Source organism: Streptomyces sp. NPDC018833, from assembly GCF_044390825.1.
Classification (GTDB): domain Bacteria; phylum Actinomycetota; class Actinomycetes; order Streptomycetales; family Streptomycetaceae; genus Streptomyces.
Genome location: NZ_JBIRZM010000002.1, coordinates 247,462 through 304,056, shown reverse-complemented (window position 1 = coordinate 304,056; position 56,595 = coordinate 247,462). Strand labels below are relative to the sequence as shown.

The window sequence follows — 56,595 nt, the reverse complement described above, 5'->3', positions numbered from 1 at the left end:
GCGGCGCCGACTGGCAGTCGGGCAGTCAGGGAGTGGGCGACGTCCAGGTCGCCTTCGTCGAAGGCTTTGTCGCGATGCGTAACGGGGGGCGGCCCGAGAGTCCGTCGCTGATCTTCAGCCCTGCCGAGTGGCGTGCCTTCGTGCTGAACGCCCGCGACGGTGAGTTCGACCTGACGTGACATGAGGGGATGACTCGACCTGACTCGGCCTGACGTGGAGTGGCCGGGGGCCGCCCGGCTGCGGGGCCACGGTGGCCGGCACGGCCGCGCCTGCTCACTGCCTCGTCCTCGTCCCCCTTGTCCTCGACCTCACGATCCGCCACGACGGGCATCGGGGCGTGGCCGACGGCCTGGCGGGTATACGGCGGGACTGAAGGAGTGGCTCCCGCCGGCACGTGGACGGCCTCGATGGCCCGCGGGGCGAGACCGCGCGGAGGAGGGCGGCAGCCGGCCGCGCCCGGTGCACGCAGGCCGGTCGTTCCCGACGGATCACCCGGTCCGCGCTCCGGGCCCGATCGCCGAGGCGACGCGAGCCGCGGGGCGAGACCGCGGGGAGGCGCGGCAGCCGGCCGCGCCCGGCACTGGGCGCGCAGGCCCCGCACCCACCTCGGTCGGCGGCCGGCGTATCCGCGGTGGCCGTAGCTCGGTCGGCGCGTCCGCGGCGCTTGTACCCCGGTCGGCGGCCGGCGTATCCGCGGTGCCCCGTATCTCCGTACCCCCGACCCGGGCGACCGCCTGCGGCGCAGGTCGGCCCCTGCCCTGTCGACCGCCTGCGGCGACCCGGTCTCAGCCCAGGTCTCCTCCCTCCCGGACCGCGGCCGCAGCCGCGTCAGGCGGACGTCTGGGTCGCGCCGTGGGACGGGCCGGCCGCCGAGCCGTTGATCTTCTCGATGGCCTGGCGGGCGTGCTCGCCCGGCGTACGGGCCGTCAGCGTCGAGACGGACGAGACCGAGGCCGCCGACGGCGGGAGCGGCGGGGCAGGGTCCGGGGCGGGCTTGGCGCGCATCGCGGAGCGAGTGCGCAGCCGGTGCCCGGCGGCCTCGTCGAGGCTCACGGGCCGCTGCATCCGAGCGGCGAGCCTGCCCGCCTCCTGGCCGAGCGCCGCCACGTCCTCCCACTGGAGTCGGACCACGAGGCGGAGTTCTGCCTCGCCGTCGGGAAGTGCCTGCAGGTCGGGGCCGATGGGGTCATTCATGGGCTGATCCTCACGTGTCGGTACGGATCTTCGTCGGTGCTCTGCTCCTCGCGGACAACGGGTGCGCACAGGGGTACGGGCGCGGGGCCGCGCGCGTTCAAGGCGGCCCCCGGCAGGCGGCCCCGCGCCCGCGGTGACCATGGAGGCCAGCGCCCCGGTCGCACGCGACAGGGTCCCTGCCCCGACTCGGCCGACCCCCTGCGGGCACGTACCATTGCGGTTATGTCGTTTCTCCGCCGCCGCAGCGCCGCCACACCCGCGGGTCCGGACTTCGATGTCCTGGCCATGGACCCGGGCGACTGGCCCGGAAATCTCGGCGCCGGCCTGCTGCCCGCTCCCGACGGCAGCTGCCAGGGCGTCTTCCTGCGCTACGACCTCTTCGGCGGCCGCGGCCCCGCGATGATCATCGGCAACCTTCCCGAGGGGTCCCCCGCCCGCGAGGTCGAGGAGGGCGAGATCCCCTTCGAGGTCGCCCAGCTCCTCATCGCTCTGGACAACGACGAGCCCGTCGAGGTGGTCGACATCGAGGACACGCCGGTGATGCAGGGCGACAATCTGCTGATCGTCCGGCGCGTCAAGCTCTCCGAAAGCCGGATCTCCTGCGTCCAGTTCGACCGCAGCGACAATGTGCTCGTCACGATCGCCAGCTGGGACCGTCCGATCACCGACGACCTCTACGCGCTGCTGAAGCCGCTGCCCGCGGAGCTCTTCCAGCAGGGCTGAACCCACTGCACGAGCACACCGCACACCGCATCGCCGCGCCCGCCTTGCGCGGGCACGGCGACGTGCGTGAGCGACAGGTGAGCGGACCCCGGCATCGCCCAGCCCGCACCGCACCTGCCCCCTGCACCTGCCCGCGGACCTATTCCGCCGGACCTATTCCGCGGCCTCGACGGCCCGCTCCGCTCCTTCCCTTTCTTCCTCGGCAGCCTGAGCAAGCTCCGCCAGGACGTCGGTCAGCCACCGTTCGGGTGGCAGCGCCACCGCGCCCTTGCGCAGCCTCTCCAGCCGTTCGGCCCGCTCCGCCCGGGACAGGTCGAGGCCCGCGGCGATGGCGTCCGCGAGCTCCTGGACGTCGAAGGGGTCGATCAGGACGCAGCCGTCGGCGAGGTCGTCAGCCGCTCCGGCGTGCCGGGACAGGACCAGCGCCAGATCGCGCCGGCTGAGTACGGCGGCCTCCTTCGCGACGAGGTTCATACCGTCCCGTACCGGATTCACCACCAGCACGTCGGCCAGGGCCATTGCTGCCAGTCCGCGCCCGAAGTCGTTGCGGGTCTCCAGGACGACCGGCTGCCAACCGTCCCTGCCGAAGCGCTCGTTGATTCCTGCGGCGAGCATCTCGACCTGCGCCGCGAGCTCGCGGTACGCGGCCAGCTCGCCACGTGAAGCGTAGGCGAGAACGAAGTGCACCACCGAGCCGTGCCGGCCGGGGTGCTGTTCGAGGAAGCGCGCGTACGCCTCCAGCCCCCGCACGATGTTCTTCGACGGTTCCATCCGGTCCACCCGCACCACCAGGCGGGCGTCCCCGGTCACGTCGCGCAGCCGGCGTTCGTGCTCCGCCACGTCCGGGGCCGCGGCGCGCGTGTGCAGGGCATCGGCGTCCACGCCCACCGGGAAGCAGCGCACCCGCGACCAGCGCCCGTCCGGGCCGCGCACCGCCCGTCGGGTGCGGTCGGTGCGCAGCCCCAGCTGCTCGCAGCAGGACAGGAACGCCTCGGCCCAGCGCGGCACGAGGAAGCACACCAGATCTGCTCCCAGCAGACCCGTCACCAACTCCCGCTGCACGTCGAGGGGGAGCACGGCGAAGCGCTCGGGGTCGGCCCACGGCGTCATGGTGCAGTGCGCGCTCCGCAGATCCGGGCGCAACTCCCGCAGCCGGCGCGGGGCCAGCGTCAGGTGGTAGTCCTGCAGCAGTACGGTGCCGCCGGGCAGTGCGGACTCGGCGCACGCGGCCGCGAAGTCGTCGTTGACCCGGCGGTACCCGTCCCAGTGGGATCTCAGTTCCGCGTCGAAGGCCGACTTCCCGCCATCATGGGGCAAATGGTGCTGCAGGAACCACAACAGCTCCGTGGAGACCGTTTGGTAGTAGGCGGCGAAGAGGGCTGGGTCGAGGTCGAGCAGCCGTACGCCGATCGGGCCCTCGGGCAGGCCCACTTCGTCGAGCCGGCCCCGTGCGCGCAGGTCCCGGGCGGCGGCCCGGTCCTCGTCGGTCAGGGCGGCGGCCACCCACACCCCGCCGTGCGAGGCGAGCGCCGGGCCGAGTACGGCGATCAGGCCGCCGGCTCCGCGGTGCACGACCACCCGGCCGTCGTCACCGGTCCGCCGTTCGACCGGTCCGCGGTTGGAGGCGATCACCAGACTCGCACGCTGCTGCTGCGCTGTGTCCATTGCCCTTGGACTTCCCCTCGGTTTTCGGGTTCTCTCCCGGTTTCGCCTCCGGCACCGGCAGCGCTCCGCCACCACGACCCGACGGTGCTGCCTCCTCCGGCGGCGGGCGGTGCAGTGTATGCGCGGACGGCCGCATCGCCGGAAGACGGCAGGGGTGAATTGGTCAAGTCGAATGTGAGGCAGTCGAGTTGACAGACACTGGAGTGGTTCGTGGCGGGCCCCGCCCCGCCTTCCTACGCTCGCCCGTGTTCGGAGCACAGCTCTCCCACGAACGCGAGGTGCCTTATGGAACACATGGTCGACTCCGCGGGTGGCCGGCCCGAACCGGTGGTCCCCGACACCGTGTCCGAGCAGAGCCGTTCCGCGTTCCAGGACTATCTGGACGTACAACGGCGAACCATCCGCGTGCCCGAGGACGACCTGCGCAGGCGTATCGCCGGCCGCACCGTCGTCGTCACCGGAGCGGCGGGCTGTATCGGGCGGGCGCTGCTCGCCGAACTCCGGGCCTGCTCCCCGGCGCGTGTCGTCGGCGTGGGACTGGAGGAGCAGCCCCGCCTGCCCGACGCCGACGAGCACCACACTCTCGACATCCGCGACGGCGCCGGGCTGACCGCACTGTTGCGACGGATTCGTCCTGACCTCGTCTTCCACCTGGCCGCACAGCGCGACCCGGGTCTGGCCGAGCGCGCGGCGGCACACACCATCAGCACCAACGTGCTGGGCACGGCCCACGTCATCGAGGCCTGCGTCGCGGCCGGGACCGGCCAGCTCGTGTACGCCTCCACGGGCAAGGCGCTGCGGCCCTACACCAGCGACGTCTACGCCCAGAGCAAACGTACCGGCGAGTGGCTCGTCGTCGACGCGGCCGAGCGGGGCGTCCTGCCGGGCGCTGCCGTCCGCTTCACCCACGTCGTCGACAACGCGATCGTGCTCGGCCGCTTCCGGGACTGGTGCCGACGTGGTGAACCCCTGCGACTGCACGGCAGGGACACCTCGTTCTACGTCCAGTCGGCGCGCGAGTCGGCCCGGCTGCTGCTCGCCGCGTCGCTGGCCCCGCTCGACGACCGTTTCCGGCTGTACGCCATCCACGACCTGGGCTGGCCCGTGAGCCTGATGGACCTCGCCCTGGGTGCGGTGGCCGAACAGGGCCGGCCCGTCCCCGTGGAGGTCGTCGGATACGAGCCTGGTTACGAGGAGCAGCCCTACCCCGGGCTCTACGACCCTCGCTACTCCGGTGAGATCAGCCCGCTGATCAACGCCCTGGAGGCGCCGTCCGTGCGGCCCGGCCCCGGCGGCGACGTCGACTGCGCCGGCGGCCGCGCCCGGCTCACCCCCGAACTGCGTGCGGGCGTCGACCACCTGACCCGGCTGTGCGCCCACCGCACCGACGAGAACTGGATCCGCGGCGTCTTCGACGCGCTGGCCTGGGGGCTGCTCGACCACGCGATCAACGATGCTGAACCGGACTCCGTACGCCGCATCGTCAGGCTCACCACGCCGCACCGGGAGCGGATGCCGGCTGAACACCTCAGGATCGACGATCTGTTCCGCAAGCACGCGGCCCGCCTGCGCCCGCCCGCCAAGGCCGCGTGATGACCTCACGGACCGGTCCCCGCGGCGCGGCACCGGCCGGCCCCCGTGACGCCGCGCCTGCCACCGGACTCACCCGGGCCCCCGGCGAGGCGCCTGCCGTGGGGAGCGGGAGATCCGCGCTGCGCGCCCTGCTCGCCGCGCAGGGCGTGGGTGCGCTCGGACTTGCCGCCGGTGGCACGGCCGGTTCGCTCATCGCCGAGGACATCCTCGGATCCACCGCCTACGCGGCTCTGCCCCTCGGCCTCCTGGTGCTGGGAGCCGCCGTGTCCGCACCGCTGCTCACGGCGCTGATGCGACGGCGCGGACGGACCGCGGGCCTCGCCGTCGGCTACGCACTGGCCACGGCGGGGGCCGCCCTGGTGGTCCTTGCGGCCGCGCTCACCGACCCCGCCACGCTGCTCGTGGGCAGCGTGTTGCTCGGGATCGGCAACAACGCCGTCATGCTCGGCCGCTACGTGGCGGCCGACCTCGCGCCGGCCGGGCACAGCGCACGGGCCATGAGCGCCGCTCTGACCGCGGTCACCGCGGGTGCGGTCGGCGGACCGGCGCTGCTCGGCCCCGCGGGTTCGGTGGCGAGGTCCCTGGAGCTGCCGGCCGCCGCAGGCCTGTACCTGCTGGCGGCCGTCGCCTTCCCTGCCGCCGCCGCGCTGACGCTGCGGCTGCAACTCCGTTTGCGGCACACCGTCGGGGTCCGGGGCACCGCCGTGCTCGCCGCGAGCGACGATCCGCAGCCGGGCGGCGCCGGCACCCGTGACCGTCCGAAGGCCGACAACTCCGCCGCTGGCCACCGGCTCACGGGCCACCGGCTCACGGGCCGACGGCTGACCGGTGGCGCGGCCCTCGCGCTGATCGTGCTGGGCGTCTCGAACCTGACCATGGTGACCGCGATGGGCGTCGCCCCCGCCCGTCTGCACGCCCACCACTGGTCGCTGGACACGGTTGGGCTGCTGGTGGCCGGCCATGTCGTGCTGATGTTCGGCCCGTCGGCCCTGTCCGGATGGTTCTGCGACCGTGCCGGACCGCGGCGGACGGCACTGCTCGGCGGCCTCGTCCAACTGCTCGCGCTTCCGCTCATCGCCCCCGCGGGCACCGGCGGCAGCCTGGCCGCCGTACCGGGACTGCTGCTGCTCGGTCTGGGCTGGAACCTCCAGCTCGTCAGCGGCAGCGCCCTGGTGATCCGCACCGCCGCGCCCGCGCACCGCCACCGGGCCGAGGGTCTCGGAGAGTCGGCGATGGGGGCGGGCGCGGTCGTCGGCACGCTCGGCATGGCCGGACCGCTCCTCGCCGCAGGCGGGCTGCCGTTGCTGTGCCTGGCCCTCGGGGCCTTCACCCTGCTCGCCTCGATTCCACTGCTGCGGGAGTACCACTGATGGCACCGACGTACGGGCGGCCCGGCCCGGGACGGCCCCGGCCCGGCGCGGTCCTCATGGACTTCTCCGGCACACTGTTCGACGACACCTCGGTGATCCGTCCCGAGCGTCTGATCGCCCGCTGTGCCGCACGCGGCCGCGAGTTGGGGCATGCGCAGGCGCAGCGGCTGTGCACCGGGATACTCGCCGTGGTCGACTCTCCCGACGGCCGGGCACGGCGCGAGAACGCGGACCTGTCGGCCGACCGGCACCGCGCAATCTGGACCGCACTGGCCGCATCGGCCCCGGGCAGCGACGCGTTGATCGCGGAGGCGTTCTACGACTGCGTGATCGCGGCCGACGGCTGGCACCCCTATCCGGACACGCCGCAGGTGCTGACCGCACTGCACGCGGCAGAGGTCCCGGTGGCCGTGGTGAGCAACACGGGCTGGGATATCCGGGGTTCCTTCGCCCACGCCGGTCTGGACGGTCTCGTGACCCGGTTCGTTCTGTCCTGCGAGCTGGGCGTGCAGAAGCCGGACCCGGCCCTCTTCCAGACCGCCTGCGATCTCCTGGGCGTACCCCCTGGACACGCCCTCATGGTGGGCGACGACCCCGTACGGGACGGCGCGGCCACCGCAGCGGGCATCCCCGCGTACATCCTCCCGGCGGCCCGGGACCCACTGCGCCCACGCGGACTGGCCGCGGTGACCGACCTGCTCGGCACGGCCGTGTCCTGAGGCATCATGCCCCGACGGCGGCCGGAGACACCATGCCGAGGTGACGGCCTGAGGCACCGTCGCGGATCCACGCGCACAACGGCCCCGGACTCGACGACGGCGCCCCGGTGTCCTCGCCACCGGCGGCGAGGACACCGGCGCGCCCGTCGTCACTGGACCCGCACCTTCGACGGCTGGTCGGGCAGCGTCAGCCGGAAGGCCGACCTCCCGATCCCCGTGGGGATGCCGAGCCGCCAGGGGGCGGCTCCGCCGCGCAGGTCCTCCTCGCGGTAACGCCGGGCGTTCCGGTGCCAGTTGAGAATCCCGGCCAGCCAGTCCTCCAGCTCACCCACATAGCCGGCGAGCGCCGCCCGGGCCTTCTCGTCCAGCGCGAAGTCCTCGCACAGCAAGGGCAGTTCGTGCTCCTTCACATGCAGGAACTCACGCAGTCGCGAGCGCATCAGCCCGTCCGTCATCGTGGCCGCCGTGGCGTAGTCGCAGTCGAAGAACGTCTGCACCACCAGGACGGCGTTGTGGACCTCGCTCTCGTACTCGATCTCCTTCTGGTACGAGAACAGGTCGTTGAGCAGACAGGCGTAGTCCGCGGCGGAATTCTCCAGGCTGCGCAGCGGGCCGCTCGCGTAGATCTCCGGCGGGAGCTCGCCCTCGTGCCGCAGCCGGGCAAGGCTCATGGTCAGGTCCGAGCCGAACGTCAGCCGTCGCATCTCCATGTAGTCGACCGGGTCGGGCACACGGTGCTGCGCCTGGTTGTGCAGCTCCCACAGCCAGCTGTCCAGCATGACGTCGATCGCCCTGCGCAGGGACTGCCGGGCGCTCGGCGACATGGGTCCCGCGGCACGGGCCCACAGGTCCGCCAGGCTGCGCTCCATGGGAGCGACGGCGACGACCGCGCCCGCCTCCGGCTCGTCGACGGGCATGCATTGCTTCAGCCGCTCGTTGCACAGCCTGGCACCCGCGAGATCGCGCGTCCGGCCGTAGACGAGCGGGTAGTAGTCGTCGCCGTACGTGCCCCAGGTCAGCCACTCGGCACTGAGCTCCAGCTCCTCCGGTGTGGCGTCCGGGTCCAGCCCGGCCGAGCACAGCGCGAAGTCGAAACCCGCGAGCTTCGCCTCGTCCCAGATGTCGTTCAGCAGGCCCATGCGGCTCGCCCAGGCCAGCGACATGGCGCGTGCGTCGTCCAGATGCGGGCTGAGCGAGAGGGCGAACGGCAGGTCGAACTCGGGCAGCCGCGAGGGCCCCACCGGCTGCGGCCGGTGCGTGAGCGTACGCAGCCGGGCCGCCGCCGGCCGCCCGAACAGCGTCCTGATGTCGAGGGCCGACGTCCCGAGCACACCGTCCAGAGGTGACGCCGGCCCGGTGTCCACCCCCTCGTTCATGTAGCGGCTGGAGCGCAGGTGCCACTCGTGGCCGCCGGACTGCCAGTCCTGGAGCCCCTTGGCGTAGGCGGCGACCGCCGCGCACTCCACTGGACTCAGCCCCTTCTCCAGGCACAGCGCGGGCACTTCGGTCAGCGCGGTGTTCTCGAACTGCTGGACGCGGGAGGTCAGCAGGTCGTTGACGGCGTCCGCCGCCTCCTGCGTCGTGCAGCCGAGGAACGTCTCCAGGACCAGCACGCCGTTGCTGTTCTCGCCCTCCTCCTCCACCTCCCGCTGGTACGAGAACAGATCGTTGCGCAGATGCACCGCGTCCGAGAACGCGTCGCGCAGCACCCGCAGCGGGCGCGAGTCCGCGACGGACTCGGGGACCTCGGCCCCGGCCGCGTACTCCACGAGCCCCGCCGACCAGGGCGCCCCGCCCACCTTGCGGCGCATCTCGATGTATTCGAGCGGGTTCGCGACGCGACCCTCGTTGATGTTGGACAGTTCCCACATCGACTCGTTGAGCAGGTTCTCGGTGGACAGCGCGAAACGGGCGCGCCAGGCGGGTGACATGGCGGGCACCGTGCGGGCCCACAGATCGGCGAGGCCCGCCTCGACCGGGTTCGTCGGCTCGGGCGTCCCCTCGGACGGGTCCATCGGCATGAACGCCGGCAGCCGGTCCAGATACGCCTTGCCACCCGCCCGGTCCTGGGTGCGCTTGAAGACCTCCAGGAAGTGGTCGTCGAAGAAGAAGACCCACACATACCAGTCCGTGACCAGGCTCAGCGCCTCCGCGTCGCAGTCCGGATGCGTGGAGGCGCACAGCAGCGCGTAGTCGTGGGCGGCGAGGTCGCTCTCCTCCCAGATGCCGGAACCCTCCAGCATTCCCATCCGCCGTGCCCACTGCGTCGTGTGCCGTCGCGCCTCCTCGACATGCGGGTTGAGCCGCGCCGGATACGGCACATAGAAGTCCGGCAGTTCGAAGGGCTGTGCCATGGCACTCAAGGGCCTTTCGGTGAGCATCCGCGCACCGGGGCGCGGACCAGGTGGTGGTCGGCCCAGCCCTACCCTTCGCCCAACCGGCGCACGCACCCGGGCGATTAGTCACACAACCCCACGAAACGGGGGCGGGGTGCCACCGGACCCCACGGCCGATGGCACCCCGCGGTTCCGCTGCCGCGCTTCCTGGTGCCCTCCCGGCAAGCCCTGCGCGTCGCGGCACTAGCGGCCGGTCACCGCCACGTCGGCCGCCTTCACGAACGCCACGCGGTGCCCGAACTGGATCTCGTAGTACATCTCCTTGCCCCGCACCACCCGGTGGCCGGCCGTGTCGAACGTCGTCGCGTAGAGGTACTCGCCCGGCAGCCGGTCACCCACCACGTACTTCTGGCCTGCGAGCAGTTTGTACGGCAGCGGCGAGACGGGCTGTACGGGCACGCCCGCCGGATAGGCCGACGCCTCCGGGTACGCCCGCCCGTACACCGGCACCTCGGCAAGCCCGTCCCTCGGGGTCAGCACCAGCGTCCGCGCCGCCACCGCCGTCGGCTTCTTACGCGGATTGTGGAACCACGCCTTCTGACCCAGGTACCAGATGGCCGTCCAGTCGCCCTCGCGCCCGGCGACCGCGTACTGCTGGCCCGTCGAGGCCCGCGCACCGGTGTCGTTCACCCCGGTCGTCGAGTCCTGCCCGCCAGGACGCAGTCCGATGTCCTTGACCAGCGGCGCACCCTCGCTCGGGTCCGTGTGCAGCCGGACCGCGCCCGAGCCGTGCGGCGTACAGGCCTCACCCGCCTTCACACAACCGGTGTAGGGCGGCCGGTGCGCGTCGTAGTCCGGCCGGATGGTGACCACCGCGCTGTCCGGACCCGCCTGGGGAATGAACGGCCTGCCCAGCAGCGTGAAATAGTGCTGCCAGTCCCAGTAGGGTCCCGGGTCGGTGTGCATGCCCCGGATCGTGGCCGTGGTCGTCCCGGGCACATTGTCATGACCGAGGAGGTGCTGACGGTCCAGCGGAATGCCGAACCGGTGCGCGAGATAGCGCACCAGCCGCGCCGACGTGCGGTACATCGCCTCCGTGTACCAGGCGTCCGGCGACACCAGGAACCCTTCGTGCTCCAGGCCCACCGACTTGGCGTTCACGAACCAGTTCCCGGCGTGCCAGGCCACGTCCTTGAGCGGCACATGCTGCGCGACGTGCCCGTCCGACGAGCGCAGCGAGTACTGCCACGACACATACTGCGGATCCTGCACCAGCCGCAGGGTGGTGTCCCAGGTGGCCTCGGTGTCATGGACGACGATGTACTCCACCGACTGCGAGTCGGGCCGCCCCGCCTTGTCGTGGTTGCCGTAGTCGCCCGCGCCGAACTCCTCGTACGGCGCCGGGATCCACTCGCACGCCACCGACCGCGGACACTCCGTCCGTGCCGCGTCGGCCGTGCGCAGACCGAGCTCCGCCACCTGAGAACGGTCCGGCGCCACATCGGGGTCGGACGCCAGCACCATCCGCTGGCCGCTGTCCGTGGTCCGGGCGTGGCCCGTGCGGATCACATCGAACACGTCGTCGGCGTACGTCCTCGCCGTCGCCACGTCGTCCGCACCCGAGAACCTGGCCACCGCGCCGTACCACTGCGCCGGGTCGTCGCTCGGCGGAAGGCCCAGCGACTTCTGCGCGTCGGCGAGCAGCGCGGCACCGCCGCGTACATTCGCCGCCGCGTCGTCCCGCAGCCGCTCCCGGCCGATGCCCGACACCTGCGCCGCCCGCTCCATTGTGCGCAGCCGAGGCGGCAGCGACGCCGGCTCCGGCAGCGCGGCCTCGGCCGCCGCGCGCGCCGTACGGGCGTCGTCGCCCCGCGCGTCCTCCACCCCGTGCGAATGGTGCGGAGCCTCGGCCAGCGCCGTCCGAGCGTCGGTGAGATGCATGGGACCGTAGCCCCCGGTGACGCTGGCGGCCCCGCCGTGCGCGTCCCAGCGGGACTGCAGGTACGACACGCCGAGCAGCACGCTCTCCGGCACCCCGAACTCATCAGCGGCCTCGGCGAAATCGCGCTGCAGCGCCGATGCCGAAGGGCGCCCGTCCGCGTTCGCCGAGGTGCCCGCGGAGAGCAGGGGCAGCAGCAGAGCGGCAGCGGCCACCGCCGAGCCCGCGGTCCAGGCGTGTCGGCGCGCGCTTCTGGAGCGCGCGAGGGCGAATCCTTGCAAGGCAGCCTCCCAGGACGGATGGTGCGCGGCCGGACCGTTAAGGGGTATCGGGCCACAGACGATCCGTCAATCACGCTTTCGGGGAGGGAATTTGCACGTCAGTACGTGTGTCGCAGACTTTTCGGGACGACGGCTCGCGGGGCTGCGGCGCGTCACTGGCGTGGACCAATGGCCGGTCCCCGTCGGCCCTTCCGGTCCCCCGGATCGCGACCGGACACGCGTCGTCGTGGACCGTGCGCACGTACTCCTTCGCGAGCCGGTCCACGACCTGCTGCGGAAGCGAGCGGTCAGCGAACCGGTCAGCGCGGCGATCCCGACGGCCACGACAGCGCGCTGCGCCCGCGGTGTGTCGGCACCGGGCGCGCAGCGCGCTTCCCCCTCGTCCGGTCAGCGTGTGCCGACCGCCGCGCGCACCGCCCTGCGGGCCAGTGCGCAGTCGTCGTGCAGCCGCCGCAGCAGCAGTCGCTGCTCCTCCCCGACCGCGAGGCCCGACGCCGGTGCGTGCCCGCCGACGGCGGGAGGCGCCTCCCGCATCGTGCGCTGCACGGCGGTCTCGTACGTACGGATCTCGCGTGTCAGCACCAGCATCAGATTCACCAGGAACGCGTCCCGTGCCGCCGTCCCGTGCTGCTGGGCCAGCTGGCTGATGCGGCGGCGTTCCGCCGGGGCGTCCCCGAGCACGGCCCACAGCGTCGCCAGGTCGTACCCGGGCAGATACCAGCCCGCGTGCTCCCAGTCCACGAGGACGGGACCGGTGGGGGACAGGAGGATGTTCGACAACAGCGCGTCACCGTGACAGAACTGGCCCATGCCCTGTCGGCCGCCTGCCTGGGCGAGCCCGTGCAGCAGCTTCTGCAGATCGCCCAGGTCCCGGTCGGTGAACAGGCCCAGTTCGTGATAGCGCGAGATCCGAGAGCCGTAGTCGAGTGGTGCGTCGAACATCCCCGCGGGCGGCCGCCAGGAGTTGAGCCGAGCGACGGCGCCGAGCGCCGCGCGTACGTCCGCCCTCGGCGGCGCCTCGACCGGATGCCGGGCAAGTGCCGCGGGGCGCCCCGGCATCCGCTCGATCACCAGCGTGCAGTTCTCCGGGTCGGCGGCGATGAGCCGGGGCACCCGGACCGGCGGCCGGTGCCGCACGAACGCACGGTAGGAAGCTATTTCGTGCCGGAGCGACTCGGCCCAGGCGGGGGAGTGGTCCGTTAAGCACTTGGCGACCGCGGTGGTACGCCCCGTCGTTCCGACGATCAGCACGGAACGTCCGCTGCGGCGCAGCACCTGCACCGGATTGAACTCCGGGCAGATCCGGTGCACCGACGCGACAGCCTTGCGCAGCTGCGCGCCCTGGGGGCCGGACAAGTCGATTCTCCCGCTGAGGGGTTGGCCGACCACACCGGCCGGCCTGCGTGCCCGGCCGGTGTGAGCGGGGTCGAGATACGGTCCGGAGCCGGCCGGAACAGCCGAACGCTGCGGCCGGGACGGGGCGGACACGGAGGACGATGCTGTGTACATGGGAGATACAGATCCCTTCGTGCGCCGACAGGTTGCGTGCACTGCCCCGCCCCGGACGTACCGGAGGCAACACCCTGGGGAATGTGCCCCCGGCAGCCGGAGCGAGGTGGCGCGTTCCTACCTGACACCGGGCCGCGGGTGGCACACCATCTGGCGCACCCTGGCGAACCCTGGCGAATAGTCGCCAGCCCTATGGCGCGGGGCTACTGTCAACTCAGCCGAGAACCTGGGGGCTTGACGTGAGCGGAGAACCCAACACCCGCCTGAACGACCTGTTCGGCCTGGCCGGCTGGTCCAAGGGCGAACTCGCGAGACTCGTGAACCGGCAGGCGGCGGCCATGGGCCACCCCCAACTGGCGACCGACACCTCGCGCGTACGGCGCTGGATCGACATGGGCGAGTCCCCGCGCGATCCCGTGCCGAAGGTGCTGGCGGCCCTGTTCACCGAGCGACTCGGTCGTGTCGTGACCATCGAGGACCTCGGCTTCGCACGGAGTGGGCGAGCGGGGAAGCGGCGGGACGTCCAGGGAGTCGACAACCCTGACGGTCTGCCGTGGGCGCCCGACCGTACGGCTGCGGTCCTCACCGAATTCACGGGAATGGACCTCATGCTCAACCGACGCGGCCTGGTGGGCGCCGGCGCGGCAATCGCCGCGGGCTCAGCACTCAGCAGCGCCATGCACGACTGGCTCAATACCGACCCCGGCACATCCCACCACCCAGCCCTTGCCGCCGATCCCCTGCACGCCGACCCCGCTGGGTACGACCGCTATGAGGCCGCCCCCATCGGGTCGCAGGAGATCGATGCACTGGAGCGGTCCGTCGAAGTGTTCCGCGCCTGGGACGCCGCCCGCGGCGGCGGACTGCAGCGCAAGGCGGTCGTGGGCCAACTGAACGAGGTGGGCGGCATGCTCGCCTACCGCCACCCCGACCACCTCCAGCGTCGCCTGTGGGGCGTCGCCGCCAATCTCGCCGTCCTCGCGGGCTGGATGTCCCACGACATCGGCCTGGAGCCCACCGCCCAGAAGTACTTCGTCATCGCCGCGCACGCGGCGCGCGAGGGCGGCGACCGTCCCAGGGCCGGCGAAGCGCTGTCGAGAGCCGCCCGCCAGATGGTGCATCTGGGCCGGCCCGACGACGCCCTGGACCTGATGAACCTCGCCAAGACGGGATCCGGGGAGCAGACCCTGCCCCGTACCCGGGCGATGCTGCACACCATCGAAGCCTGGGCACAGGCATCCATGGGGCGCGGGCAGGCCATGCGCCGCACGCTCGGCGAGGCCGAGGAGCTGTTCGTCTCCGACAAGGGCGATGTGCCGCCACCGAGTTGGATGCAGATGTTCGACGAGGCGGACATGCACGGCATGCAGGCGCTCGCCTACCGCACGCTGGCCGAACACGATCCATCGGCGGCGAGCATCGCCCAGCGGCACGCCAAGCAGGCACTGCAGCTGCGCGAGGGCGGCCGTCAGCGCTCCAAGATCTTCGACTACATCTCGCTGGCATCGGCCTGCTTCATCGCCGACGATCCCGAACAGGCCGACCGCTACGCCAGGCTGGCACTGGTGTCGATGGGGGAGACCTCCTCGCACCGGACGTGGGACCGGCTGCGGGAGATGTACCGGCTCACCGGGCAGTACGCGGGTTACGCGAAGATCGAGGACCTTCGCGAGGAGATCCAACTGGCGCTGCCCACCGATCCGTCGGCGAAGCGCAGAAACACCCGGGTCTGACGGGCGGGTGTGACGCGCTCGACCACCGGTCAAGAGGCGGTCGACCGACGGTCACGACGCAACGCTCGACCACCGACCACCGACCACCGATCAACGGTCAGCCTGGCCGTCGCGGTCACGACGCAACGCTCGACCACCGGTCACGAGGCGGTCGCCCCCGGCGAGGGGCACTCGCACCACTGTCCACGGGGCCCACCCTCTGACTATGCGTTCACCTTCGCGACCAGCACACAGGCGTCGCCCTCGCGTTCGCCCTCACCCAATTCCTCCACCACGCCCCTGAGGCACTCCTGTGCGTCACGAGCCTCGGCGATCCGTGCTGCCAGCGCCGTCAGCCGGTCCGCCGGAGCCGCGGCGCCCCCTGGCGCCTCGCTCGTACGCGTCAGACCGTCGGTGTGCAGGACCAGCACATCACCCGGCCGCACGGTCAGTTCGCCCTGCTCGTACGACGCACCGCCGGTCGCTCCCAGCAGCGCGCCGTCGAGCGTGGACAGTGCGCGCCCCGTCCCTCCGCGGAACAGCAGCGGGGCGGGGTGTCCCGCCTGCGCCCAGGTCAGGACGCGGGTCGCCGGGACGTATCGGCAGCACACCGCGGTGCCGAGGGCGGGCTGCGGGGAGCTGTCCAGCAGCTGGTTCAGATGGGCCAGGAGCTGTCCCGGGCGGACACCCGCCACCGCCATGCCCCGCAGGGCGCCGAGCAGCATGGCCATCGACGATGTGGCTGCCACCCCGTGGCCCGTGAGATCGCCGACGCTCAACAGGGTGTCCCCGCCGGGCAGTTCCAGGGCGTCGTACCAGTCGCCGCCGACGAGGGCGCCGTGCGCCGAGGGAAGATAGTGGGCGGCGATGTCCAGCGATGTCGGGCTGCCGGTCGGGAAGCGGAGCGAACCGCACCAGGGCGGGAGCACGGCTTCCTGCATCTCGACGGCGAGCCGGCGCTCGGTCCGCTCGAAGTGCTGCCGCCGCTGGAGGGAGTCCCTGCTCTCGCGCACCGCCCGCTGGCTGCGCCTCAGTTCGCTGACGTCGCGGAGGACGGCCCACATGGAGGCCGTCGATCCGTCGGAGTCGAGGACGGGCCCGCCCATCATGTGCACGGTGCGCACGCGGCCGTCGGGCCGCACCGTGCGGAACTCGCCGTCGATGGGCCGTCCGTCGACCAGGCAGTCCGTCACCATCGCGGTGAGCAGGGACTGGTCCTCGGCGAACACGACAGAGGGCAGCTCGTCGAGGGACATCGGTCCGGCCTCGGGGTCGCGGCCGAGGATCCGGTACAACTCCTCGGACCAGCTCACCTCGTCGGTCAGCAGGTTCCACTCCGCGCTGCCGACCCGGCTGAGCAGCGATCCTTCACCCGCGGCGCTGTCCGCCCCGTATGTGGCGAGCTCGCTCGCGAAGGCGTCCGCGGTCTCGGGCGGGAGGCCCTCCCGGAGTTGGTCCAGGTGCGCGCCCAGGTCGTCCAGGTGGTGGACGGCCAGATCGTAGAGCGCCCGCTGCCATCGCCCCTGCGGGTCGTCGTCGGCCCCTGCCGTGTCCTGGCGCACCGCGTCCACGTCTCCGCGCAGCCTTCGGGTGCGGGTGATGAGGGCGTCGACGGCGCCACGCTCGGGCGGTTGGGCGGGACGGTCCGCGAACACATGGGACGGCATGTCGTACTCCGATACAGGCGCGGCCACGGGCCAGGACCGATACAGGGACCGGGTACGACTGTTGCACAGGCGGAGAAGTGCCGTAAGCCATTTGGCAACACTCGATCCGGTGGTGCCTTGGGCATATGCCGCAGGCCCTCCGGGCCTTCGCCCTCCTGTTCGGAAGTCCATGGTACGCGGCACCTGTGCAGGGCCTCGGCGCCCGTGACCGCAGTGATGAGTGTGGCGAAATCGGCCTCGTGGGGCGGTGGCATATGTCATCGCCGGACGTATGTCCGCGGACGGGAACACGAGTTCGCGGCCCGGCAGGGCAGTGGAACGGCTGTGAGCACCCGTTGAACTGAGGAGGCAGGGGACCCTCGTTGTAGGTGGTCGCTCCCGGCGGCCGGACCCGGAGTGACGCGCGTCACGTCCGTGGCTGTCACATGGTGCCGAGCCGTTCCGTCACAGGTGTGTAGGCATCGACGACGGCAGGCGGGCGCGTACCCGGCTGCCCAGCGGGGAACGCCAGTAAACGGCGTCGGCCGCCGGCGGCTCCTCGTAGTCGGTCCGGCGTGAGTCCGGCCGACGACGTGGTCGTCCGGCTCGCCGGCCGGGGCCCCTTCCCGCGGGCCTCGGCCCCCGCGTGCTGGTGAGCACGCACGATCGTGGAGTCCACCGAGACGGCCTCGGTTCATATCCTCGTCCGCATCGGCCCGGACCGTCAGTGCCATGAACACCGGCTCCCGCACGGTCGGGCCAACCGAGGGGCTCAGGCGCCGACTCGGGCACCCGGCCTCACCACCCGCAGGGCCCCCGACGCCGTCCCGGGGCCGTTGTCAGTGGTGGGCGGCAGTATGGGAGGCATGACGACATCACCTGCCGTTTCCGCTGCTCATGCCGCCGATGCCGCTCCCGTCGCGGCAATCGACGGCGCCGCTCCCGCCGCGCTCGTCGCCGACGCCGCGGCGTACGCCGCAGCGGTCGAGACCGCCGCCAAGTCCGCTGCCGCGTACTACGCGATGGGCGAAAGCGCACTCGACGACGACGCGTACGACCGCCTGGTGCGCGGCATCGCGGCGTGGGAGGCCGAGCACCCCGACGCGATCGCCGCCGATTCGCCGACCGGCAAGGTCGCGGGCGGAGCCGTCACCGGCGATGTGCCGCACACGGTCCCCATGCTGTCCCTGGACAACGTCTTCTCGGCCGAGCAGCTTCTCGCCTGGACCGCGTCGGTGGAGCGGCGGATCGGCAGGTCCGTCGACGTGTGGAGCGTCGAACCGAAGCTCGACGGGCTCGCCGTCGCGGCGCGGTACGAGCACGGCAGGCTCACCCGGCTCATCACCCGTGGGGACGGCAGTGCCGGTGAGGACGTCTCGCATGCGATCGGCACCGTCGTCGGTCTCCCGGACCGGCTCACCGAATCCGTGACGCTGGAGATCCGCGGCGAAGTCCTCATGAGCGACGACCAGTTCGAGCGGGCCAACACGGTCCGCACCGAGCACGGCGGAGCGCCCTTCGCCAATCCGCGCAACGGCGCCGCGGGCACCCTGCGTGCCAAGGACCGTGAGTACACCGTGGAGATGACCTTCTTCGGCTACGGGGCACTGCCGCTGCCCGCCACCGGCCCGGAGCAGGCGGAACGCCTGGCCGAGTGGCCGCACAGCCAGGTGATGGAATACGTGTCCGGGCTGGGCGTGCACACCGCCGCCGGCACCCCCGTCGCTCCCCGCACCCTGAAAACGGCCGAGGAGATCCAGGCCCGTGTCGAGGAGATCGCCGCGGCCCGTCCGGACCTGCCCTTCGGCATCGACGGCATCGTCATCAAGGCGGATCGCGCGGCCGACCAGGCCGCCGCCGGCTCCGGATCGCGGGCCCCGCGCTGGGCCATCGCCTACAAGCTGCCCGCGGTGGAGAAGGTGACCACCCTGCTCGCCGTCGAGTGGAACGTGGGGCGTACCGGCATCATCGCGCCCCGCGCCGTGCTCGAGCCCGTGGAGATCGACGGATCCACCGTCACATACGCGACCCTGCACAATCCCGCCGATATCACCCGGCGCGATCTGCGCCTGGGCGACCGGGTGATGGTCTACAAGGCGGGCGACATCATTCCGCGTATCGAGGCCCCTGTCGCCCATCTGCGCACGGGCGACGAGACGGCCATCGAGTTCCCCGAGGTCTGTCCGCAGTGCGGATCGCAGATCGACACCTCCGAGCAGCGCTGGCGGTGCGTGCGCGGCAGGAACTGCCGGGTCGTCGCCTCCGTCTCCTACGCCGCGGGGCGCGACCAGCTCGATATCGAGGGGCTCGGCACCACCCGCGTCGTCCAGCTCGTCGACGCCGGGCTCGTCACCGACTTCGCCGACCTCTTCTCCCTCACCCGCGACCAGTTGCTGGAGCTGGACCGCATGGGCGAGACCAGCACCGACAACCTGCTCGCGGCGATCGCGACGGCGAGGACCCGCCCCTTGTCGCGCGTGTTCTGCGCCCTCGGCGTGCGGGGTACGGGCCGCTCCATGTCCCGCCGTATCGCCCGCCACTTCGCGACGATGGAGCACATACGGGCCGCCGACGCCGAGGCCTTGCAGCAGGTGGACGGCATCGGCGTGGAGAAGGCGCGGACCGTGGTGGCCGAACTCGCCGAACTCGCCCCGCTCATCGACCGGCTCACTGCCGCGGGCCTCACCATGACCGAGCCCGGTGCCACCCCGCCCGCCGCGCACGGCGAAGCGGACGCAGAGGGCGGCGAGTACGACGAGGCGGTCGAGGGCGGCACGGGACAGGGCGGCGCGCGTCGAGCCGGGCCCCTGGACGGCATGACGGTCGTCGTCACCGGCGCCATGACCGGCCCCCTCGAGAAGCTGTCCCGCAACCAGATGAACGAACTCGTCGAGCGCGCCGGCGGCACCTCGTCCTCCGGCGTCTCCAAGCGCACCTCGCTCCTGGTCGCCGGTGCGGGTGCGGGCTCCAAGCGGGGCAAGGCCGAACAACTGGGCACCCGGATAGCCACGCCCGACGAGTTCGCGGCGATGGTCGCGGAGTTCCTCGATACGTGAGGGGACGCCGGTGGACCGCCACGGCGTTCGTTCCGTGGCGGTCCACCGGCGGGCGCCTGCCCTGGCCTTCGAACGCCTCACGCGCGAGGAAGGGCGAGCTGCGCCCCGGCCCGCAGCAGTGCGGGCAGTGCGGGCAGTGCGGCGAAACCGTTGTCCTCGCCGGCCCGTGCGGAACAGCGCATACCCTCTCCCCTTCGTCCTCGTCGCCGCTGCCCCAGAGGTCCCAGTGGATCGCTGCCCTCGGTTACTGGCGCGCCGCGTGACGGGCACAGGGCGTGACCGCAAAGTCTCGCCCCGCCGCGACACCCTGCACGCTCCCGCGCGGCCTCCCGGGACGGACCGGCTCCCCTTTGCGGTCACCCCGCCGTCACTTCTGTCATACTCGTAGCATGAGAGAGCCCCTTACGGTCGCCTTGCCCGGCGGCGGGCGGCGCGGGGTGAGGGTGCGAATCGCCCGGGCCGCGGCGCGTGACACCAGGCGGCTCACCCGCTTGGTGCGCAACTCCCGTGCCTACGAGGGGCATTACGCGGCCATGGTGGCCGGATACCGCGTTGGTCCTGACTACGTCGAGACCCACGAGGTGTATCTCGCGACGGGTGACGACGACCGGCTGCTCGGCTTCTACGCCCTCGTCCTGTCTCCGCCCGAGCTCGATCTCATGTTCGTCGCCGACAATGCCCAGGGGCTCGGCATCGGGCGGTGCCTCATAGCCCATATGAAGGACCGTGCCCGTGAGGCCGGCGTCGAGGCCGTCCGCGTGGTGTCCCATCCGCCCGCCGAGGGCTTCTACCTGAGTGTGGGTGCCCACAGGACGGGTACGGTGCAGGCCGCGCCGCCCGCGGTCCTGTGGGACCGGCCGGAGCTGCTGATCCCGGTGCGCTGAACCGCGGGCGCCGCCGTCGTTCCCGTACGGGATCATTCGAGGAGCCGCTCGCGCAGCTGTGCGATCACCTTCTCGTCGAGACCGACGTGTCCGGTCGCGTAGGCGTGCAGCGAGCCGTACGTCGCCGACAGATCCGCCAGGAACAGCCGGATGATGTCCTCGGGCGCCCGGCCGTATCCCGGCCACCGCGGCTCCCGCCCCGGATGTGCGGTCCGCCAGTCCGCGATCAGCCGCTCGGTGGCCAGCTCGGTGAGCGCGAAGTCCGCCGCGATGTCGTCGTCGCCGACGCCCAGCAGCCCGAGCAGTACGGCGGCGAGCAGCCCCGTGCGGTCCTTGCCCGAGGCGCAGTGGAAGACGAGCGGGCTCTCATTGGCGGCGATGATCTCCAGCGCCCGGCGCAGTTCGTCCGCTCCGTCGAGGGCGACCTCGGCGAACCGATCGGCGAGATGGCGCCAGGGGGCCACGTCGGGCGAGATCTCGGCCTGGTCGTACGGCCGGTGCTCCACGCTGAGGTGGTGATAGGCGGCGACCTCGTCGTGCGGGACGCGGCCCTTGGCCTCGATCTCCCACGAGTAGCGGAGATCGATCACGGTCCGTATGCCCAGGGCGCGGAAGCGCTCCCGGTCCGCCCCCGCCAGCTTGCCCAGCGAGTCGGAGCGGTAGAGCAGGCGCCACCTGACCGTCCGGCCGTCGGCGCCGCGATACCCGCCCATGTCACGGAAGTTGTGCAGTCGTTCGAAGATCACATGTCTGTCCACCGGCGCCACTCTATGAGGCACCGGGTCGGGGCGTCGGCGATCAACGGTGAAGAAGGAAGAATCCTCCCGTGAGGGCCACGGCGCAGGGCGCACAGGGGCGGGCGGGCCGTTCCCGCTTCGTCAAGGGCAGGCATCGCCGTCCAGGCGTAACGTGGCAAAGGTGGACCGGCCCTCGTCGGTGCGCGGCGTGGGCCCCGGTGGAAGGAAGCGGTCATGCCGAGCACCGAGACACAGCCCGCCACGGACCCGGCGAAGCAGGAGGCGTTCGCCGGTGAGGTGGTCGATGTCCTGAACAAGGGCGCCCTCGCGCTCCTGACCAGCGTCGGTCACCAGACGGGCCTCTTCGACACCCTGGCCGGGCTGCCCCCCTCGACCAGCGACGAGATCGCCAAGGCGGCGGGGCTCGACGAGCGCTATGTGCGCGAATGGCTCGGCGGCATGGTCGTCGGAGGCTTCGTCGCGTACGACCCCGCGGGCCGGACCTACCGGCTGCCGCCCGAGCACGCGGCCTCGCTCACCCGCGCGGCCGGAACGGACAACCTCGCGGCGCTCATGCCCTACATCGCCCTCATGGGCGAGGTCGAACAGCAGGTCGTGCGCTCCTTCCGCGAGGGCGGCGGCGTCCCTTACTCGGCCTATCCACGCTTCCAGGCGCTGCAGGCCGAGGAGACCGCCCGCGTGTACGACCAAGCCCTCGTCGACGTCATCATCCCGCTCGTGCCCGGGCTCACCGACCGGCTGCGCTCCGGCATCGACGCCCTCGACGTGGGGACGGGGGAGGGGCACGCGCCCGTCGTGCTGGCGCAGGCGTACCCCGCGAGCAGGTTCTACGGCATTGACCGGTCCGAGGCGGGCATCGCGGCCGGCCGCGCGGAGGCCACCGGGCTCGGCCTGGACAACGTGGAGTTCATCCTCGGCGACTCGACGGAGATCTCCGGCCGGTACGACCTGATCACCGCCTTCGACGTGATCCACGACTTGGCGCAGCCCGCCCGCACCCTGGCCGTGATCGCGAAGTCGCTGCGGGAGGGCGGCACCTTCCTCATGGGCGACATCGCCGCCTCCAGCAGGCTGGAGAAGAACATCGGCCATCCCTTCGGACCCGCGCTCTTCGGCTTCTCCGTCTTCTACTGCATGACGACCTCGCTCAGCACCGGCGGCGCGGGCCTGGGCACCGTCTGGGGCCAGGAAACCGCCGAGCGCATGCTGTCGGAGGCGGGCTTCCGGTCGGTGGACGTGCGCTCCATCGACGGCGACCCGCTGAACGTCTACTACGTCGCCACGACGAGCCGAACAGGGGCTGGGCCCGGCGCGCAACGGCCCTGAACGCCGGTCCCGTTGGTCAGCGAGACCGGTGGCGGAGCGGACGGGCGAGCCGGGACCAACCGTGTCGCAGCAGCCCGGGGTGATCCCAACCAGGGTGAACAAGCCGGGCGCAGGCGGCAGTTCGATGCGGGCGGAGAGCGCACCGAGCCCCGGGCAGGGGTGTTCGTCAGTCGCCGTAGACGAGGGCCGGCACGCCGGGTGACAGCGGCTGCTCCGTCCAGATCACCTTGCCGTCCGCTGTGTACCGCGTACCCCAGCGGTCCGCGAACTGGGCCACGAGGAACAGCCCCCGACCCCCCTCATCCGTGATCGCCGCCTGCCGCAGATGGGGTGAGGTGCTGCTGCGGTCCGACACCTCGCAGATGAGGCTGCGGTCGCGGATCAGCCGTACCTGGATGGGCCCGTCGGCGTAGCGGATCGCATTGGTCACCAGCTCACTGAGGATCAGTTCCGTGGTGAACGCCTCCTCGCCCACGTCCCACTCGGAGAGCTTCCGCGTCACCGCGGCCCGAACCCTCCGCACGGCGGCCGGATCGGGCGGCACGTCCCACTCGGCGACCTGGTCCGACGTCATGACGCGGGTGCGTCCCACGAGTAGGGCGATGTCGTCGCGCGGGTGCTCCGGCAGCAGCGCCGCGAGGACGGCCTCGCAGGTCTCGTCGGGCGTGCGGCCGCCGTTGTGCTCCAGAGTGTGGCGCAGCAACTCCAGGCCCTGGTCGATCTCCCGCTCACGGTCCTCGATGAGCCCGTCGGTGTAAAGGACCAGCCGGCTGCCGGCGGCCAGCCGCAGTTCCAGCGTCTCGAACGGCATGCCGCCGAGCCCCAGCGGAGGACCGCCCGGCACAGCGGCGAACTCGGCCGTTCCGTCCGGGTGGACGATCGCGGGCTGGAGATGACCGGCCCGCGCGATGCTGCAGTTCCCGGAGACCGGATCGTAGATCGCGTAGATGCAGGTGGCACCGGTGACCGAGCCGTCCACGCGGTCGTCCGCCTCGTCCTGGTCGATACGGGCCACCAGTTCGTCGAGATGCCACAGCAGTTCGTCCGGCGGCAGGTCCAGGCTGGAGAAGTTGTGCACGGCGGTGCGCAGCCGTCCCATGGTCGCCGCGGCGTGCAGTCCGTGCCCGACCACGTCCCCGACGACCAGCGCCACGCGCGCCCCCGGCAGCGGAATGATGTCGAACCAGTCGCCACCCACGCCGCCGAGGCCACCCAGCCCGGCCTGCGCCGGGCGGTAGCGGTACGCCACGTCCAGCGCGGTCTGTTCGGGCAGGACCCGGGGCAGCAGGCTGCGCTGAAGCGTCACGGCCATCGTGTGTTCGCGGGAATAGCGCCGGGCGTTGTCGACACTCACCGCGGCACGCGCCACCAGTTCCTCCGCCATCGAGAGGTCCTCGTCCTCGAACGGCTCCGGCGTCCGGGCCCGCCAGAACATGGCGACGCCCAGCACCACGCCCCTCGCCCGCAGCGGCACCGCGATCATCGAGTGCATCCCGTACTCGACCAGTTTCGGCGCGCGCACCGCGTCCTGCTCCTGCCAGCCGGAGAACGTGCTCAGATCCGCCTCCAGGACCGCCTCGCCCTTGCCGAGGCCCGAACCGAGCGGCGTCGTGCGCAGGAAGCGGATCGCGTGGCCGAGCGGGTACAGCGCCGTGTCGTCGGGGCCGCTGGACGCCGTCCGCCGCATGTCGACGTCCACGCCGGTGGCCGTCGGCTCCTCGCCGCGCAGCACGGCCTCCGCCAGGTCGACGGTCGCGAAGTCGGCGAACCGGGCGGCGGCGAACTCGCACAACTCCTCGCAGGTGCGCACCACGTCGAGCGTGGTGCCGATCTCCGTGCCGGCGTCGTACAGCAGCTTCAGCCTGCCCCGCGCCACATCGACCCGGCCGGTGAGCGCCCGAAGCTCCGTGGTGTCCCGGAACGTCGCGACCGTGCCGGGCGGCCCGCCCGCCTGGTCCGTCGTCCGCTGGTTGACGGCGAGCAGCCGGTCGCCGACCGGGATGATCTCGTCGGTGGCGATGCGGCCGGTGGACAGCAGGCGTGCGGTGTGCGAATCGAGTCCGAGCTCGTCGACCGGGGCACCGTCCACATCGGGCGGCAGGTCCAGCAGCCTGCGCGCCTCGTCGTTGGCGAGCAGCAGCCGGCCGTCTCCGCCGACGATGACGACGCCCTCGCGGACCGCGTGCAGGACGGCGTCGTGATGTTCGTACATCCGAGTCATCTCGGCCGGCCCCAGGCCGTGGGTCTGGCGGCGCAGCCTGCGGGTGACCAGAGCGGTGCCGCCGGTCGTCAGCAGCAGGACCCCGGCCGCGGAGCCGAACAGCAGGGGGAACTGGTCCTCCACGACGCCGCTGACGTTTTCGATGGTGATACCCGCGGACACCAGACCGACGATCCTGCCGTCGCTCGCCCTGACCGGGACGACGGCCTGGACGAGGGGCCCGATCGTCCCGATGATCTTCTCGGTGACGATACGGCCTCCCAGCGCGGGCGCGTAGTTGCCGACGAACTTCTTGCCGATGCGGTCGGTGAAAGGGTGGGTGTAGCGGATGCCGTCGGTGTTGAGGACGACGATGAAGTCGACCCCGGAGCGCTCGCGGGCATCTTCGGCGCGTGGCTGGAGCACGGCGGTGGGATTCGGGCCGGTGATGGCCTCGGCGGTGCCGGGCGCGTTCGCGAAGGTCTCGGCCACGGCGACCGACCGGTTGCGGGCCTCGCGTTCACTGTCGGTGCGGGACTGGAGCACGAGCGCCGCCATGGCCGCGGCGACGAGCAACACCACGATCGCCACCTGCAGGAGAAAGACCTGACCTGCGACAGTTCTCATCCGCAGAACCGAGCGCGGGCGGCCGTAGCGTCCGGCCATATGCTCTTTCTACACCTCCCGCATAAGCTGGGCGAACCGCGCAGGGCGGACCGAGGCCCCCGCGTTCACGTGCCTCGGCCGCGGGTTGCTCAAGCATGCCAACCAGGCCGGTGTTGACCAAGGTCTTCGCACAACTCGGTCTCCACGGGCCCTGTCAGGGCCTGTTGGGGCGGGTGGCATGGGTGGTTGTGTCACAATACGGCCGTTCCTCGGCAGCCCAACCGGCCCCTGCCGATGCAGCCGACTTCAGTCGACCCCGGCGGACTTCAGTCGACCCCGGCGGACTTCAGTCGACCCCGGCGGACTTCAGTCGACCCCGGCCGACTTCAGCCGGCCTCGGCGGCGACGAGGCGGGCCGCGGCCTGCCGGGCGTGCAGTGCGGCGCGGGGGTCGCCGAGGATCCCGGCAGTCGCCATCGCGCCCTCGGCGAGCAGCCGCAGGTGTTCCGCGGTGTCGGCGGACAGGCCCGCGTCGCTGACCAGCTCCGCCAGATAGTCCTTGAACGCCTGCTTGTGCGCCCTGGCACGGTTGGCGACCGCGGGCGAGGTCGCGCCGAGTTCCCCGTAGCCGTTGATCCACGCGCAACCGCGGAAACCGGGCTCGCGGAACCACGCGTACAGCCAGTCGAAGACCGCCAGCAGCCGCTCCGCGGGATCCGCGGAGCGCTCGACTTGGTCGGCGAGGCTTCGGCGCCAGCGGAGGTCGCGCCGCTCCAGGTAGGCGTCGACGAGCTGCTCCTTGTTGGGGAAGAGCTGGTACAGGCGCTTGAGGGAGACCCCGGACGCGGTGCGGATCGCGTCCATGCCGACCGCCTGGATGCCCCGCGAGTAGAACAGCTCCTCGGCCGCGTCCAGTGCGCGCTGCCTGGCGGTCGCGCTGTCCATGCCGACTACCCCTCCTTGACGCGAGAACCATCGTTCTCTATGTTAGCAGCCCCGAGGAGAACGTTGGTTCTCCTCGGGGGGCGCCTCGGTCGCGGGGCGCCGTGCACCCCGATGGAGGAGTCATGACCGCTCGCCCGCCGCTGCCGCCGTACACCGCCGAGACCGCGGCCGTGAAGGTCCAGGCGGCCGAGGACGCCTGGAACACCCGCGACCCGCACCGGGTCTCGCTCGCGTACACGCACGACTCTCTCTGGCGCAACCGGGACGTCTTCGTCACCGGCCGCGAGGCGATCGTGGAATTCCTGACGAGGAAGTGGGAACGCGAGAGGGACTACGCGCTGCGCAAGGAACTGTGGGCGTGCGACGGCAACCGGATCGCCGTCCGCTTCCAGTACGAGAGCCGCGACGCCGACGGCCGGTGGTGGCGTTCCTATGGCAACGAACTCTGGGAGTTCGACGCGGCGGGTCTGATGGCGCGCAGGGAGGCGAGCATCAACGACGTCGCCATCACCGAGGAGGAACGGCGCATCTTCGGCCCCCGGCCCACCGCCGAGCACGGTGTGCCCTTCCCCCTCTCCTAGTGCCGCGACGAAGTCAGCCTTGTCGAGGAGCGTCGTCCGGAGCTGGAGGGCGCCTCCCGTGCCCCGCAGGGCTACGGGGCGGGGGGCACCTCCCACGCCGGACGCCGCGGGGCGCCGGGCGGCGTGACAGGGCAGAGCCTGCCGGAGAGGCACCGGAGTCGCGCCAGGGCCCTATGTCAAGAGGATCTGCGGGCTCGCCTCCTTCAGCTTCGCCCTCGCCCAGCGCACCTGGCGCAGCGTGTCGGGACGGCAGGCGGCGGCCAGCCGCAGCAGGTCCTGGTCGTCGAGCGCCTGCGCGCCCTGCGCCAGCATCTCCCAGTCGGTCAGCACCCCCGTCGCGTCCGTGCACACCTTCCGCAGATCGCGCAGCAGCATCAGCTCCGCCTGCCCGTGACGGCCCGCGAGCTCGCTCGCCCGCTCCCGCATCTTCGCCACAGCCGAGATGTCGCCCTTCGCGACAGCATCGAGGTCGGCGCCGTACGCCGGTCCCGCCTCGGCCAGCGCCCGTACGTGCCGCTGCGACCAGCTCGCCAGGTCACGGGCCAGGTGATACACCTCGTGGTCTGCGCGATGGCGCTCGGACACCACCATCAGATGGTGCGCCAGGGCATTCTCGCCGTGGTGCAGATCGCGCAGCAGCAGACCGATCCTCATGGTGTGCCTCCCTCGTCGCCCGCCGGTGGGCCGGCTTCCTCCACCTGGGCCGCGGGGCCGCCGCGCGTCGGCGCGATGCCGCCGGTCACGGGAGCGGAGGCGGTGTTCGTCGGAACTGTCTGCGCACCGCTGCCCGCGCCGATGCGCCGGATACGGGCGGCGGCCGTCTTGAACAGCGGCTGTTTGGACGCCGGATCCCAGTCGGTGAGGGTCAGTTCGTTCGCCGCCCTCGGCGGCCGGCCCGCACCGCGCCCGTCACCGTCGTCCCAGTAGCCGTAGTGGAACGGCAGGAAGAGCACGCCCTCCCTGATCGCCGTGATCCGCGCCCGGGCCCGCACGCTGCCGCGCGGGGTCGTCGCCTCGACCAGATCGCCCTCCGCGATGCCGGCGGCCTCGGCGTCCCGCCGCGAGAGCTCGATCCACATCTGCGGTGCGGCCGCCTGAAGTTGCGGTGTGCGGGCCGTCTTGGTGCGGGTGTGGAATTGGTACAGCGTCCGGCCCGTGGTCAGCAGATACGGATACTCGGCCGACGTCTGCTCGTGCGGCGGTACGTACTCCGCCGCCTTGACCATGGCCTTCCCCGACGGATTGAGGGCGCGGTACTCGGATTCCTCCAGCGGCGCCCCCGTGACGAGATCCCGGCCGTAGCTCTCGCAGGACGCCGGGTGGCCGAAGAACCGGCCGTCGGCGAAGAGCCGTTCGGTGCCGTCGGGGTGCTCGTCCTCGCACGGCCACTGGATGCCGCCGTGCTCGCGCAGCCGGTCGTAGGTGATGCCCGTGTAGTCGCATGGCCGCCCCCGGCTGCACTCCTGCCACGCCGCGAACGCCGACTCGGGATCATGCCACGTCACCAGCGGGCCGCCGTCCTTGTCCCGAAGGTCCAGGCGTGCGGCGAAGTCGAGGAAGATGTCCAGGTCGGACCGTGCGTCCCCGGGTGGATCGACCGCCTTGTCGGACAGATGGACGGTGCGGTCGGCATTGGTGAACGTGCCCGTCTTCTCACCCCACGCGGCGGCCGGCAGGACGACGTCCGCCAGCTGGGCCGTCTCCGTCGGGAAGATGTCCTGCACCACGAGGAACAGCCGCTTCTGCCCCAGCACCCCCCGGATGCGGTGCAGTTCGGGCAGGGACACCGCCGGGTTGGTGCCGGACACCCACAGCATGCGGATCGAGCCGTTCTCCGCGTAACGCATCATCTGCATGGCATGCGTGGGCGGGCCGTAGTGCGGGATGCGTTCCGGCGCGACGTTCCAGACCCGGGCCAGGTCGGCGACATGCTCGTCGTTGCTCCAGTTGCGAAAGGCGGGCAGGTCGCCGTCCGCGCCGCACTCGCGTGTGTTCTGCGCCGTCGGCTGCCCGTTCATCTGGAGCACACCGCAGCCGGGCCGCCCCAGCATGCCGCGGATCAGATGCAGATTGTTGACCTGGACCGCGGCGGCCGTCGCCTGATGCGACTGGTAGAACCCCTGCAGAACCGTCGACAGCAACCGCTCGGCAGCGCCCAGCAGTTGGGCGGCCCGCCGGATGTCGTCGGCCGGAACCCCGCAGATCTCGGCCGCCCGCTCGGGCGGATACTCAACGACGCACCTCTCCAGGTCCTCGAAGCCGACGACGTGCGCGTCGATGAAGTCGCGGTCGATACGGCCCGTCCGCACGATCACATGCAGCAGTGCGTTCATCAGGGCGACATTCGTGCCCGGCCTCGGCGCCAGATGGACGGTCGCCGCCCGCGCCACTGGAGTGGGCCGCGGGTCGACGCAGATCACCGCGGGCGGCTGCGGCCCCGCCAGCCGGTCGAGCACCCTGCTCCACAGGACGGCCTGGCTCTCGGCCATGTTGTGCCCGAACAGGGCGATCACATCGGCGTGGTCGATGTCCGTGTACGAGCCCGGCTGACCGTCGCAGCCGAAGGATGCCTTCAGGGCCTCGGCGGCGCTCGCCGTGCACAGCCGGGTGTTGCCGTCGAGGTGGTTGGTGCCGATCCCGCCGCGCGCGATCAGGGAGAGCGTGTAGTACTCCTCGAGCAGGAGCTGCCCGCTGGTGTAGAACCCGATGGCCGACGCGCCCTGTTCGTCCAGGAGCCGGCGGGTCCGCGCGACGACGCGCGACATCGCCGTGTCCCAGTCGCTCTCCACCAGCTCGCCGCCCTCCCGCACCAGCGGGCGGGTCAGCCGCTCCGGCGAGGCGTTCGCCTGCCAGGCGAACAGGTCCTTGGGATCGAGCCTTCCGTGGTTGACGCGGTCGTCGGGCCGTCCCCGGACGCCCACGATCCCGCCGTCCTTGACGGCGAGATACAACCCGTCGCCGTTGGAATGCAGCACAGCCGCGCTGGGTACCCAGCGCTCCACGTCGTCGGCGCCGACACCGTCGGCGAGATGAGAATCGACCCGCACCGGCCACGTCTCTCCACGGCCGTAGGGCGTGCGGGTGCCCCAGGGCTCGGCGATGCGGTCCGTACGCTTCATGCGGGCCTCCTCGGGCTCACGTCACCGGAAAACATCCGTCCGTCTCCGCCCGCCGCGCCCGTCGGGCCGGGCGGGCGGGCGCGTCACCGCCTCGGCGCGTGAGCGGGTCATCGTGCGGAAGCCTGCGGCCCGGCGGACGTCGCGGCGCGCAGGATGCCGACCACTTCGTCGTCGCGGACCGGGCCGAAGTCCTCGTACCACTGGCCCACCGAATGGAACGCCTCCGGCGTGTGCAGGCACACGAGGTCGTCGACCTCTGCCCTGAGCACGGCTGCCGACTCCTTCGAGCACACCGGCACGGCGAGCACGATCTCCGCCGGGTCCATGTCCCGCACCACGTGCACCGCCGCCCGTGCGGTGACGCCCGTGGCCAGGCCGTCGTCGACAACGACGGCCGTGCGCTCGTGCAGGGCGGGAGCGGGACGCCGGCCCCGGTAGAGGTCCTCGCACCGGTGGAGCTCGGTGCGCTCCGCCGCGACCTGCGCGCCGAGGCGGTCGGCGGTCAGATCGAGCATGGCCATGGTCCGCGCGTCGTACAGCGGAGGATCCTCCCCGGCCAGCGCGCCGACCCCGAGCTCCGGGTTGAACGGGGCACCGATCTTGCGGGCCACGACGACGTCCAGCGGCGCGCCCAGCGCCCGGGCGATCTCGTCCGCCACCGGCACGCCGCCACGCGGCAGAGCCAGCACGTAAGGGGCGCGCAGTCGCTCCTCACGCAGCCTCTCGACAAGCAGCGCCGCCAGCTCCCGTCCGGCCGCCCTGCGGTCACGGAAACGCATGACTGTGCCTCATTCCCGGTCGGCTCCCCGCTCCCCGGAGGCCTCCGTCTCCTCGTCGGCGCCCAGCCGGTCGTCCCGCGTGACGTACATCGCCGCCTCCTCGGCAGAAGCCGCACCGCCGTCGATACCGACGTCGCGGGCGACCACGTGGCTGGGCCGGCGCGGTGCGGGATCCTCGGTGGCAGCCAGCCGTCCCGCTCGTTGCTCACCGGCCAGCTCGTCGACCGGCTCGCCGTCGCCGTTCGCGACGTCCCCGATGCCGTTGCCCTCCGGCGGAGCCACGTCCGGCGTCTCCTGCGCGAGCCGCTCGTCCAGGGTCTCGCCGGTCTGCTGCTCCTCGCCCGTCGTGCCGTGCCGGCCGACGACGAAGGGGCGCTCCGGCGGGGAGTAGCCCTCGGCCATCATGTCGTCCAGGTCGGGCTCATCGAGCGCGTTCTGCATGTCGAGGTCGTCGCTCGGGCGGTTCTGGACGTCCGAGTGCGTGGGCTGGTACACCTCGTCGCCGCGGGCCTCGTCGCCTTGGGCCTGGTTGTGCTGTTCGGTGGTGCCGTCGGACATGGTGCACTCCCTTCTCGGACGGTTCCCGGACGCCGCCTCCCGGCGCCCGGGGGCACTCGGACGGATACGCGGAGCCGGCCATGGGCGCGTCCCGCTACCCGTCGCGGCTCACAGCGCCACGACGAGGGCGTACGCGAGGAAGAACGCGGCACACAGGACCACCACGATGCCGATGATGAACAGCGGCCCCTTGGTCCAGCCGCGGGAAAGGTCCTCCCGCGGTCCGGTGCCGGAACCGGCGCCCGTCTCGGCGGGCGGTGTCTCGCCCGGCGGCACGCCGCCTCCGGGTTCGAGACCTGGGGTGGTGCGTGGATCAGGGTCAGGGCTGTTGTCGTTCATACGGGGCGAGTGCCCGGAATCGTCCGGATCAACAGCCCGGATCCAGATCATTCGCGGGGGCGGGGGCGGTGCCACGAGGGAAGGCGGCGCGAGTAGCGGGGGCACGCCGGGGTAACCGGGCGACAAGGAACGCAACCTCCGCACGGCGGGAGGCGAGAGCGGTGACCACCAGTGAAGAGCCCCGGCTGGGGGAGGGCTACGACGCCGGCCCGTTCGTGCCGCGGCGCGGCGGCCTGCCGACCCTGCGGCGCGCCGCCGCCGGCTGTCAGGGCTGCCCCTTGTTCCGCAACGCGAGCGGCACCGTGTTCGGCGAGGGGACCTCTTCGGCCCGGGTCGTGGTCGTCGGCGAGCAGCCGGGCGACCAGGAGGACCGGCTCGGGGAGCCGTTCGTCGGACCGGCGGGCAGGCTGCTGCGCAAGGCTCTGAAGGAGGTGGGCATCGACGAGAGGTCGGCGTACTTCACGAACGCGGTCAAGCACTTCAAGTTCGAGCCCGCGCAGCGCGGCAAGCGCCGCATCCACAAAGCGCCCAGCCTGCGCGAGATGACCGCCTGCCGTCCGTGGCTCGCGGCCGAACTGCGCGTGGTGGACCCCGACCTCGTCATGGCGCTCGGCGCGACCGCCGGAAAGGCGCTCCTCGGCGGCACGTTCCGGGTGAGCGAACAGCGCGGCCTGCTGCTGCCGCTGCCGCCGTGGGACGGGCTGGGCAAGATCGACGTCTCGGGTGCGGAAGGGATGGCGCCCGAACGCGCCGCCGAAGAGGGTTGCGTCATCGCCACCGTCCACCCCTCGGCGGTCCTGCGGGCCGACGACCGCGAAGCGGCGTACAAGGGACTGATCGCCGACCTGCGCGTGGCGGCCGAGGTGCTTGCCTGAGCAGGCAGGGGGCGTACGGCGGGGCTCGGTGGTGATGGTGCTGGGGCACGCGCCCAGAGGCGTCCTTCTCGTGCCATGGTCGCCCTTGGGCCATGACCGTCGTCCTGCCGACCGTGAACACCCTCTGGAAGATCGGCGTGGACTTGGCGGTCGCCTCCGCGGTCGTGACACTGACGGCCGTCGTCCACTCGCCGTGGTGGATCGCCGCCTACCCGGTGGCCGTCGCCGTGTGCTGGTCCCGCGTCGCCCTCGGCTACCACACGGCCGCGCAGACCGCGGCAGGGCGCGGCCCTCGGAGCCGCCACCGCCGCGGCGTATCTGGGCTGACCGGTACACGGCCATCAGGCAGAGGCGGTCACGGGTCTGTGCCAGGGCCCGCTGTCTGGCGGATCAGGCTCTTCCCCGGCTGTCCGGCGGATCAGGCCGGCCTCCGCCGGACAGGATCCCGGCTGCCCGGCCATCGGCCGTCGCCGTGGGCGCGGCCCCGGCCCGCAGGCACCGGACCCCGGGCCACCGCTGCTCAGCCGGGCAGGCGCCGGACCCTCAGCACATTGTCGTTGCGCGTGCCGGGCCGGCCCTGGAAATCGTTCTGGAGCCGCTCGAACTCCTCACAGCGCTGCACCTCCCAGCTGTCCGCGGGCAGCTCCAGCGACTCCAGGACCTCCTGCGGCGTCGGCAACGGCACACCCTCGTGCGCGGCGCGGTCCCACGGGGCGGGACCGGCGTGCCCGACGACCAGCAGGACGCCGCCGGGCGCGACCGCCGAGGCCGCGCTGCGCAGGATGCCCTCGCGCGGCAGGTCGCCCGGGGAGTGCAGGTAGTGCGCGGAGACCAGGTCGAACTCCCCCGCCGGGAACGACACGGCGAGATCCTGCCGGCGCCATTCGATCGCGTCGGCGACCCCCGACTCCTCGGCGTGACGGGCCGCGCGCTCCAGCGCGACCGCGGAGATGTCGGTAGCCGTCACCCGCCAGCCGCGTTGCGCGAGCCAGATCGCGTCGGCGCCCTCGCCGCAGCCCAGATCGAGTGCGGTGCCGGGCCGCAGGCCGGTGACCTCACGGACGAGGGCGACGTTCGGATCGCCGCTCCAGATCCGCTCGCTCTCGCGGTAGCGGGCGTCCCAGAAATCCACGCCCCCCTCATGGCTGTCGATCATCGGTGTGTGCTCCTCGGTGCTGTGTCGGTGGGAACCGCTGCCCGGCTGTGGTGCGCTCAGGCCGTGCCTGCGCTCGCCGAGTACCCGTTCGCAGACCTCGCGCTCGGCCTGCGGCGAGAAGGGGGACCGCCGTGCGACGACCTCCCGGCGGGTCTCCTCGGTGATCAGATCGATGTTGATCGCCACAGCGGCACGCACCCCGGCGGCCGCCGCGCCGACGACCTTGTCCAGGCCGGCGGTGACATTGCCCGCCACCCACACCCCGGGAGCATCGGTCGCACCGCTCTCGTCGGCCGGGACGCAGCGGCCGATCACGGCGCCGTTCCTCCGCTGCTCGACCACCCCCAGGCCGAGACCGGCGAGCACGCCGGTGCGAGCCGTGAACCGCGGGGCGACGACCAGGGCGTCGCACCCGACGACACGGCCGCCCTCGAGCCGGACGCCGCGCAGCCGGCCGTCGTCGTCGGTGTCGCCGGCAGCCATGTCGAGGCCGGTGACCCGCCCGTCGACGATCGCTATTTCGCGGGCGGCCAGCTGTTCGTACTCCTCGTCGTCCGGCTCGGGTCCGGTGTGCAGGAAGAGCGTCACGTCCTTGGACCACTGCCGCCACACCAGCGCCTGCTGCGCCGCGAGCGGGCCGGTCGCCAGGACGCCGATCGCCCGGTCGCGCACCTCCCAGCCGTGGCAGTACGGACAGTGCAGCACATCGCGGCCCCACCGCTCCGCCACTCCCGGCACATCGGGCAGCTCGTCGACCAGGCCGGTGGCCACCAGCAGGCGGGCCGCGACGGCGGTGGACCCGTCGTCGAGCGTGACGCGGAACCCCCCGCCGTCCAGGCGCTCGGCCGACGCCACGGTGCCCTGGACGAACTCGCCGCCGTAACGTGCCACCTCGTCGCGGCCCGTCGCCAGCAACCGCGCCGGCGGCACGCCGTCCTGCGTCAGAAAGCCGTGGACGTGTCCGGCCGGGGCATTGCGCGGCCGGCCCGAGTCGACCACGAGCACCGAGCGCCGCGCGCGGACCAGCGTCAGCGCCCCGCTCAGCCCTGCCGCGCCGCCGCCCACGACAACGACTTCGTAGGGCGGCCTTGTGCCCGAAGGCCCTGCGGCCCCTGTCGGTTCTGCGAAAGCGGTCATCTTCGTACCTCCCTTTCCCGGAGATACTCCGCCCGATTCCGGCCCGTGGCAAAGGAGCTTGCCGACTTGGCAAAAGCCTGGCTCGGAGCCGCTGCGCAGCTCGCGCAGCCGTCGGGCGAATGCAGCTGACGTTCAGGCTCACCTGTGCCACCGCGAGCGGGGACCAGCGTGCCGAGCGGCGGTACGCCACCTACACCGGCGGCACCCGGCAGTTCGAGGGCTACGTGCGGATCAGCAGCCTCAGCGGCACACGGATCAGTCTCAAGCAGACCTTCCACGAGTCGGGTTCCGGCCCCTACTTCATGCTCGCGGTCGAGCGCGGCGGGCGGCTGTACGCCGTCCACGGCGGTGACACGCTCTCGGGCGCCGGCACCGTCGGGGCCACCGCGCGCGTCAACACCGTTCACCAAGTGGGCGGTTCGCACCACACGTACATCAACGGGTCGCTCGCGCACACGACATCGAGCCCCGGTGGCAGCTTCTACGACAAGTTGGGCGCGTACCGGACCAACAGCGGCAACGGGCCGGCGACCGTCGTCTGGAGCGGCATCCGCTTCTGGCGGAAGTGGGCCGCGGTGACGTGTGGGTCCCGCGCCGTGGCGGCGGCCGCCGCCCTCCTCGCTGTCGCGGCCGTGGCGGGGTGCTCGGCGGAGAAGGGGGCCGTCCGGCAGGCACCGGCCTCCCCGGACGGCGCCCGCCCGGCTCTGCGCGCCGTTCTCGCCTCGCCCATCGACATCGACCTGACCTGGAGCGTCGGCGACGGCGATGCGGCCGGGCATGTGCTGGAGTTCGCCACCGAGGAGGGCGGGCCGTACACCGTGCGGCGCTACTTCCCGCCCGGCGTCACGGCCTACCGCCATCCCGATCTGATGCCCCGCACGCCCTTCTTCTACCGCCTGCGGGCCTTCCATGGCCCGGCCTCGGGCGCGGTCGGCGTCGGCCTCCCGCCCGGGGAGCTGACCGGCGAGGACGAGACGGCCGCTCACGACTGGCTGCCGCCGCGGACCGACGCGCACCGATGGGCGCCGCGCTTCCGCCCGGTCGGCGACCCCTCCGCCGCACCTGCCGGGCTCACGGCGACGGTCAAGCATGCGAACGGCATTCTCTTACCTGGACGGACCGTTCCGCGGACGAGGACGGGTTCCTGTTGGAGTCACGCCCCCGCGCGGCGGCCGGATACGCCCCCGTCCTCGTTGTCGGTCCCGGGGTCAACTCGGCAGGACTGATCACGCTGCCCGAGGAGAAGAACGCCTCCTATCGGATCCGCGCCTTCGTCCACGGCGCCCGGTCGGGCACCGTCCGCCTCACCACCGGGGCGTCAGCCGCCGACATCGGGTGACGTCTGCGGCAGCGCGGGCACCGTGGCGGTCGTGGGGCCGCGCACCGCCGCGATCACGGCATCGTGCAGATCGCGGCTCGCGGCCTCCGACGGGCACGGCGCCGGACTTCCCGACACCGTGAACCAGTCGGCCGCGCCGGTGTACTGCACCGTCACGGACGCCTCGCCGTCGACCCAGGTGGTGTGCACGGTGAGATCGCCCGTGACCACGCCGACCTCCTCGGTGAGCACGCCGCCGCGGCCCGAATACACGCCAGGAGTAGTCCAGGATGCCCAGCTCATGCATCCAACGTCACACTGTTCCCGCTTGATCGCTACCGGCGGGGCGGAACCTTTTCAGAACAGGACGTCGAGCGCCCCCGGCTGCACCCTCGCGGTAACCGGCAGGACCGCGTCGACCTCCCCGTCGGCCCCGTACGGGATCGCACGGTCCGCCTCGATCCGGACCTCCTTGCCCCGCAGGATCTCCACCTGGGGCCGCGCCACGTGCGCGCCGGTCTTCAGCTCGTTCATCATCGCGAAGAACAGCCGCTTCGGCGCGTCCTTGATCACGACCACGTCCAGTATCCCGTCGTCGAGCCGCGCTCCCGGGGCGATCTGTCTGCCGAAGCCGTAGAAGCCGGAGTTGGCCGCCACCACCGTGTAGCCGCGGCGCTCGTGCGGCACGCCGTCGACCGTGATCCGGTACGACGCGGGCCGCCACGCCACGACCGCCCGCAGCCCGCCCGCGTAGTACGACGCCGCGCCCCGCAGCAGCCGGGAGGTGTTGGCGTGGCGGTTCGCGACCGCGTCGACCCCCGCGTACACGCTGCCCAGGACCGAGATCCCGGCATGCGCGGCCGATTCGACCGCGATCGTGTCCACGGCCCGCGGTGAGCCGTGCAGCAGCACCCGGGCGAGCCCGGGGACGTCGGTGGGGAGGCCGAGGGCGCGGGCGAAGTCGTTGCCGCGGCCCGCCGGGACCAGGCCGAACACGGTGTCCGTGCCGCTGAGCGCCCCGCCGATGCACCCCGCCATCCCGTCGCCGCCCACCGCGAGGACCACATGGCCCTGCTCCCCGGCCTGCCGGGCGAGTTCCTGGGCATGCTCCAGGCTGCGGCTGTACAGGGTGTCGAGCCGCGCCCCGCCCTCCCGCAGGAGCCGGGCGAGGGGCAGCAGGGCGGCCGTACCGCTGGAACCGCCTGCGGTCGGGTTGACGACGGCGGTGAACTGTCGCATGGATTGCGCCTCCGGACGGCAGGGACGGGTCAGCGGACGGGAAGGAGGACGCCGGGGCTGAGCACTCCGGCCGGGTCGGTCTCGGCCTTGACGGCCTGGAGCATACGGACGCCCAGGGGGCCGATCTCCCGCGTGTACCAGTCGCGGTGGTCGGTGCCGACCCCGTGATGGTGGCTGATGGTGCCGCCCGCCGCCAGGATCGCGTCATTGGCCGCCCGCTTCGCCGGTTCCCAGTGCGCGACCGGGTCGTCGCCCTGCGCCGAGACGACGGTGAAGTAGAGGGAGGCGCCGTTCTCGTAGACGTGCGAGATGTGGCACATGACCAACGGCGGGGTGCCCGCATCGGTCAGCGCCGCGGTGAGCGCCTGGCGCACCGCCGCGTACAGCTCCGGCACGGCGGACCAGAACGCGGCCGTCTCCAGCGTCTCGGCGAACGCCCCCGCGTCCAGGAGCGCGTCGCGCAGGTAAGGGGCGTTGTACCGGCCGTGCTCCCAGCGGTCGCCCGGCTCCTCGCCGATGAACTCGCCGCCGCAGGCGAGGAGGACCTCCCTCGCCGCCGCGCGTCGGGCCGCGGTGTCCTCCGCGGTGCCCTCGTAGCCGGCGATCGCCATGCACCCGGCGCCCTGCGGGGCCCCGGCGGCGCCGATGGCGTCGGGCTGGGCCAGGCCGATGAACGTCTCCGTCTCGTCCGAGAGCCGCAGCACCGTGGGCCGGGGTCCGTCCTGTGCGAGCCGGCGCAGGGCGGCCGCCCCGGCCTCGAAGGAGGCGAAGCGCCAGCCCTCGTAGATCCGCTCGACGGGCAGCGGCCGGACGCGTACGGTCACCGCGGTGATCACTCCGAAGGCGCCCTCGGAGCCGAGGATCAGCTGCCGCAGATCGGGGCCCGCCGCCGAGCGGGGCGCCCGGCCGGTCTCCAGCGTCCCTTCCGGGGTGGCGACCGTGAGGCCGAGGACCATCTCGTCGAAGCGGCCGTAGCCGGCCGAGGCCTGGCCGCTGGAGCGCGCCGCGGCGAATCCGCCGACGGTGGCCCACTCGAACGACTGAGGGAAGTGGCCGAGGGTCCAGCCCCGCTCGTTGAGCAGCGCCTCGCACTCGGGGCCGCGCAGGCCCGGCTGGACGGTGGCGGTGCGGGAGACCTCGTCGAGGGCGAGGACTCGGTCGAGCCGGCGCAGATCGAGCGCGATGAACGGCCGCTTCCCCTCCGGCGCGAGTCCGCCGACGACGGATGTGCCGCCGCCGAACGGCACGGCGGACAGACCGTGTTCGCCGCAGGTGCGCAGCACGGCCAGTACTTCGTCGTGGTCGCCCGGCAGGAGGACCGCGGCCGGGATGTCGTCGACGTCTCCGGCGCGGATGCGCAGCAGATCGGGGGTGGATTTGCCGCGGGTGTGCCGGATGCGGCTCTCGGCGTCCAGCCGTATGTGCGCGTCACCGCCGACGCAGGCGGCCAGCGCCTCGCGGACGACGTCCTGGAGCGGCGAGGCGGGTACCTCGACGGCGTCCAGCGACGCCGGGCCGCTCTCGCGCGGCGTGACGCCGAGCAGATCGCGCAGCAGGCCGATCACCGTGCCGGGCAGCGGGGCCGCCTTGGCCGGGTCGCCCCAGCCGCTCCACAACATGTCCACTTCGGTCTTCCTCACCGTCGGTTTCGCGGGGTGCACTGCCACGCGGCCGGCACTGCATTACACTGTGACAGATGACGCCCATTCGTCACAACCATGCGGACGCGGATCCCGTGCTCGACGCGGCACGCGACTGCGTCCTCGCCGTCGGCGTACGCCGCACGACCCTGACCGACGTCGCCCGGCGCGCCGGGGTGTCCCGGATGACGATCTACCGCCGCTGGCCCGACGTGCGCACGCTCGTCGGAGACCTGATGACCCGTGAGTGGATCGCCCTCGCCGTCGGGGCCATGCCCGACGCCGCCGCCGGCACGCCCGTCCGGGCACGCATCGTCGACGGGCTCGTCACCGGGGTCGCCGAGTTCCGTGCCCACCCGCTGTTCCACAAGATCCTCGACGTGGACCCCGAACTGCTCCTGCCCTACGTCCTCGACCGCCGGGGCGCCAGCCAGGACGCCCTCCTCGGCCTCATCACGACGGCGCTCGCCGAAGGCCACGAGGACGGCTCCGTCCGCCGCGTGCACACCGACCTGCAGGCGCGCTCGCTGCTGCTCGTCGTCCAGTCCTTCGCGCTCTCGCTGCGCACGATGACGGACGAGGGCGACCCCCACCTGAGCGACACCGCCTTCCTCGGGGAGCTGCGGACCGTACTGGAGAGGACCCTCACCCCATGAACCGCCCGAGCAGCGCCCAGTCCGCCTCCTCCCTCAACGCCGCACGGCGACGCCGCGAACTGGCGGAACTCGCCGACGGCACCGAGGTCGACGTCCTCGTCGTCGGCCTCGGCGCCACCGGAGCCGGAGCCGCGCTCGACGCCGCCTCCCGCGGCCTCACCGTCGCCGCCGTCGACGCGCACGACCTCGCCTTCGGCACCTCACGCTGGAGCTCCAAGCTCATCCACGGCGGACTGCGCTATCTCGCCACCGGCCAGCTCGACGTCGCCCACGAAAGCGCCGTCGAACGCGGCGTCCTCATGGAACGCACAGCCCCCCACCTGGTCCGCGCCCAGCCCTTCGTCCTGCCCCTGACCCCGCTCGTCAGCCGCGGCCAGGCCGCGCTGGCCCGGGCCGGCTTCCGGGCCGGCGACCTGCTGCGCGCCTCCGCCCGCACCTCACGCGCCACCCTGCCCGCACCGCGCGCCCTGTCCGCCGTGGAGACCCGCTACCTGGCGCCCGCCCTGCGCGCCACCGGCCTGCGCGGCGGACTGCTGTCCTGGGACGGCCAACTCACCGATGACGCCCGTCTGGTGACCGCGATCGCCCGCACCGCCGCCGCCCACGGCGCCCGCGTGCTCACCCGCGTCCGCGCCCTGGCTCTCAGCGGCACCGGCGCGCTCGTCCGCGACGAGACCACCGGCGAGGAACTGCGCATCCGCGCGCGTACCGTCATCAACGCCGCAGGGGTCTGGGCCGGAGGCCTCGTCGACGACATCCGGCTGCGCCCCTCCCGGGGCACCCACCTCGTGCTGCGCTCGGACGATCTCGGCAGCCTCTCCGCGGGCATGCACATCCCGATCCCCGGTGAGCGGAACCGCTTCGTCCTCGTCCTCCCGCAGGGCGACGGCCGCGTCTACGTCGGTCTGACCGACGAACCGGTCGACGGCAGCGTTCCCGATGTGCCCGAGGTACCCGAGACGGACATCGGTTTCCTCCTCGACGTCCTCGGCTCCGCCCTGGACGTCACCGTCGGCCGCGCGGACGTCATCGGAGCGTTCGCGGGACTGCGCCCCCTGCTCGACACGGACGGCGGCCCCGGCCGCACCGCCGACATCTCCCGCAAGCACGCGGTCCTCACCTCGCCCGACGGCATCGTCACCGTCGTCGGCGGAAAACTCACCACCTACCGGCGCATGGCCCAGGACGCCGTCGACGCCGCCGTCCTCGCCCGCGGGCTCGCTTGCGGCCGCTGCCGCACGGCCACAGTCCCGCTCGTCGGCGCCGCCGGCCCGCGCGCACTCGCGCTGCTCGACGTACCCCGCCGCCTCGTCCGCCGGTACGGCGCCGAAGCTCCGGCCGTCCACGTCCTCGGCCTGAAGGACCCGTCCCTGGCACGGCCCGTGATTCCCGGCCACCCCGTCACCGGCGCCGAACTCGTCTGGGCGGTCCGCCACGAAGGAGCCCTCGACGAATCCGACCTCCTCGACCGCCGCACCCGCATCGGCCTGGTCGCCGACGACCGGCGGGCCGCTCACGACGCCGCCCGCGACGCCCTGGCCCGCAGCGCCTGACCGTGCGCCGCGCCGGCCGGCCGGGCGCGAGGGTGGTGGGGGGCGCGGCAAGGCGCCCCCCACCACGGTCACACCCCGTCGCCGGGGCCTGCGGCTGCTACGGGAGCCGGGTGAAGGGGGAGAGGAACTCCCGGGCACCCGGCGTGTCCAGACGGTACGTCACGTTCGTCGCGTAGCACGGGGAGTCACCCGTGATCGTCGTGGACACCAGGGTCCGCTGCCCGCCCAGTACGGCGAAGTTCGGGCCGCCCGAATCGCCGTAACAGGCACCGCCGTTGCCCTGCGGCGCGGTCATCGCCAGGCGTATCCAGGCGTCGTTGAGCGCGTCGAAGGTGACCGGTGCCTTCATCCGGACGCCTCCGCCCGGGTGGGTGTGGCCCCCGGGACCGCGCCGGGCCTCCTCGGTGCCGTAACCGGCGACGAAGAACGAGGTGTCCTTGAGCCCCTGCGGCCCGGCCGCGTCGAGAGCACCGGCCTTCGGCAGCGATGCCGGGGTGAACGACCAGCGCGCCCCGACCTGGGCGGCGGACAGCTGGATCACCGAGATGTCGTGGGTGTCGGCGGCCGGGCCCGGGTACTCCGGGTGGTTGTGGGCCGTGCCCTGGACGCCGACGGCCCGCGCCACGGCCGCGGGGTCGCCCGGGTGCTGGGCGGCGGCCCTGTCGAGACCGGACTGCACGTCCTGGTCGAGGGAGACGTAGAACTTCACGTTCTCGGGCCAGTCGGTGGTGCAGTGCGCGGCGGTCAGGAACGTGTCCTTGTCGATCATGGTGCCGGAGCAGACCCAGTCGACGCGATCCGGGGTCGCCGGATCGTTGTCGGCGTCCCAGGTGGCGACCAGCGCGCCGACTTCGGTGCGCTCGGGCGCGGGCGTCGCGTTGTACGAGTTGATCGCCGACGACGGCAGGGCGGCGGCGAGTACGACGGCGCAGGCCGCAGCGGTGACGGCCATCGGACGTAGGGGCAGGGCAGTCAAGGGAGACCCTTCGGTGTGGGTGGGTGGATTCTCCTGTGGGGTGATCGACAGTGAAGCGTGCCCGCACACACTGCGGCAAGAGGTCGTCACCGCACGAAAACGGCCCCCGGCGGCCTCGAGATGCGCCCGGCGCCGAGCGCTGTTTCGCTGAGGACACCCGCTCAAACGGAACACGAGGAGTGATCATGGGCGTTTCGGACGAGTCCCGCGGCCGGGTCCGGCAGATGCGCGAGAAGGCGAAGGAGCTGAACGCCGCCGCCGAGCGCAGCACCGACCCGAAGGAGCGCCAGCGGCTGAAGGAGAAGGCCCAGCGGCTTGAGGCCCAGTCGGAGCAGGAGTCCGGCATGAGCACGGGGGACATCTACCCCGACGTGTGACAGCCGCCGCGCACGGAGCGCACTGGTGAGGGGCCGGGCCCCGTGGTGGCCCACGGTTCCCGGCCCCTCGGCATGCCCGCCGGTCCCCCGGCCCCGCGACGTCCCCGTCTCCCGGGACCTCGCGTGTGAGGTCCCGGCACCGCCCGGCCCTTGGGGATACCCGGCCCTTGGAGATGCAGGGCTGCCCGGGCGGTCAGTCGACCGGCCAGGTGTGTGCCGGCGCGTTGAGGTGCATGTAGTCGAGGTACTGCTGCGTCATCAGCCGCAGTGCCTCGTGATGGTCGGCCCTGCTGGTCCGGTCGATGTGGTGGAACGTCTCCGCCTGCCACACCGCCCCGTTGCGGCCGGTCACGCAGCGCTGCTCGATGATGCCGAGCAGCGGCTCCCGCCACGGCGCGTCCATTCCCGAGGCCTCCAGGCCCCGGTGCGCGAGCGGCAGCAGCCGCCGCAACACCAGCTCGGCCACGGGTACTTCGCCCATGCCCGGCCAGTACAGACGGGCATCGATCCCGTGCCGGGCCGCCGCGTGCAGGTTGTCCTCCGCGGCCTGGAAAGACATTCGCGACCACACGGGCCGCTCCTCGTCCACCAGCGCGCGCGTCAGACCGTAGTAGAAGGCGCCGTTGGCGAGGATGTCGGCCACCGTGGGGCCCGCCGGGAGCACCCGGTTCTCGATGCGCAGGTGCGGCTTGCCGTGGTCGACGGCGTAGATCGGACGGTTCCACCGGTAGATGGTGCCGTTGTGCAGGGTCAGTTCGGACAGCTCCGGCACATCGCCGCCGTCGAGGGTCTCCTGCGGGTCCTCGTCGTCGCACACCGGCAGCAGGGCGGGGAAGAAGCGCACGTTCTCCTCGAAGAGGTCGAAGACGCTGGTGATCCAGCGCTCGCCGAACCACACCCGGGGCCGTACGCCCTGCACCTTGATCTCCTGGGGGCGGGTGTCCGTCGCCTGCTCGAACAGCGGGATGCGGGTCTCGCGCCAGAGCTCCTTGCCGAACAGGAACGGGGAGTTCGCAGCGAGCCCCACTTGTACACCGGCGATGGCCTGCGCCGCGTTCCAGTAGGCCGGGAACTGCTCCGGAGCCACCTGTAGATGGAACTGGGTGCTGGTGCACGCCGCCTCCGGAGTGATCGTGTCCGCGTACGTGCGCAGCCGCTCGATGCCGTCCACCTCGATGCGCAGATCCTCACCGCGCGCTGCGAACACCTGCTCGTTGAGCAACCGGTAACGCGGGTTGTCCGACAGGGCCGCCTCGGTCACGTCCCTGCGGCGCAGCGTCGGCAGGATGCCGATCATGGCCAGATGCGCCCCGACCTGCGAAGCGCGCTCCTCGGCATGGTTGAGGGCGTCCCGGATCTCCTGCTCCCAGGAGTCGGGGCCGCCGGCCGTCAGCCTGCGCGGCGAGATGTTGATCTCCAGATTGAACCGGCCCAGTTCGGTCGACCACGCCGGGTCCGCGATGGCCTCCAGGACATCGGTGCTGCGCATCGCCGGTTCGCCGGTGTCGTCGACCAGGTTCAGCTCGATCTCCAGCCCCACCTGGGGCCGCTCGAACTCGAATTTCGCCCCGCGCAGCATCTGGGCGAACGTGTCCAGACAGGCCTGCATCTTGTTCCGGTAGCGGCGGCGGTCCTCACGGGTGAAGACCAGCGCCGGGACGTCACGTCCCATCGGCCCTCCCGAGTCGTCGGGCGAAGACCCCTGTCCCAGCGTGACACCTGCGGGCGGCGGCGACCAGCGAGGGAGCGGCCGCCACGGTGGCATGACGAGGGTGCGACGCAACGTGACCGCCATCCGGCGCGTCGGGGCCGTCGATGTCAGGGACCGGAGGCGCGTCAGGACTGCCGTCGGCCGATGCTGCCTCGTACGAACGCCGCCTGTCCGGCATGCTGGAGGTCGTCGGAGATCACACTGATCAGGCGCACGCCCAGGGTGACCGGCGGGGACCAGGATGTGTCGACGACCCGGTCGAGCGCCGCGTTGTCGAGGGTGCGCACGAAGCGCAGCGTCTCCTCGTGGACGGCGTCGTGGTAGCCGAGCAGCAGGTCGGGGGAATCCGGGCGCACGGCGGTCACGTCCTTGGGCCTGTGCCCGTAGCCCGTCGCGGAATCGGCGAAGGGCAGCCCGAATCGGCCGGCCCATCCCTGTGCGGTCCACACCTGCTCCCAGTCCGCGGCGTCGGCCACATGGTCGTCCTGGATACGGGTCAGGTGCCAGACGAGCCAGGCGACCGAGTTGGATCCCTCGTCCAGCCGGGCCGCGAGGTCGTCGGCCGAGAGCCCCTCGACGGCCTCGTGGACCACCTCGCGCACCCGGTCGAACGCGTCTGTCAGCAGGTCGGCGCTTTTCATGTTCCGCTCCTCGGTTTTCGCTCCTTGGTCGACTGCCCACCCTGTCCATCGTGGGGTCCGGCCCGGTGTCCGACACGTCCACGCGAGAGGTGTCAATCAAGGTTGACACTCGCTCCATGTCAACGTAGGTTGACATCATGACCGAAGCAACCGATCTCGCCGAACGGGCCGGCGACCGCGACCCCCGCGTCGGGCTGCGAGCCGTCGCCGCGCTGCGCCGGCTCCTGGAGCGACTCGAGGCCGTGCAGGTCCGAAGCGCCCGTCATCAGGGCTGGTCCTGGCAGGACATCGCGGCGGAACTGGGAGTGAGTCGCCAGGCCGTCCACAAGAAGTACGGGAGGCAGTGATGTTCGAACGATTCACCCGCGATGCGCGGGCTGTGGTGACCGGTGCCGTCGGCTGCGCCGAGCGGGCGGATGCACCAACCGTGACCGACGAGCACCTGCTGCTCTCGCTGCTGGATCTGCCGGGCGGCCGGACGGAGTTCGCGCTTCGGGCCCTCGGGGTCCTCGACCGGCGCGACGCCCTGGAGTCCTCGCTCGCGGAGGCCCGCCGGCGCGGAGGTATGACGAAGGCCGACGAGGCGGCGCTCGCGGGTATCGGGATCGATGTCGACCGGATCGTCGCGCGCGTGGAGGAGGCCCATGGGGCGGGTGCGCTCGCGCACGGCAGGCTGGGCCGGCCCCGGAAGCGGTCGGGCCGTCGCCCTTTCGCGGCTGGCGCGAAAGACGTGCTGGAGAAGTCGCTGCGGATCGCGCTCGGCCGGCGTGACCGCACGATCGGCGCCGAGCACCTGCTGCTCGCCCTCGCCGCCCGACCTGGTGTGGTGGCGGAGACCCTGGCGGATCACGGGGCGACGTACGCGTCCGTCGAGCGCGTGATGTACGGCTTCCCCGATCACGGTTCGGCACAGGCGGGTTGACAACAAGCCAAGAGCCCCGCAGTTGAGAGATGTACGCGTCACACATCTCTCAACTGCGGGGCTCTTACGGTACTTTGAGGCTATTGCCGTGTCATCTGCGTCACGTCATGGCCAACACTTGAAACCCCTGAGGCGTGTGACGCGTCTGTCTCATTGGCTCCGGCGGGGCGTGTCTCCGACGGGTCATGTTCGGATCCGAAGGTCTTTCGGTGAACAACATTCACAATGTCACTCTATGTGTTGAGTTCATGACGTATTTGTCACGTACTGTCACATGAAAGCCCGGCGCGACCGCACGGGCAGGGGAGGAAGCAGCAGATGAAACCGTTTGCGTGGACTTATGCACGGCCCGCGGAGCCGGCCCCGGCCCTGGCCACCTACTCGTACGACTCCGCGCTTCAGCTGAACGTCCTGCCCGACGGGCGTCCGGCCATCGCGGACCGGGCTCTGCTCGCCGCCGCGGGGACGACGACGTCCAAGGCGGGCTCCGCGACCCACTTCGACGACTGAGCCGGACCGCGCGCTGTGACGGTGTTGGTGCTGACGTGCGAGGAGGACGTCACCGCGGATCTGGTGGTGGCGGAACTGCATCAACAGGGCGTGCCGCTCGTGCGGTTCGACCCGGGCGACCTGCCCGGCGATGTCGCCCTGTCCGCGGAGTACGTAAGGGGGGAGTTCCGCGGCTACCTGTCCACCGGCGGGCGCGTGGCCAGTGTCGACGGGCTGCGCTCGGTATGGGTCCGCAGGCCGGGCGAACCGGCGGCACGCGCCGAAGAGCCCTCCGCCTGGCTGACCGACGAGAGCGGCCACGCGCTGTACGGAATGCTCGACTCCACGGCGGCGCGCTGGATGAACCATCCGAGCGCCGCCGCCAAGGCCCGGCGAAAGCCGTGGCAGATGCGCATCGCCCACCGCAGCGGCTTCCCGGTGCCGGCGACCCTCGTCACCACCTATCCGTCGATCGCCCGCCAGTTCGCCGAGCAGTACCGGCAGGTGGTGGTGAAATCCGTCTCGGGCAAGTGGCCGGGGGATCCGCCCATGGCGCTGCCCACGACCCTGGTACCGCCCGACGCCGACTTCTCCGGCGTCGCCGCGGCCCCCACCCTGCTGCAGCGCTACATCCCCAAACGCGCCGACATCCGACTGACCAGCGTCGGCGAGACGCACTTCGCCGCACGCAAGGTCGCCGAAGCCGGCCAGGTCGACGGCCGGTTCGGGGACACGGACCACACCTGGGAGCCCGTGGACGTGCCCGTACCGATCGCCCGGGCCGTCGAGACCTACAAGAAGCACGCCGATCTCGCGTACGGAGCCTTCGACTTCGCGGAGGACGCGGAGGGCACATGGTGGTTCCTGGAGTGCAACCAGGGCGGTCAGTTCGGCTTCATCGAGCTGGAGACCGGGCAGCCGATCGCTCGTGCCGTCGCGGCGTGGCTGGGCGCCGAACCGGTCTGACCGCCGGCCGTGGGGAGCGGCCACGCCCCCGCCCGTCCCCGGGCATTGCCTTCGCCCGTCGAACCCCGCGCCTCTCCCCAGGCATCACCCTTCGCCCGTCAATGGAAACGACGCGTTCCGCCCCGCCCCGCAGACTCCGGCCCGCGTTCGTCCGGGCCGGCGGACCGACGGCCCGCCGCACCGCCCTTCGGGCGGGCCGAAGGGGCCGCCGCGCGGCCGTTCTTCAGGACCTGGCCCGCCGCCACTCCTCGACGACCGCGTCCGCGTCGTAGGGCTTCAGACCCAGCGGCGGTCCCGGCGGCGGACGCAGCAGCATCGCCCTGATCTTCTCGTTGATCTCCGCGACGATGCGGCGTACCGCCGACTCCGACGGTGCCCGCACGGCCTTCTCCAGCGCGTCCTCCGCCTCCTTGCGCAGCGCGAGGGCGGGTGGGAGAACGGACAGGCCCTCCCGGTGCATCTTCCGCTTGATCCACCACAACTCGTCGTAGGCGGCGTCCCCGTCCGGCAGGGGCTTGCCGAAACCGGGCAGCTCCGTGAACTCGCCCCGCTCGGCGGCATCGCGGATCTGCTTGTCGACAAAGGTCTCGAAACTCACGCCCGGCGGCTTGCGCTCCGTCATGACACCAGCCTACGACGCTCGCCCGCACAGCCGTCGGACGGAAGATCGGGGGCGAAACCCTATGGGCATTGTCAGTGGCCGTCCCTACCATGGTCATCAATTCCGAGTCCTCCTCGACCATGCCCGCGCGTGCCCGCACGCCCGCGTGTCCGCACGGCCGGGACCTGGGCCGGGCCCATCGCGATTCGTGAGGGGGGGACCCCGCGATCGCCCGACCCCGCACCCACGGCGACCGTCCGGAGCCGTGCGGTCGCCCCTCGCGCCTATGAACATGCACCCGTCCGAATCCGCCTCCGCCGCAATTCCCTCCGGATCCGCCGCACCTTCGCCCGGATCCGCGACCACCCCGCCCCATGCGCCCACGGCGCCCGTGTCCGCGACCACCCCGCCCCATGCGCCCACGGCGCCCGTATCCGCGACCGCCGCGCCGTCGGTCAACTCCTTCCAGGTCGACCTGCGCGGCCTCGTCGACCTGCTCTCCCACCACCTCTACTCCAGCCCCCGCGTCTACGTCCGCGAACTGCTGCAGAACGCCGTGGACGCCGTCACCGCCCGCCTCGCCCACGACCCCGGCGCGCCGCAGCGGATCCGCCTCACCGCCACCGGCGACGCCGTCGTCATGCAGGACTCCGGCATCGGTCTCACCTCCGACGAGGTGCACACCCTGCTCGCCACCATCGGCCGCAGCTCCAAGCGCGACGGCCTGGAGAACGCACGGCAGGAGTTCCTCGGCCAGTTCGGCATCGGCCTGCTCGCCTGCTTCGTCGTCGCCCGGCAGATCCGCGTCGTCTCCCGCTCCGCCCGCAGGCCCGGCGAGCCGCCCGTCGAATGGCTCGCCACCGACGACGGCTCGTACACCGTGCGCACTCTCCCGCACGACGCGCACCCCGAGCCCGGCACCACCGTCCGGCTGGAGCCGCGCCCCGGCGCCGAGGAGTGGACCGACCCCGACCGCGTGCTCGAACTGGCGCGGGACTTCGGCTCGCTGCTGCCCCACGACGTGATGTTCACCGGCCCCGACGCCACGGACCGGCCCGTCACCGAACGGCCCGCGGCCTGGGACCGCCACCACCCCACGCCGACCGCACGCCGCGTCGCGCTCGCCGGGCACTGCTCCCGCGTCTTCGGCTTCAGCCCGCTGGACTCCATCGACCTCGACCTGCCGGTCGCCGGCGTACGGGGCGTCGCCTACGTGCTGCCCGCCGCCACCAGCCCCGCGCACCGCGCCGTCCACCGGGTCTACCTCAAGGGCATGCTGCTCACCGACCGGGCGGACAACCTCCTGCCCGACTGGGCGTTCTTCGTCCGCGTCGTCCTCGACACCGACACCCTGCGCCCCACGGCGTCCCGGGAGAACCTGTACGACGACGAGACCCTCGCCGCCGTGCGCGAGGCGCTCGGCGTCCGGATCCGCCAGTGGCTCGCCGAGCTCGCCGCGGGCGAGCCCGACCGGCTCGCGTCCTTCCTGGCCGTGCACCACCTGGGCGTCAAGTCGATGGCACGCCACGACGCGGACCTGTTCGCCCTGATGCTGCCCTGGCTGCCGTTCGAGACGACAGACGGGCAGGCCACCCTCGACGAGTTCGTCAGCGCCCACCCGCACGTCCACTTCACCCGTACCGTCGAGGAGTTCCGCCAGGTCTCGCCCATCGCCGCGGCCCACGGCCTCGGCGTGGTCAACGGCGGATACACCTACGACGCCGACCTGATCGCGCTTCTCCCGCAGGTCAGGCAGGGCGTCACCGTCAGCGAGCTCGACGCGGGCGCCGTCACCGCGCAGCTCGACCCGGTCGAGCCGCGGCAGGAGCTCGCCCTCGCCGGCTTCCTCGCCACGGCCAGGACCCGGCTCGACGCCCTCGGCTGCGACGTCACCCTGCGCGCATTCCAGCCCGTGACCGTACCGGCCCTCTTCCTCGACGACCGCCAGGCCCGCCACGAGCGGGACCGCGCAGCCGCCGAAGAAGGCGCGGACGCCCTGTGGAGCGACATCCTCGGCGCACTGCGCGGCTCCGCGCCGCGCGCACGCCTCGTCCTCAACCACAACAATCCCCTCGTCCGCCGGATCGCCGCCATCACCGACGGCGAACTCGCCGGAACCGCTGTCGAGTCGCTCTACGGGCAGGCCCTCCTCATGGCCCAGCGCCCACTGCGCCCCGCCGACAGCTCACTGCTCAACCGCGCTTTCCTCGGCCTCCTCGAGTGGGCCACGCACCCCGTCACCGCCCGGCAGACCGACACGTCCGAGGAGGGCGACAAGTGACCACTCACCCGAGCGTTGAGGAGATCCAGCGGGCCCTGTGGGAGAACGAGTCCGCGCCCAACGGCCTCCTGCGCAACGCACGCGCCGAGGAGCTCGTCGCGGCGGCCGATTCCACCGGCGAGGGCAATGTGATCCGCAGGGCCCTGTTCGGCCTGATCAAGGCGTACGAGTACAGCACCGAGCGCGGCAAGATGATGGTCCCCTTCGCGCGCCTCCTCCAGGAGTGGGACCGCGACCCCGCCGCCTTCGGCGCGCACGACACCCACACCTTCCACTGGATGTTCAAGTGGGTCAGCTCCGGCATGCTGACGCTCCCTGAGATGCCGCTCGCGACCATGGAGCAGTGGCTCGCCGAGATGGAGCACCGCTACCGCATCGCCGGGTTCAGCGAACGGGCCGTGCGCCAGGCCGAGTTCGAGCTCGCCAACGACACGGGCGACACCGGGCGCGCCGCCCGCGCGTTCGCCGCGTGGACCGCGGCCGACCGCGACCGGATGGCCAACTGCCACGCCTGCGAACTGAACGATCAGGGCCAGTACTGGCTCGACCAGGGCCAGGACGACAAGGCCCTGCACACCTGGGAGCCCGTCCTCGGCGGCCACTCCAGCTGCATGGAGGAGCCGCACCGCGTCCTCGCCAAGTCCCTCCTGCCCCTGGTGCGCACGGGCCGTATCGACCAGGCCCGCGCCAACCACCTGCGCGGATACCGCATGGCGCGGGGCAACGAGAGCCTCCTGCCCTCGATCGGCCAGCACATCGAGTTCTGCGCTCTCACCGGCAACGAGGGTCGCGGCCTCGAACTGCTCGCCGAGCACGCCGCCCACCTCACCTCCGACGGCAACCCGTGGGCTCGCCAGCAGCTGTTCACCGGCGTGCTCGTCCTGCTGCGCCGGCTGCTGCAGCTCGGCCTGGCGGACGAACCGGCTGTCGCGTACGAGGGAGCCGGGCGCACCGTAGCCGAACTGCACGACCTCCTGGACGCCCAGACCCGGGCCATCGCGGACCGCTTCGACGCGCGCAACGGCAGCGATGTCGTCTCGCGCCGGCTCGCCGAGCGGCTGGAGCGCGAGCCGCTCACCGATCGTCTGGCCCTGGGGGTGCGGACCGCACACCTCACGCAGGCCGCACCCGCCACGCCCGGGTCCGTGACCGCTGCCCCGGCCCGGCCCGCGGCCGACGCCCGCCCCGACCAGACCGTGGCCGAACTGGCCGCGGAGGCACGGGCGCTGAGGGAGCAGGGCCACCCCCGGGCGGCGTTCCTGTGGGACCGTGTCGAGGCGCTTGTCTCCGGCAGTGAGGACGTTCCCGATCCGCTGCTCGCGGCCGAACTGCAGGAGCACCAGGCCCTCAGTGTGGCGCGCAGGGGCGACGCGCCCATGGCTCGGGGGCTGTTCGAGCAGGTCGTCGCGGCCTACCGCGCGGTAGGCGACCCCAGCCGCGCCGCTCTCAACGAGCTGCGCGTGCTCTACGCGGCGGTCCAGGGCGACGCGTCACCCGAGGAGGTGCGTGAACTTCTCGCGACAGCCGAGGCATCGGCGCACGCACTGGATCCGGCCGATCCGACCAGACGGCGGCGCATCGCATCGGTCGCGCTGACGGGCGTCAAGCTGGAGCCCGTCCTCACCCACGGCGAGAGTGGCGGCGGCGCGGGACACGAGGAGCAGCACGACCTCGAACACCACCACGGTCGCGAGCACCTCGACGCCGGCCTGGCCGCCTTCGTCGCGGATTTCGGCGGCGGCGCGGGTGACGGCGCGGCGGGCGTGGACGACCTGGTGGCCGAGGCCGAGGAGGCCCGGGCCGAACAGGCGTGGCGCAGCGGGGACGCGGCCGGGGCCGATGCCCTGTTCGCCTCGGCGGCGCAGCGCTGCCTCGACGCGGGCCGCCCCTGGGACGCGGCGGAGCCCCTGGCCCGCCGCGCCTCCCTCCTGCTCCTCCTGGGGCACCCCGAGCAGGCGGAGAAGAGCGCCCGGGCCGCACTGGAGCACAGCGCCGAGCTCGTCGCGCCGGAGGAGCTGGGCAGGATTCGGCTCACCCTGGCGGAGGTTCTCCAGCAGATCGACGGCAAGGGGGACGAGGCGGCCGCGCATGCCCTTGAGGCGTCGCACTGGTTCGACGCCGCCGGCGACACCGCGGTCGCGGGTGCGTACGCGCGGCATGTCCTCGCCCAGGCGTACGCCGCCTCGGGCCGCGCGGCCGAGGCGGCCGAGGTGCTGGAGTCAGCCCTGCCCGACCTGGTGCGGCTCGGCGACGACCAGGCGGTGCAGTCCCGCGACGTGCTCGCCCGCAGTCTGCGCGCGCTCGGCGACCACCGGGCCGCAGCCGAGCAGTATCTGCTCGCTGCCGACGTGGCCAAGGGCTGGGACGACGACCGTCCGCACGCCCAACTGGCCACGCTGGCCGCCGAGTGCCTGTCGGGCGCGGGACTGCTCGACGAGGCGTCGGCCGCCTACCACCGCGCCGTCGGTCTGTGGCAGGCCGTCGGCGAACCGGGCGCGTGCGCGCGGGTCCTGCGGTCCTTGGCCTGGCTGGAGGTCCGGCAGGGCAGGGCGGACGGCGCACGGGACCTGATGGCGCGCGCACTGGAGGCGGTCGACGGCGACGACCCGAGCACCGACCTCCTTGTGGAGCGTGCACGGACCTGGGCGCAGACGGCCGAACTGCTCCTGGAGCCGCTCTACGAGGACGAGGACGAGGACGACGACGCAGACGAGGGCCACGACGCGGACGAGGGCCACGACGCGGACGCGGACGACGCGGTTCAGGAGCCGGCGGGCCCGTCCGACACCGGACACGTCTCCGCCGCGGACCGGGTCCGCGGCGAGGCCGTGGAGCTGCTGGACAAGGCGGCTGCCGCCTACGCGGCTCTCGGCCCCGTCGTCCTGGACGAGCGCATCCGCTGCGTGGTCCGCACGGCCTGGACCGAGCGCGAACTGCACCGCACCGACGAGGCCGTTGCCCGGGTACGCGCCCTGCTCGCGGAGGTGTCGTCTTCGGACACCGACGAAGCCCGATCCGCGCTGCCGGGGCTGGAGCGGACCTTGGAGCAGCTCACCGCGGCGGACTGACACCGAAGGGGGCACCGGCCGGACCGGCCGGTGCCCCCTTCGTCCTCCTTGGCCGTGCCCGTGTCAGCGGACCGTGAACGGCTTCGTCACGCCGGTGAACGCCGTGACCTTGTCGAACAGGCTCTTCCAGTCGCCGTGGTGCAAGATCCGGTAGGTCCCGGCCGCAGTCCCGGCCGCCGGCCTCCAGGTGATCACTGCCTTCGAGGTGCCGGTCACCCCGTTGATCCGCACCCAGCGGTAGGTGGTGTCCCAGTCGCCGTCGTCCCGCACGCGGTCCCACTGCCCGTCCACCAGCCGCTGGACCTCGAGGAACGACCCGCCGCGGCGGAGGTTGTTCTTCGGAGCCCTCCTCGACGCAGCCCACGCACAGGGACGCGAACGCCACGACCTGGTGCAGGGCCTGGAGGTGTCCGTCGCCCGCAGCCTGCCCCATGTCCCGCCGCTCGCGCAGCAGGCGCTCGCCCTCGGCATGAGCGAGCGCACCCTGCGCCGCCGCCTGGCCGAGCACGGCACCTCCTACGAGTCGCTCGTCGACTCCGTACGCCTCGTCCGCGCCGAGGAACTGATCACGGCGAGCGATCTCCCACTGCACAACATCGCGGGCCTGCTCGGCTTCAGCGACGCCCGGACACTGCGCCGCGCCGTGGCCCGCTGGTTCGGCACCAGCCCCTCCGCGCTGTGCGGCGCCCGCACCCGGACCGGGCCCGTCATGACCGACGCGGCCGGTGCGCCCGCAGGTATTCCACCGCGTACGACATCGCCGTCGTCCCCCGCTCCGGAGCTGGGCCGTACGCGCCCCGTTCGCTCAGCGCGTCCACCGCACATCTCCACGGCGGAACGAGCGGCCCCACGGCCGGCACCCGATACGCAGAATCGGCTGATCCTTCGCATACCGTATGAACCGCTTGCGCTCGCCCCAGGGCGCGGAGCGCACCGCCGGTGAACAGCAGCGAGCGTGGGGAGCGGGCGAACATGAGCACAGGCCGTCACAGCGTGGACCACGACGGACCGGATCCGCAGCACCAGCGCCCGCCGGGCGTCTGCGACACCACAGTGGAGGCACTCGGAATCCTGTCGAAGTCGCTGGAGACCACGGAACGGGCCCGCGGCCACCTCTACGCGTTCCACCAGCTGACCGGCCGTGCCGACCTCGGCCTCGACGACGCCGTACGGCTGCTCCGCGAGGCCGGGCACCATCGGGAGGCCGACCTGGTCGAGCGGGAGATCCTGGGCCGCAACGTGATCCCCGGACACTGGACGTACCAGATCGTCGAGGCCTACAACGCCACCTACTACCGTCCGTTCGCCGCCGTCGAACTCGAGGTGCGCGACCGGCTCGCGGCTGGCCGGGACCATCTGTACGAGGCCGAGATGAAAGAACGCCGCCGTACCCGGCACCACCCCGACCACACCGCCCTGCCCGACTGACGGGCGGCGGCCTCCCGGCGTGACCGGCACGGCGTGCGTGGCGCCCTCCTTCCTGGGTACCCGGGGGTATGCCCAGTGCAGAGGACGGGCCACGACACGGAAGGCGGTGAAGACCGTGAGTCAGATCCATCGGACCAGAGCCGACGAGCCGATAGGCGCCCTGGTCTCCGACGCGTCCCAGCAGATCTCGCAACTGGTGCGCGCCGAGATGCGTCTCGCGCAGGCGGAGATGACCGAGAAGGGCAAGCGCCTCGGCGTGGGCGGCGGGCTCTTCGGCGGTGCCGGCCTCTTCGCCGTCCTGGGCCTCCAGGCCCTGAGCGCGACGGCGATCATCGCACTGGCGCTGGTCCTGCCCTGGTGGGCAGCCGCGCTGATCGTCACCGGTCTTCTCTTCCTCGTCGCCGCGGTACTGGCCGTCGCGGGGAGGAAGAACGTCAAGCGGGCCACCCCGCCCGCACCGCGGCAGACGATCGACAGCGTCAGGGCCGACATGGAGGAGATCAAGGAAAGGGCACACCGATGAGCGGCACTCCCGTCCCCGACAACACGGGCAGGCCCGGGCTGCAGGAGCTCCGGGCCCAGGTAGAGCATTCCCGCGAGGAACTCGGCCGGACCGTCGAAGAACTGGCCGCAAGGACGGACATGAAGGCGCGGGCCAAGAGGACCGCGACGGCTGCCAGGGAACAGATGGCGGTGAAGACCGGCCACGCGAAGGAGCAGGTGGCGGCGAAGACGGAGCATGCCAGGGAACAGATGGCGGTGAAGACCGGCCACGCGAAGGAGCAGGTCAGCGCCACCGTGGGCACGCCGCGTGGCAAAGCGGCCTCACTCGCAGCAGGGGCGGCCGTGGTCCTGTTGCTGATGATGCTGGCACGGCGCAGGAGGCACGGATGACGTCCCGCCGGGCCCGCCGTACTCATGCACCGGAGGGCGCACACCCGGCCCCCGCCGCACCGCGCGGCGGCGGGGGGCGTGCCGGGCGCGCCGGCCACGGCACCCGCGCCGACGACAGCGCGCGCTCCGGCCACGACCCCCGCCCGGGGCGCGACACGCTCCCGGCGGCGGACGATCGACGGGACAGCGGGCCGGGCGTTCCCGGCAGCCCCGCGGAGCTGCCGAAGAAGTCCTGGGGACAGGTGCTGCGCCGGACCGTCAAGGAGTTCAAGGACGACGAACTCGCCGACCGCGCCGCCGCGCTGACCTACTACGGCGTGCTCGCCCTCTTTCCCGCCCTGCTCGTCCTCGTGTCCCTGCTCGGGATCGCCGGAGCGGACACTACCCAGAGGGTCGTGGACAACCTCCAGCAACTGGCCCCCGGGGCGGCCCGCGACGTGATCACCAATGCGGTCACACAGCTTCAGGACAGTGCCGGCACCGGATCGGTCCTGGCCGTCGTCGGTCTCCTCGGAGCGCTCTGGTCGGCCTCCGGCTATGTGGCGGCCTTCATCCGCTCCTCCAACGCGGTCTACGACATGCCCGAGGGCCGGCCGGCCTGGAAGATCCTGCCCGTGCGCCTGGCAGTGACCGTCGCGCTGATGATCCTGGCGAGCGCCAGTGCGCTGATCGTGGTCGTCAGTGGTGGCATCGCCCGGCAGGTGGGAACGGCGTTCGGCCTCGGTGACACCGCCATGACCGTGTGGTCGATCGCGAAATGGCCGGTTCTCGTGGTCCTGGTGAGCCTGCTGATCGCCCTGCTGTACTGGGCCGCGCCCAACGCGCGGGGC

At 72.2% G+C, this 56,595-nt stretch carries 49 protein-coding genes and 1 pseudogene (2 of these 50 cut by a window edge); 27 read left to right on the top strand and 23 right to left on the bottom strand.

The genetic code is table 11. The features are described 5' to 3' along the window. Nucleotides 1-179, top strand: the 3' portion of a protein-coding gene (locus ACH5AF_RS05320) for a DUF397 domain-containing protein (protein WP_398900443.1). It extends 37 nt beyond the left edge of the window; the window shows 179 of its 216 coding nt (coding positions 38-216); the start codon falls outside the window, past its left edge; it ends in the stop codon at nt 177-179. Between the two features lie 649 nt (nt 180-828). Here the strand turns inward: ACH5AF_RS05320 and ACH5AF_RS05315 are convergent. Then, nucleotides 829-1,194: a hypothetical protein gene (locus ACH5AF_RS05315; protein WP_398900072.1), complete on the bottom strand. Its 366-nt coding sequence runs from the start codon at nt 1,192-1,194 to the stop codon at nt 829-831. Between the two features lie 222 nt (nt 1,195-1,416). Here ACH5AF_RS05315 and ACH5AF_RS05310 point away from each other — a divergent pair, with 222 nt between their 5' ends. Next, nucleotides 1,417-1,917 (top strand): hypothetical protein, encoded by a 501-nt coding sequence (locus tag ACH5AF_RS05310; protein ID WP_398900071.1) that lies wholly within the window; start codon nt 1,417-1,419, stop codon nt 1,915-1,917. A gap of 153 nt (nt 1,918-2,070) precedes the next feature. Here the strand turns inward: ACH5AF_RS05310 and ACH5AF_RS05305 are convergent, their stop codons facing one another. After that, the gene (locus tag ACH5AF_RS05305) at nt 2,071-3,582 is read right to left on the bottom strand and encodes a trehalose-6-phosphate synthase (RefSeq protein ID WP_398900070.1); all 1,512 of its coding nucleotides are present in this window, start codon (nt 3,580-3,582) and stop codon (nt 2,071-2,073) included. 285 nt (nt 3,583-3,867) lie between these two features. Between ACH5AF_RS05305 and ACH5AF_RS05300 the strand changes: the two genes are divergently transcribed. The 3 genes from ACH5AF_RS05300 to ACH5AF_RS05290 all read left to right on the top strand — a co-directional run bounded on the left by ACH5AF_RS05300 (nt 3,868) and on the right by ACH5AF_RS05290 (nt 7,264). Continuing rightward, the gene (locus ACH5AF_RS05300) at nt 3,868-5,175 is read left to right on the top strand and encodes an NAD-dependent epimerase/dehydratase family protein (protein WP_398900069.1); all 1,308 of its coding nucleotides are present in this window, start codon (nt 3,868-3,870) and stop codon (nt 5,173-5,175) included. Nucleotides 5,176-5,273: 98 nt separating this feature from the next. Further along, complete coding sequence (locus ACH5AF_RS05295) at nt 5,274-6,545, top strand: MFS transporter (protein WP_398900068.1); 1,272 nt, start codon at nt 5,274-5,276, stop codon at nt 6,543-6,545. Beyond that, entirely contained in the window at nt 6,545-7,264 is a 720-nt protein-coding gene (locus ACH5AF_RS05290) for an HAD family hydrolase (protein ID WP_398900067.1), read from the top strand. The genes ACH5AF_RS05295 and ACH5AF_RS05290 overlap by 1 nt, the downstream gene beginning before the upstream one ends. A 149-nt stretch (nt 7,265-7,413) precedes the next feature. Here ACH5AF_RS05290 and ACH5AF_RS05285 read toward each other — a convergent pair whose 3' ends face one another. The 3 genes from ACH5AF_RS05285 to ACH5AF_RS05275 form a co-directional block, all read right to left on the bottom strand. Continuing rightward, a complete protein-coding gene (locus ACH5AF_RS05285; protein WP_398900066.1) occupies nt 7,414-9,618 on the bottom strand; it encodes a germacradienol/geosmin synthase in 2,205 nt (734 codons plus the stop codon). 225 nt (nt 9,619-9,843) lie between these two features. Next, a complete protein-coding gene (locus ACH5AF_RS05280) occupies nt 9,844-11,820 on the bottom strand; it encodes an N-acetylmuramoyl-L-alanine amidase (protein ID WP_398900065.1) in 1,977 nt (658 codons plus the stop codon). Nucleotides 11,821-12,207: 387 nt separating this feature from the next. Beyond that, nucleotides 12,208-13,329: an aminoglycoside phosphotransferase family protein gene (locus ACH5AF_RS05275; protein WP_398900064.1), complete on the bottom strand. Its 1,122-nt coding sequence runs from the start codon at nt 13,327-13,329 to the stop codon at nt 12,208-12,210. Nucleotides 13,330-13,568: 239 nt separating this feature from the next. Between ACH5AF_RS05275 and ACH5AF_RS05270 the strand changes: the two genes are divergently transcribed. Next, nucleotides 13,569-15,062, top strand: coding sequence for a hypothetical protein (locus tag ACH5AF_RS05270; RefSeq protein WP_398900062.1), 1,494 nt, complete (start codon nt 13,569-13,571; stop codon nt 15,060-15,062). A 203-nt stretch (nt 15,063-15,265) separates the two neighbouring features. On the opposite strand, the gene ACH5AF_RS05265 is transcribed toward ACH5AF_RS05270, so the two are convergent. Next, on the bottom strand, nt 15,266-16,708 hold the full coding sequence (locus tag ACH5AF_RS05265) for a PP2C family protein-serine/threonine phosphatase (protein ID WP_398900061.1): 1,443 nt from the start codon (nt 16,706-16,708) through the stop codon (nt 15,266-15,268). Nucleotides 16,709-17,553: 845 nt separating this feature from the next. Here ACH5AF_RS05265 and ligA point away from each other — a divergent pair. Both ligA and ACH5AF_RS05255 read left to right on the top strand, forming a co-directional pair. Further along, a complete protein-coding gene (ligA, locus tag ACH5AF_RS05260) occupies nt 17,554-19,743 on the top strand; it encodes an NAD-dependent DNA ligase LigA (RefSeq protein WP_398900060.1) in 2,190 nt (729 codons plus the stop codon). A gap of 389 nt (nt 19,744-20,132) precedes the next feature. Next, the gene (locus ACH5AF_RS05255) at nt 20,133-20,627 is read left to right on the top strand and encodes a GNAT family N-acetyltransferase (protein WP_398900059.1); all 495 of its coding nucleotides are present in this window, start codon (nt 20,133-20,135) and stop codon (nt 20,625-20,627) included. A 32-nt stretch (nt 20,628-20,659) separates the two neighbouring features. Here ACH5AF_RS05255 and ACH5AF_RS05250 read toward each other — a convergent pair whose 3' ends face one another. Further along, entirely contained in the window at nt 20,660-21,385 is a 726-nt protein-coding gene (locus tag ACH5AF_RS05250) for a tyrosine-protein phosphatase (RefSeq protein WP_398900058.1), read from the bottom strand. 213 nt (nt 21,386-21,598) lie between these two features. Between ACH5AF_RS05250 and ACH5AF_RS05245 the strand changes: the two genes are divergently transcribed. Beyond that, the gene (locus ACH5AF_RS05245; protein ID WP_398900057.1) at nt 21,599-22,711 is read left to right on the top strand and encodes a methyltransferase domain-containing protein; all 1,113 of its coding nucleotides are present in this window, start codon (nt 21,599-21,601) and stop codon (nt 22,709-22,711) included. Between the two features lie 166 nt (nt 22,712-22,877). On the opposite strand, the gene ACH5AF_RS05240 is transcribed toward ACH5AF_RS05245, so the two are convergent. Together ACH5AF_RS05240 and ACH5AF_RS05235 are read right to left on the bottom strand one after the other, a co-directional pair. Then, nucleotides 22,878-25,577 (bottom strand): SpoIIE family protein phosphatase, encoded by a 2,700-nt coding sequence (locus tag ACH5AF_RS05240; RefSeq protein ID WP_398900056.1) that lies wholly within the window; start codon nt 25,575-25,577, stop codon nt 22,878-22,880. 326 nt (nt 25,578-25,903) lie between these two features. Continuing rightward, nucleotides 25,904-26,461 (bottom strand): TetR/AcrR family transcriptional regulator, encoded by a 558-nt coding sequence (locus tag ACH5AF_RS05235; protein ID WP_398900055.1) that lies wholly within the window; start codon nt 26,459-26,461, stop codon nt 25,904-25,906. Between the two features lie 122 nt (nt 26,462-26,583). Here ACH5AF_RS05235 and ACH5AF_RS05230 point away from each other — a divergent pair, with 122 nt between their 5' ends. After that, nucleotides 26,584-27,042, top strand: a complete 459-nt coding sequence (locus ACH5AF_RS05230) for a nuclear transport factor 2 family protein (RefSeq protein ID WP_398900053.1) — start codon at nt 26,584-26,586, stop codon at nt 27,040-27,042. A 171-nt stretch (nt 27,043-27,213) separates the two neighbouring features. Here ACH5AF_RS05230 and ACH5AF_RS05225 read toward each other — a convergent pair whose 3' ends face one another. The 5 genes from ACH5AF_RS05225 to ACH5AF_RS05205 all read right to left on the bottom strand — a co-directional run bounded on the left by ACH5AF_RS05225 (nt 27,214) and on the right by ACH5AF_RS05205 (nt 31,837). Then, a complete protein-coding gene (locus tag ACH5AF_RS05225; protein WP_398900052.1) occupies nt 27,214-27,696 on the bottom strand; it encodes a hypothetical protein in 483 nt (160 codons plus the stop codon). After that, nucleotides 27,693-30,161 carry a molybdopterin oxidoreductase family protein gene (locus ACH5AF_RS05220; protein WP_398900051.1) on the bottom strand — a complete coding sequence of 823 codons (2,469 nt, stop codon included), beginning with the start codon at nt 30,159-30,161 and terminating at the stop codon, nt 27,693-27,695. Before ACH5AF_RS05220 ends, ACH5AF_RS05225 begins: the two co-directional genes overlap by 4 nt. Nucleotides 30,162-30,268: 107 nt before the next feature. After that, a complete protein-coding gene (locus tag ACH5AF_RS05215) occupies nt 30,269-30,940 on the bottom strand; it encodes a phosphoribosyltransferase (protein ID WP_398900050.1) in 672 nt (223 codons plus the stop codon). Between the two features lie 9 nt (nt 30,941-30,949). Then, nucleotides 30,950-31,498 carry a DUF5709 domain-containing protein gene (locus ACH5AF_RS05210; RefSeq protein ID WP_398900049.1) on the bottom strand — a complete coding sequence of 183 codons (549 nt, stop codon included), beginning with the start codon at nt 31,496-31,498 and terminating at the stop codon, nt 30,950-30,952. Nucleotides 31,499-31,606: 108 nt separating this feature from the next. Continuing rightward, nucleotides 31,607-31,837, bottom strand: coding sequence for a DUF6480 family protein (locus tag ACH5AF_RS05205; RefSeq protein WP_398900047.1), 231 nt, complete (start codon nt 31,835-31,837; stop codon nt 31,607-31,609). A 161-nt stretch (nt 31,838-31,998) separates the two neighbouring features. Here ACH5AF_RS05205 and ACH5AF_RS05200 point away from each other — a divergent pair, with 161 nt between their 5' ends. Together ACH5AF_RS05200 and ACH5AF_RS05195 are read left to right on the top strand one after the other, a co-directional pair. Beyond that, nucleotides 31,999-32,712 (top strand): UdgX family uracil-DNA binding protein, encoded by a 714-nt coding sequence (locus ACH5AF_RS05200; protein WP_398900046.1) that lies wholly within the window; start codon nt 31,999-32,001, stop codon nt 32,710-32,712. Nucleotides 32,713-32,719: 7 nt separating this feature from the next. Next, nucleotides 32,720-33,039: pseudogene (locus tag ACH5AF_RS05195) on the top strand (hypothetical protein); the annotation flags it as partial. Between the two features lie 193 nt (nt 33,040-33,232). Here the strand turns inward: ACH5AF_RS05195 and ACH5AF_RS05190 are convergent. Continuing rightward, nucleotides 33,233-35,005 carry an FAD-dependent oxidoreductase gene (locus tag ACH5AF_RS05190; protein WP_398900045.1) on the bottom strand — a complete coding sequence of 591 codons (1,773 nt, stop codon included), beginning with the start codon at nt 35,003-35,005 and terminating at the stop codon, nt 33,233-33,235. 119 nt (nt 35,006-35,124) lie between these two features. On the opposite strand from ACH5AF_RS05190, the gene ACH5AF_RS05185 reads away from it, so the two are divergent. Further along, on the top strand, nt 35,125-36,231 hold the full coding sequence (locus tag ACH5AF_RS05185) for a hypothetical protein (protein WP_398900044.1): 1,107 nt from the start codon (nt 35,125-35,127) through the stop codon (nt 36,229-36,231). Between the two features lie 92 nt (nt 36,232-36,323). Here ACH5AF_RS05185 and ACH5AF_RS05180 read toward each other — a convergent pair whose 3' ends face one another. Genes ACH5AF_RS05180 through ACH5AF_RS05170 form a run of 3 tightly spaced genes read right to left on the bottom strand, consistent with a single transcriptional unit; the run spans nt 36,324 to nt 39,187 of the window. After that, nucleotides 36,324-36,626: a hypothetical protein gene (locus ACH5AF_RS05180; protein ID WP_398900043.1), complete on the bottom strand. Its 303-nt coding sequence runs from the start codon at nt 36,624-36,626 to the stop codon at nt 36,324-36,326. Nucleotides 36,627-36,680: 54 nt separating this feature from the next. After that, on the bottom strand, nt 36,681-37,562 hold the full coding sequence (locus ACH5AF_RS05175) for a diacylglycerol kinase family protein (protein ID WP_398900042.1): 882 nt from the start codon (nt 37,560-37,562) through the stop codon (nt 36,681-36,683). 29 nt (nt 37,563-37,591) lie between these two features. After that, nucleotides 37,592-39,187 (bottom strand): FAD-binding oxidoreductase, encoded by a 1,596-nt coding sequence (locus ACH5AF_RS05170; RefSeq protein WP_398900041.1) that lies wholly within the window; start codon nt 39,185-39,187, stop codon nt 37,592-37,594. A 71-nt stretch (nt 39,188-39,258) separates the two neighbouring features. Here ACH5AF_RS05170 and ACH5AF_RS05165 point away from each other — a divergent pair, with 71 nt between their 5' ends. Together ACH5AF_RS05165 and ACH5AF_RS05160 are read left to right on the top strand one after the other, a co-directional pair. Then, nucleotides 39,259-39,858: a TetR/AcrR family transcriptional regulator gene (locus ACH5AF_RS05165; RefSeq protein ID WP_398900040.1), complete on the top strand. Its 600-nt coding sequence runs from the start codon at nt 39,259-39,261 to the stop codon at nt 39,856-39,858. Further along, a complete protein-coding gene (locus ACH5AF_RS05160; protein ID WP_398900039.1) occupies nt 39,855-41,411 on the top strand; it encodes a glycerol-3-phosphate dehydrogenase/oxidase in 1,557 nt (518 codons plus the stop codon). The genes ACH5AF_RS05165 and ACH5AF_RS05160 overlap by 4 nt, the downstream gene beginning before the upstream one ends. A 97-nt stretch (nt 41,412-41,508) precedes the next feature. Here the strand turns inward: ACH5AF_RS05160 and ACH5AF_RS05155 are convergent, their stop codons facing one another. Then, nucleotides 41,509-42,363, bottom strand: coding sequence for a trypsin-like serine protease (locus tag ACH5AF_RS05155; RefSeq protein WP_398900038.1), 855 nt, complete (start codon nt 42,361-42,363; stop codon nt 41,509-41,511). Nucleotides 42,364-42,572: 209 nt separating this feature from the next. On the opposite strand from ACH5AF_RS05155, the gene ACH5AF_RS05150 reads away from it, so the two are divergent. After that, nucleotides 42,573-42,764, top strand: coding sequence for a DUF6381 family protein (locus ACH5AF_RS05150; RefSeq protein ID WP_398900037.1), 192 nt, complete (start codon nt 42,573-42,575; stop codon nt 42,762-42,764). 193 nt (nt 42,765-42,957) lie between these two features. Here ACH5AF_RS05150 and ACH5AF_RS05145 read toward each other — a convergent pair whose 3' ends face one another. Both ACH5AF_RS05145 and ACH5AF_RS05140 read right to left on the bottom strand, forming a co-directional pair. Continuing rightward, nucleotides 42,958-44,436, bottom strand: a complete 1,479-nt coding sequence (locus ACH5AF_RS05145) for a glutamate--cysteine ligase (protein WP_398900036.1) — start codon at nt 44,434-44,436, stop codon at nt 42,958-42,960. Between the two features lie 164 nt (nt 44,437-44,600). Next, entirely contained in the window at nt 44,601-45,116 is a 516-nt protein-coding gene (locus ACH5AF_RS05140; RefSeq protein ID WP_398900034.1) for a DUF664 domain-containing protein, read from the bottom strand. 137 nt (nt 45,117-45,253) lie between these two features. On the opposite strand from ACH5AF_RS05140, the gene ACH5AF_RS05135 reads away from it, so the two are divergent. The 4 genes from ACH5AF_RS05135 to tgmB all read left to right on the top strand — a co-directional run bounded on the left by ACH5AF_RS05135 (nt 45,254) and on the right by tgmB (nt 47,493). After that, nucleotides 45,254-45,463, top strand: coding sequence for a helix-turn-helix domain-containing protein (locus ACH5AF_RS05135; protein WP_398900033.1), 210 nt, complete (start codon nt 45,254-45,256; stop codon nt 45,461-45,463). Next, nucleotides 45,463-46,038 carry a Clp protease N-terminal domain-containing protein gene (locus ACH5AF_RS05130; RefSeq protein WP_398900031.1) on the top strand — a complete coding sequence of 192 codons (576 nt, stop codon included), beginning with the start codon at nt 45,463-45,465 and terminating at the stop codon, nt 46,036-46,038. Before ACH5AF_RS05135 ends, ACH5AF_RS05130 begins: the two co-directional genes overlap by 1 nt. Before the next feature lie 318 nt (nt 46,039-46,356). After that, a complete protein-coding gene (gene tgmA, locus ACH5AF_RS05125; RefSeq protein WP_215179866.1) occupies nt 46,357-46,548 on the top strand; it encodes a putative ATP-grasp-modified RiPP in 192 nt (63 codons plus the stop codon). Between the two features lie 15 nt (nt 46,549-46,563). Continuing rightward, a complete protein-coding gene (gene tgmB / locus ACH5AF_RS05120; protein ID WP_398900030.1) occupies nt 46,564-47,493 on the top strand; it encodes an ATP-grasp ribosomal peptide maturase in 930 nt (309 codons plus the stop codon). A 223-nt stretch (nt 47,494-47,716) separates the two neighbouring features. Here the strand turns inward: tgmB and ACH5AF_RS05115 are convergent, their stop codons facing one another. After that, the gene (locus ACH5AF_RS05115; protein ID WP_398900029.1) at nt 47,717-48,115 is read right to left on the bottom strand and encodes a DUF1992 domain-containing protein; all 399 of its coding nucleotides are present in this window, start codon (nt 48,113-48,115) and stop codon (nt 47,717-47,719) included. A gap of 370 nt (nt 48,116-48,485) precedes the next feature. Here ACH5AF_RS05115 and ACH5AF_RS05110 point away from each other — a divergent pair, with 370 nt between their 5' ends. Then, nucleotides 48,486-50,375 (top strand): HSP90 family protein, encoded by a 1,890-nt coding sequence (locus ACH5AF_RS05110; protein WP_398900028.1) that lies wholly within the window; start codon nt 48,486-48,488, stop codon nt 50,373-50,375. Continuing rightward, on the top strand, nt 50,372-53,443 hold the full coding sequence (locus ACH5AF_RS05105) for a tetratricopeptide repeat protein (protein WP_398900027.1): 3,072 nt from the start codon (nt 50,372-50,374) through the stop codon (nt 53,441-53,443). The genes ACH5AF_RS05110 and ACH5AF_RS05105 overlap by 4 nt, the downstream gene beginning before the upstream one ends. 63 nt (nt 53,444-53,506) lie before the next feature. Here ACH5AF_RS05105 and ACH5AF_RS05100 read toward each other — a convergent pair whose 3' ends face one another. Beyond that, on the bottom strand, nt 53,507-53,734 hold the full coding sequence (locus tag ACH5AF_RS05100) for a neutral/alkaline non-lysosomal ceramidase C-terminal domain-containing protein (protein WP_398900026.1): 228 nt from the start codon (nt 53,732-53,734) through the stop codon (nt 53,507-53,509). 40 nt (nt 53,735-53,774) lie between these two features. On the opposite strand from ACH5AF_RS05100, the gene ACH5AF_RS05095 reads away from it, so the two are divergent. From ACH5AF_RS05095 to ACH5AF_RS05075, 5 genes are all read left to right on the top strand, one after another. Then, on the top strand, nt 53,775-54,386 hold the full coding sequence (locus ACH5AF_RS05095; RefSeq protein WP_398900025.1) for a helix-turn-helix transcriptional regulator: 612 nt from the start codon (nt 53,775-53,777) through the stop codon (nt 54,384-54,386). Between the two features lie 29 nt (nt 54,387-54,415). Then, entirely contained in the window at nt 54,416-54,871 is a 456-nt protein-coding gene (locus ACH5AF_RS05090; protein ID WP_398900024.1) for a hypothetical protein, read from the top strand. A gap of 115 nt (nt 54,872-54,986) precedes the next feature. Beyond that, complete coding sequence (locus ACH5AF_RS05085; RefSeq protein WP_398900023.1) at nt 54,987-55,394, top strand: phage holin family protein; 408 nt, start codon at nt 54,987-54,989, stop codon at nt 55,392-55,394. Continuing rightward, on the top strand, nt 55,391-55,765 hold the full coding sequence (locus ACH5AF_RS05080) for a DUF3618 domain-containing protein (RefSeq protein WP_398900022.1): 375 nt from the start codon (nt 55,391-55,393) through the stop codon (nt 55,763-55,765). Before ACH5AF_RS05085 ends, ACH5AF_RS05080 begins: the two co-directional genes overlap by 4 nt. After that, on the top strand, nt 55,762-56,595 hold the 5' portion of the coding sequence (locus ACH5AF_RS05075) for a YihY/virulence factor BrkB family protein (protein ID WP_398900021.1). Its footprint extends 312 nt past the window's final position; only the first 834 of its 1,146 coding nucleotides appear in the window; the start codon lies at nt 55,762-55,764; the stop codon falls past the right edge of the window. The genes ACH5AF_RS05080 and ACH5AF_RS05075 overlap by 4 nt, the downstream gene beginning before the upstream one ends.

Coding starts and splice junctions, on each gene's coding strand:
- ACH5AF_RS05145 (WP_398900036.1), bottom strand. CDS start 44,436: ATGGGACGTGACGTCCCGGCGCTGGTCTTCACCCGTGAGGACCGCCGC.
- tgmA (WP_215179866.1), top strand. CDS start 46,357: ATGAAACCGTTTGCGTGGACTTATGCACGGCCCGCGGAGCCGGCCCCG.
- ACH5AF_RS05230 (WP_398900053.1), top strand. CDS start 26,584: ATGACCGCTCGCCCGCCGCTGCCGCCGTACACCGCCGAGACCGCGGCC.
- ACH5AF_RS05205 (WP_398900047.1), bottom strand. CDS start 31,837: ATGAACGACAACAGCCCTGACCCTGATCCACGCACCACCCCAGGTCTC.
- ACH5AF_RS05140 (WP_398900034.1), bottom strand. CDS start 45,116: ATGAAAAGCGCCGACCTGCTGACAGACGCGTTCGACCGGGTGCGCGAG.
- ACH5AF_RS05135 (WP_398900033.1), top strand. CDS start 45,254: ATGACCGAAGCAACCGATCTCGCCGAACGGGCCGGCGACCGCGACCCC.
- ACH5AF_RS05180 (WP_398900043.1), bottom strand. CDS start 36,626: ATGAGCTGGGCATCCTGGACTACTCCTGGCGTGTATTCGGGCCGCGGC.
- ACH5AF_RS05265 (WP_398900061.1), bottom strand. CDS start 16,708: ATGCCGTCCCATGTGTTCGCGGACCGTCCCGCCCAACCGCCCGAGCGT.
- ACH5AF_RS05305 (WP_398900070.1), bottom strand. CDS start 3,582: ATGGACACAGCGCAGCAGCAGCGTGCGAGTCTGGTGATCGCCTCCAAC.
- ACH5AF_RS05210 (WP_398900049.1), bottom strand. CDS start 31,498: ATGTCCGACGGCACCACCGAACAGCACAACCAGGCCCAAGGCGACGAG.
- ACH5AF_RS05290 (WP_398900067.1), top strand. CDS start 6,545: ATGGCACCGACGTACGGGCGGCCCGGCCCGGGACGGCCCCGGCCCGGC.
- ACH5AF_RS05190 (WP_398900045.1), bottom strand. CDS start 35,005: ATGACCGCTTTCGCAGAACCGACAGGGGCCGCAGGGCCTTCGGGCACA.
- ACH5AF_RS05255 (WP_398900059.1), top strand. CDS start 20,133: ATGAGAGAGCCCCTTACGGTCGCCTTGCCCGGCGGCGGGCGGCGCGGG.
- ACH5AF_RS05130 (WP_398900031.1), top strand. CDS start 45,463: ATGTTCGAACGATTCACCCGCGATGCGCGGGCTGTGGTGACCGGTGCC.
- ACH5AF_RS05245 (WP_398900057.1), top strand. CDS start 21,599: ATGCCGAGCACCGAGACACAGCCCGCCACGGACCCGGCGAAGCAGGAG.
- ACH5AF_RS05090 (WP_398900024.1), top strand. CDS start 54,416: ATGAGCACAGGCCGTCACAGCGTGGACCACGACGGACCGGATCCGCAG.
- ACH5AF_RS05150 (WP_398900037.1), top strand. CDS start 42,573: ATGGGCGTTTCGGACGAGTCCCGCGGCCGGGTCCGGCAGATGCGCGAG.
- ACH5AF_RS05235 (WP_398900055.1), bottom strand. CDS start 26,461: ATGGACAGCGCGACCGCCAGGCAGCGCGCACTGGACGCGGCCGAGGAG.
- ACH5AF_RS05165 (WP_398900040.1), top strand. CDS start 39,259: ATGACGCCCATTCGTCACAACCATGCGGACGCGGATCCCGTGCTCGAC.
- ACH5AF_RS05240 (WP_398900056.1), bottom strand. CDS start 25,577: ATGGCCGGACGCTACGGCCGCCCGCGCTCGGTTCTGCGGATGAGAACT.
- ACH5AF_RS05220 (WP_398900051.1), bottom strand. CDS start 30,161: ATGAAGCGTACGGACCGCATCGCCGAGCCCTGGGGCACCCGCACGCCC.
- ACH5AF_RS05275 (WP_398900064.1), bottom strand. CDS start 13,329: ATGTACACAGCATCGTCCTCCGTGTCCGCCCCGTCCCGGCCGCAGCGT.
- ACH5AF_RS05185 (WP_398900044.1), top strand. CDS start 35,125: ATGCAGCTGACGTTCAGGCTCACCTGTGCCACCGCGAGCGGGGACCAG.
- ACH5AF_RS05115 (WP_398900029.1), bottom strand. CDS start 48,115: ATGACGGAGCGCAAGCCGCCGGGCGTGAGTTTCGAGACCTTTGTCGAC.
- ligA (WP_398900060.1), top strand. CDS start 17,554: ATGACGACATCACCTGCCGTTTCCGCTGCTCATGCCGCCGATGCCGCT.
- ACH5AF_RS05175 (WP_398900042.1), bottom strand. CDS start 37,562: ATGCGACAGTTCACCGCCGTCGTCAACCCGACCGCAGGCGGTTCCAGC.
- ACH5AF_RS05300 (WP_398900069.1), top strand. CDS start 3,868: ATGGAACACATGGTCGACTCCGCGGGTGGCCGGCCCGAACCGGTGGTC.
- ACH5AF_RS05285 (WP_398900066.1), bottom strand. CDS start 9,618: ATGGCACAGCCCTTCGAACTGCCGGACTTCTATGTGCCGTATCCGGCG.
- ACH5AF_RS05315 (WP_398900072.1), bottom strand. CDS start 1,194: ATGAATGACCCCATCGGCCCCGACCTGCAGGCACTTCCCGACGGCGAG.
- ACH5AF_RS05160 (WP_398900039.1), top strand. CDS start 39,855: ATGAACCGCCCGAGCAGCGCCCAGTCCGCCTCCTCCCTCAACGCCGCA.
- ACH5AF_RS05080 (WP_398900022.1), top strand. CDS start 55,391: ATGAGCGGCACTCCCGTCCCCGACAACACGGGCAGGCCCGGGCTGCAG.
- ACH5AF_RS05155 (WP_398900038.1), bottom strand. CDS start 42,363: ATGGCCGTCACCGCTGCGGCCTGCGCCGTCGTACTCGCCGCCGCCCTG.
- ACH5AF_RS05215 (WP_398900050.1), bottom strand. CDS start 30,940: ATGCGTTTCCGTGACCGCAGGGCGGCCGGACGGGAGCTGGCGGCGCTG.
- ACH5AF_RS05225 (WP_398900052.1), bottom strand. CDS start 27,696: ATGAGGATCGGTCTGCTGCTGCGCGATCTGCACCACGGCGAGAATGCC.
- ACH5AF_RS05310 (WP_398900071.1), top strand. CDS start 1,417: ATGTCGTTTCTCCGCCGCCGCAGCGCCGCCACACCCGCGGGTCCGGAC.